58 protein-coding genes and 2 pseudogenes (2 of these 60 running past the window's edge) are annotated in these 56,565 nt (G+C 63.4%); 40 read left to right on the top strand and 20 right to left on the bottom strand.

Annotated features, from left to right (window positions below):
- The 3 genes in view from AC1DVN_RS01365 to AC1DVN_RS01355 are tightly spaced (at most 50 nt apart) and all read left to right on the top strand, a layout consistent with a single transcriptional unit that may run on beyond the window.
- Positions 1–493 carry the 3' portion of an MBL fold metallo-hydrolase gene (locus AC1DVN_RS01365; protein ID WP_019745122.1) on the top strand. The gene continues 272 nt to the left of window position 1, outside the view, so only the last 493 of its 765 coding nucleotides appear in the window; its start codon lies off the left edge, out of view; the stop codon is at positions 491–493.
- Positions 490–1,137 carry an alpha/beta hydrolase family protein gene (locus AC1DVN_RS01360; protein WP_019745121.1) on the top strand — a complete coding sequence of 216 codons (648 nt, stop codon included), beginning with the start codon at positions 490–492 and terminating at the stop codon, positions 1,135–1,137. The genes AC1DVN_RS01365 and AC1DVN_RS01360 overlap by 4 nt, the downstream gene beginning before the upstream one ends.
- Before the next feature lie 50 nt (positions 1,138–1,187).
- A complete protein-coding gene (locus AC1DVN_RS01355; RefSeq protein WP_019745120.1) occupies positions 1,188–1,739 on the top strand; it encodes an SRPBCC family protein in 552 nt (183 codons plus the stop codon).
- 4 nt (positions 1,740–1,743) lie between these two features.
- Here the strand turns inward: AC1DVN_RS01355 and AC1DVN_RS01350 are convergent, their stop codons facing one another.
- Complete coding sequence (locus AC1DVN_RS01350; protein WP_020908951.1) at positions 1,744–2,814, bottom strand: LacI family DNA-binding transcriptional regulator; 1,071 nt, start codon at positions 2,812–2,814, stop codon at positions 1,744–1,746.
- Between the two features lie 159 nt (positions 2,815–2,973).
- On the opposite strand from AC1DVN_RS01350, the gene AC1DVN_RS01345 reads away from it, so the two are divergent.
- Both AC1DVN_RS01345 and AC1DVN_RS01340 read left to right on the top strand, forming a co-directional pair.
- Positions 2,974–4,146, top strand: coding sequence for an acyl-CoA dehydrogenase family protein (locus tag AC1DVN_RS01345; protein ID WP_029256136.1), 1,173 nt, complete (start codon positions 2,974–2,976; stop codon positions 4,144–4,146).
- Positions 4,143–5,291: a CaiB/BaiF CoA transferase family protein gene (locus tag AC1DVN_RS01340; RefSeq protein WP_019745117.1), complete on the top strand. Its 1,149-nt coding sequence runs from the start codon at positions 4,143–4,145 to the stop codon at positions 5,289–5,291. Before AC1DVN_RS01345 ends, AC1DVN_RS01340 begins: the two co-directional genes overlap by 4 nt.
- 54 nt (positions 5,292–5,345) lie before the next feature.
- Here the strand turns inward: AC1DVN_RS01340 and AC1DVN_RS01335 are convergent, their stop codons facing one another.
- The gene (locus AC1DVN_RS01335) at positions 5,346–6,347 is read right to left on the bottom strand and encodes an NADP-dependent oxidoreductase (protein ID WP_003939765.1); all 1,002 of its coding nucleotides are present in this window, start codon (positions 6,345–6,347) and stop codon (positions 5,346–5,348) included.
- Between the two features lie 111 nt (positions 6,348–6,458).
- On the opposite strand from AC1DVN_RS01335, the gene AC1DVN_RS01330 reads away from it, so the two are divergent.
- Both AC1DVN_RS01330 and AC1DVN_RS01325 read left to right on the top strand, forming a co-directional pair.
- Positions 6,459–7,382, top strand: a complete 924-nt coding sequence (locus AC1DVN_RS01330) for an alpha/beta fold hydrolase (protein WP_019745115.1) — start codon at positions 6,459–6,461, stop codon at positions 7,380–7,382.
- Positions 7,379–7,810: a nuclear transport factor 2 family protein gene (locus AC1DVN_RS01325; protein WP_019745114.1), complete on the top strand. Its 432-nt coding sequence runs from the start codon at positions 7,379–7,381 to the stop codon at positions 7,808–7,810. The genes AC1DVN_RS01330 and AC1DVN_RS01325 overlap by 4 nt, the downstream gene beginning before the upstream one ends.
- 31 nt (positions 7,811–7,841) lie before the next feature.
- Here the strand turns inward: AC1DVN_RS01325 and AC1DVN_RS01320 are convergent, their stop codons facing one another.
- The gene (locus AC1DVN_RS01320) at positions 7,842–8,615 is read right to left on the bottom strand and encodes an SDR family oxidoreductase (RefSeq protein ID WP_477993196.1); all 774 of its coding nucleotides are present in this window, start codon (positions 8,613–8,615) and stop codon (positions 7,842–7,844) included.
- A 209-nt stretch (positions 8,616–8,824) separates the two neighbouring features.
- Between AC1DVN_RS01320 and AC1DVN_RS01315 the strand changes: the two genes are divergently transcribed.
- On the top strand, positions 8,825–9,751 hold the full coding sequence (locus AC1DVN_RS01315) for a hypothetical protein (RefSeq protein ID WP_019745112.1): 927 nt from the start codon (positions 8,825–8,827) through the stop codon (positions 9,749–9,751).
- Here the strand turns inward: AC1DVN_RS01315 and AC1DVN_RS01310 are convergent.
- Complete coding sequence (locus tag AC1DVN_RS01310) at positions 9,739–10,350, bottom strand: phosphoribosylanthranilate isomerase (protein ID WP_029536967.1); 612 nt, start codon at positions 10,348–10,350, stop codon at positions 9,739–9,741. The two genes, AC1DVN_RS01315 and AC1DVN_RS01310, sit on opposite strands and share 13 nt — an antisense overlap.
- Positions 10,351–10,436: 86 nt before the next feature.
- On the opposite strand from AC1DVN_RS01310, the gene AC1DVN_RS01305 reads away from it, so the two are divergent.
- The 3 genes from AC1DVN_RS01305 (at position 10,437) to AC1DVN_RS01295 (ending at position 13,782) form a co-directional block, all read left to right on the top strand.
- Positions 10,437–11,738, top strand: coding sequence for an alpha/beta hydrolase (locus AC1DVN_RS01305; protein ID WP_019745110.1), 1,302 nt, complete (start codon positions 10,437–10,439; stop codon positions 11,736–11,738).
- A 91-nt stretch (positions 11,739–11,829) separates the two neighbouring features.
- The gene (locus AC1DVN_RS01300) at positions 11,830–13,059 is read left to right on the top strand and encodes an acyl-CoA dehydrogenase family protein (RefSeq protein ID WP_020908942.1); all 1,230 of its coding nucleotides are present in this window, start codon (positions 11,830–11,832) and stop codon (positions 13,057–13,059) included.
- Between the two features lie 126 nt (positions 13,060–13,185).
- The gene (locus AC1DVN_RS01295; protein ID WP_257207226.1) at positions 13,186–13,782 is read left to right on the top strand and encodes a CatB-related O-acetyltransferase; all 597 of its coding nucleotides are present in this window, start codon (positions 13,186–13,188) and stop codon (positions 13,780–13,782) included.
- Between the two features lie 12 nt (positions 13,783–13,794).
- Here AC1DVN_RS01295 and AC1DVN_RS01290 read toward each other — a convergent pair whose 3' ends face one another.
- The gene (locus AC1DVN_RS01290) at positions 13,795–14,400 is read right to left on the bottom strand and encodes a hypothetical protein (protein ID WP_477993192.1); all 606 of its coding nucleotides are present in this window, start codon (positions 14,398–14,400) and stop codon (positions 13,795–13,797) included.
- Positions 14,401–14,467: 67 nt separating this feature from the next.
- On the opposite strand from AC1DVN_RS01290, the gene AC1DVN_RS01285 reads away from it, so the two are divergent.
- The gene (locus AC1DVN_RS01285; protein ID WP_020970627.1) at positions 14,468–14,821 is read left to right on the top strand and encodes a VOC family protein; all 354 of its coding nucleotides are present in this window, start codon (positions 14,468–14,470) and stop codon (positions 14,819–14,821) included.
- 73 nt (positions 14,822–14,894) lie between these two features.
- Positions 14,895–16,187 (top strand): M18 family aminopeptidase, encoded by a 1,293-nt coding sequence (locus AC1DVN_RS01280; protein WP_029536965.1) that lies wholly within the window; start codon positions 14,895–14,897, stop codon positions 16,185–16,187.
- 11 nt (positions 16,188–16,198) lie between these two features.
- Here AC1DVN_RS01280 and AC1DVN_RS01275 read toward each other — a convergent pair.
- Positions 16,199–17,175, bottom strand: a pseudogene (locus AC1DVN_RS01275) (Dyp-type peroxidase).
- Positions 17,176–17,425: 250 nt separating this feature from the next.
- Between AC1DVN_RS01275 and purL the strand changes: the two are divergent.
- From purL to purM, 9 genes are all read left to right on the top strand, one after another.
- A complete protein-coding gene (gene purL, locus AC1DVN_RS01270) occupies positions 17,426–19,714 on the top strand; it encodes a phosphoribosylformylglycinamidine synthase subunit PurL (RefSeq protein ID WP_400819054.1) in 2,289 nt (762 codons plus the stop codon).
- 3 nt (positions 19,715–19,717) lie between these two features.
- Positions 19,718–21,502 carry an alpha/beta hydrolase gene (locus AC1DVN_RS01265; protein ID WP_020908936.1) on the top strand — a complete coding sequence of 595 codons (1,785 nt, stop codon included), beginning with the start codon at positions 19,718–19,720 and terminating at the stop codon, positions 21,500–21,502.
- Positions 21,499–22,155 carry a CPBP family intramembrane glutamic endopeptidase gene (locus tag AC1DVN_RS01260; RefSeq protein WP_019745102.1) on the top strand — a complete coding sequence of 219 codons (657 nt, stop codon included), beginning with the start codon at positions 21,499–21,501 and terminating at the stop codon, positions 22,153–22,155. The genes AC1DVN_RS01265 and AC1DVN_RS01260 overlap by 4 nt, the downstream gene beginning before the upstream one ends.
- Positions 22,155–22,544: a sterol carrier family protein gene (locus AC1DVN_RS01255; RefSeq protein ID WP_003939745.1), complete on the top strand. Its 390-nt coding sequence runs from the start codon at positions 22,155–22,157 to the stop codon at positions 22,542–22,544. Before AC1DVN_RS01260 ends, AC1DVN_RS01255 begins: the two co-directional genes overlap by 1 nt.
- Before the next feature lie 126 nt (positions 22,545–22,670).
- Positions 22,671–24,248, top strand: coding sequence for an amidophosphoribosyltransferase (purF, locus tag AC1DVN_RS01250; protein WP_003940541.1), 1,578 nt, complete (start codon positions 22,671–22,673; stop codon positions 24,246–24,248).
- 153 nt (positions 24,249–24,401) lie between these two features.
- The gene (locus AC1DVN_RS01245; RefSeq protein WP_020970622.1) at positions 24,402–25,010 is read left to right on the top strand and encodes an AIM24 family protein; all 609 of its coding nucleotides are present in this window, start codon (positions 24,402–24,404) and stop codon (positions 25,008–25,010) included.
- Between the two features lie 3 nt (positions 25,011–25,013).
- Complete coding sequence (locus AC1DVN_RS01240; protein WP_003939918.1) at positions 25,014–25,691, top strand: AIM24 family protein; 678 nt, start codon at positions 25,014–25,016, stop codon at positions 25,689–25,691.
- Between the two features lie 13 nt (positions 25,692–25,704).
- Positions 25,705–26,451, top strand: a complete 747-nt coding sequence (locus AC1DVN_RS01235) for an AIM24 family protein (protein WP_019745100.1) — start codon at positions 25,705–25,707, stop codon at positions 26,449–26,451.
- 207 nt (positions 26,452–26,658) lie between these two features.
- Positions 26,659–27,738 (top strand): phosphoribosylformylglycinamidine cyclo-ligase, encoded by a 1,080-nt coding sequence (purM, locus tag AC1DVN_RS01230; protein ID WP_003940225.1) that lies wholly within the window; start codon positions 26,659–26,661, stop codon positions 27,736–27,738.
- Between the two features lie 150 nt (positions 27,739–27,888).
- Here the strand turns inward: purM and AC1DVN_RS01225 are convergent, their stop codons facing one another.
- The 4 genes from AC1DVN_RS01225 to ygfZ form a co-directional block, all read right to left on the bottom strand.
- The gene (locus AC1DVN_RS01225) at positions 27,889–28,092 is read right to left on the bottom strand and encodes a DUF3073 domain-containing protein (protein WP_003940337.1); all 204 of its coding nucleotides are present in this window, start codon (positions 28,090–28,092) and stop codon (positions 27,889–27,891) included.
- A 202-nt stretch (positions 28,093–28,294) separates the two neighbouring features.
- On the bottom strand, positions 28,295–29,248 hold the full coding sequence (locus AC1DVN_RS01220) for an asparaginase (RefSeq protein WP_003940365.1): 954 nt from the start codon (positions 29,246–29,248) through the stop codon (positions 28,295–28,297).
- Positions 29,245–29,913 carry an MOSC domain-containing protein gene (locus AC1DVN_RS01215; protein ID WP_019745099.1) on the bottom strand — a complete coding sequence of 223 codons (669 nt, stop codon included), beginning with the start codon at positions 29,911–29,913 and terminating at the stop codon, positions 29,245–29,247. Before AC1DVN_RS01215 ends, AC1DVN_RS01220 begins: the two co-directional genes overlap by 4 nt.
- Positions 29,910–31,031 (bottom strand): CAF17-like 4Fe-4S cluster assembly/insertion protein YgfZ, encoded by a 1,122-nt coding sequence (gene ygfZ, locus AC1DVN_RS01210; protein ID WP_477993189.1) that lies wholly within the window; start codon positions 31,029–31,031, stop codon positions 29,910–29,912. The genes AC1DVN_RS01215 and ygfZ overlap by 4 nt, the downstream gene beginning before the upstream one ends.
- Positions 31,032–31,110: 79 nt before the next feature.
- Between ygfZ and AC1DVN_RS01205 the strand changes: the two genes are divergently transcribed.
- The 5 genes from AC1DVN_RS01205 to cydC all read left to right on the top strand — a co-directional run bounded on the left by AC1DVN_RS01205 (position 31,111) and on the right by cydC (position 38,106).
- A complete protein-coding gene (locus AC1DVN_RS01205; protein WP_019745097.1) occupies positions 31,111–31,974 on the top strand; it encodes an aminodeoxychorismate lyase in 864 nt (287 codons plus the stop codon).
- Between the two features lie 154 nt (positions 31,975–32,128).
- Positions 32,129–33,628 (top strand): cytochrome ubiquinol oxidase subunit I, encoded by a 1,500-nt coding sequence (locus tag AC1DVN_RS01200; RefSeq protein ID WP_020970618.1) that lies wholly within the window; start codon positions 32,129–32,131, stop codon positions 33,626–33,628.
- A gap of 9 nt (positions 33,629–33,637) precedes the next feature.
- On the top strand, positions 33,638–34,681 hold the full coding sequence (gene cydB / locus AC1DVN_RS01195; protein WP_019745095.1) for a cytochrome d ubiquinol oxidase subunit II: 1,044 nt from the start codon (positions 33,638–33,640) through the stop codon (positions 34,679–34,681).
- Between the two features lie 58 nt (positions 34,682–34,739).
- Positions 34,740–36,428: a thiol reductant ABC exporter subunit CydD gene (gene cydD, locus AC1DVN_RS01190; RefSeq protein WP_477993186.1), complete on the top strand. Its 1,689-nt coding sequence runs from the start codon at positions 34,740–34,742 to the stop codon at positions 36,426–36,428.
- Positions 36,418–38,106, top strand: coding sequence for a thiol reductant ABC exporter subunit CydC (cydC, locus tag AC1DVN_RS01185; RefSeq protein WP_019745093.1), 1,689 nt, complete (start codon positions 36,418–36,420; stop codon positions 38,104–38,106). Before cydD ends, cydC begins: the two co-directional genes overlap by 11 nt.
- Before the next feature lie 233 nt (positions 38,107–38,339).
- On the opposite strand, the gene AC1DVN_RS01180 is transcribed toward cydC, so the two are convergent.
- The 8 genes from AC1DVN_RS01180 to AC1DVN_RS01145 form a co-directional block, all read right to left on the bottom strand.
- Positions 38,340–39,380 (bottom strand): hypothetical protein, encoded by a 1,041-nt coding sequence (locus AC1DVN_RS01180; protein WP_477993184.1) that lies wholly within the window; start codon positions 39,378–39,380, stop codon positions 38,340–38,342.
- Positions 39,381–39,524: 144 nt separating this feature from the next.
- Positions 39,525–40,130, bottom strand: a complete 606-nt coding sequence (locus tag AC1DVN_RS01175; protein WP_170320401.1) for a heme-binding beta-barrel domain-containing protein — start codon at positions 40,128–40,130, stop codon at positions 39,525–39,527.
- Positions 40,131–40,364: 234 nt separating this feature from the next.
- Complete coding sequence (locus AC1DVN_RS01170; RefSeq protein WP_003939797.1) at positions 40,365–40,670, bottom strand: DUF1416 domain-containing protein; 306 nt, start codon at positions 40,668–40,670, stop codon at positions 40,365–40,367.
- 2 nt (positions 40,671–40,672) lie between these two features.
- Positions 40,673–41,506 (bottom strand): sulfurtransferase, encoded by an 834-nt coding sequence (locus AC1DVN_RS01165; protein ID WP_020908929.1) that lies wholly within the window; start codon positions 41,504–41,506, stop codon positions 40,673–40,675.
- Positions 41,507–41,580: 74 nt separating this feature from the next.
- Positions 41,581–42,051: a DUF4395 domain-containing protein gene (locus AC1DVN_RS01160; protein WP_477993182.1), complete on the bottom strand. Its 471-nt coding sequence runs from the start codon at positions 42,049–42,051 to the stop codon at positions 41,581–41,583.
- 130 nt (positions 42,052–42,181) lie between these two features.
- Positions 42,182–42,268, bottom strand: coding sequence for a putative leader peptide (locus tag AC1DVN_RS01155; protein ID WP_350318872.1), 87 nt, complete (start codon positions 42,266–42,268; stop codon positions 42,182–42,184).
- A 10-nt stretch (positions 42,269–42,278) separates the two neighbouring features.
- The gene (locus AC1DVN_RS01150; RefSeq protein ID WP_269576959.1) at positions 42,279–42,755 is read right to left on the bottom strand and encodes a thioredoxin family protein; all 477 of its coding nucleotides are present in this window, start codon (positions 42,753–42,755) and stop codon (positions 42,279–42,281) included.
- Positions 42,752–43,531: an LmeA family phospholipid-binding protein gene (locus tag AC1DVN_RS01145; protein WP_003939847.1), complete on the bottom strand. Its 780-nt coding sequence runs from the start codon at positions 43,529–43,531 to the stop codon at positions 42,752–42,754. The genes AC1DVN_RS01150 and AC1DVN_RS01145 overlap by 4 nt, the downstream gene beginning before the upstream one ends.
- 141 nt (positions 43,532–43,672) lie before the next feature.
- On the opposite strand from AC1DVN_RS01145, the gene AC1DVN_RS01140 reads away from it, so the two are divergent.
- From AC1DVN_RS01140 to AC1DVN_RS01080, 13 genes and pseudogenes are all read left to right on the top strand, one after another.
- Positions 43,673–44,425: a winged helix-turn-helix transcriptional regulator gene (locus tag AC1DVN_RS01140; protein ID WP_003939728.1), complete on the top strand. Its 753-nt coding sequence runs from the start codon at positions 43,673–43,675 to the stop codon at positions 44,423–44,425.
- 1 nt (position 44,426) lies between these two features.
- Positions 44,427–45,326: a mycothiol synthase gene (gene mshD / locus AC1DVN_RS01135; protein WP_029256122.1), complete on the top strand. Its 900-nt coding sequence runs from the start codon at positions 44,427–44,429 to the stop codon at positions 45,324–45,326.
- 193 nt (positions 45,327–45,519) lie between these two features.
- Positions 45,520–46,638, top strand: coding sequence for a phosphate ABC transporter substrate-binding protein PstS (pstS, locus tag AC1DVN_RS01130; RefSeq protein WP_019745088.1), 1,119 nt, complete (start codon positions 45,520–45,522; stop codon positions 46,636–46,638).
- A gap of 62 nt (positions 46,639–46,700) precedes the next feature.
- Positions 46,701–47,792 (top strand): phosphate ABC transporter permease subunit PstC, encoded by a 1,092-nt coding sequence (gene pstC / locus AC1DVN_RS01125; protein WP_007733846.1) that lies wholly within the window; start codon positions 46,701–46,703, stop codon positions 47,790–47,792.
- Positions 47,793–47,795: 3 nt separating this feature from the next.
- A complete protein-coding gene (gene pstA, locus AC1DVN_RS01120; RefSeq protein ID WP_003940100.1) occupies positions 47,796–48,704 on the top strand; it encodes a phosphate ABC transporter permease PstA in 909 nt (302 codons plus the stop codon).
- A 58-nt stretch (positions 48,705–48,762) separates the two neighbouring features.
- A complete protein-coding gene (gene pstB / locus AC1DVN_RS01115; RefSeq protein WP_019745087.1) occupies positions 48,763–49,539 on the top strand; it encodes a phosphate ABC transporter ATP-binding protein PstB in 777 nt (258 codons plus the stop codon).
- A gap of 281 nt (positions 49,540–49,820) precedes the next feature.
- On the top strand, positions 49,821–50,123 hold the full coding sequence (ureA, locus tag AC1DVN_RS01110) for an urease subunit gamma (RefSeq protein WP_003939800.1): 303 nt from the start codon (positions 49,821–49,823) through the stop codon (positions 50,121–50,123).
- Positions 50,120–50,590, top strand: coding sequence for an urease subunit beta (gene ureB / locus AC1DVN_RS01105; protein WP_020908924.1), 471 nt, complete (start codon positions 50,120–50,122; stop codon positions 50,588–50,590). Before ureA ends, ureB begins: the two co-directional genes overlap by 4 nt.
- Positions 50,587–52,296, top strand: a complete 1,710-nt coding sequence (locus tag AC1DVN_RS01100) for an urease subunit alpha (protein WP_019745084.1) — start codon at positions 50,587–50,589, stop codon at positions 52,294–52,296. Before ureB ends, AC1DVN_RS01100 begins: the two co-directional genes overlap by 4 nt.
- A gap of 4 nt (positions 52,297–52,300) precedes the next feature.
- On the top strand, positions 52,301–52,990 hold the full coding sequence (locus tag AC1DVN_RS01095) for an urease accessory protein UreF (protein ID WP_378667005.1): 690 nt from the start codon (positions 52,301–52,303) through the stop codon (positions 52,988–52,990).
- Entirely contained in the window at positions 52,983–53,726 is a 744-nt protein-coding gene (ureG, locus tag AC1DVN_RS01090) for an urease accessory protein UreG (RefSeq protein WP_020908922.1), read from the top strand. Before AC1DVN_RS01095 ends, ureG begins: the two co-directional genes overlap by 8 nt.
- Positions 53,726–54,463 carry an urease accessory protein UreD gene (locus AC1DVN_RS01085; protein WP_020908921.1) on the top strand — a complete coding sequence of 246 codons (738 nt, stop codon included), beginning with the start codon at positions 53,726–53,728 and terminating at the stop codon, positions 54,461–54,463. The genes ureG and AC1DVN_RS01085 overlap by 1 nt, the downstream gene beginning before the upstream one ends.
- Before the next feature lie 90 nt (positions 54,464–54,553).
- A pseudogene (locus AC1DVN_RS01080) lies at positions 54,554–55,024 on the top strand (SDR family oxidoreductase); the annotation flags it as partial.
- A 249-nt stretch (positions 55,025–55,273) separates the two neighbouring features.
- Here AC1DVN_RS01080 and phoU read toward each other — a convergent pair.
- Positions 55,274–55,969: a phosphate signaling complex protein PhoU gene (gene phoU, locus AC1DVN_RS01075; protein ID WP_003940130.1), complete on the bottom strand. Its 696-nt coding sequence runs from the start codon at positions 55,967–55,969 to the stop codon at positions 55,274–55,276.
- A 72-nt stretch (positions 55,970–56,041) separates the two neighbouring features.
- Positions 56,042–56,565, bottom strand: partial view of an LCP family protein gene (locus tag AC1DVN_RS01070; RefSeq protein WP_477993177.1) — the 3' end only. It continues 1,507 nt past the right edge of the window; the window shows 524 of its 2,031 coding nt (coding positions 1,508–2,031); its start codon lies off the right edge, out of view; it ends in the stop codon at positions 56,042–56,044.

Here is a 56,565-nt window from a genome sequence, read left to right as displayed (position 1 = left end):
TCCGTTGGAAGTGCCCCACGCGAAGCGGGAGTACCTGCAGCAGTTGTCGCCGGCCAAAGTTCCGTTGCTGTTGTGGCGGCGAGGCGCTCCGAAGTGGCTACTCGACGTGATCGGAGCAGGCGCGTTGAGAGGCGCGGAACTGCCTCGAGCACAGGCCTTTGCGGCAGGTGGTGCGCTGGACGTTCCCGGTCGGATCGTACCGATTCCTACCCACGGGCATACCGACGGCCACAGCGCTTACCTTGTTCCCGACGCAGGAGTCATCGCGTCGGGTGACGCTCTGGTGACCGGACATGCGACGTCGAGTGTCGCCGGACCACAATTTCTGGTGTGCCCCTTCAACCATGACCGTGGAGCGACGGACCAGGCGTTGGACAATATTGCCGCTGCGCCCGCCGGCGCGCTGTTTCCCGGACACGGGCCGGTCTACGAAGGCAGCTTGGCTGCCGCAGTCGAACAGGCCCGAGCGGGCCGGACAAGGATGCGTCCATGAGTACTGTCGAAACGGTCGACGAAGGCGCGGTGCACGGTTTCCTGCACCGCCCCGAGTCAGTGCCCGTCGCAACCCTGGCATTGACCCACGGCGCCGGAAGTAATTGCGACACTGTGCTGTTGCGTGCTGTCGCCGACGGCTTTGCTGCAGCAGGAGTGCAAGTTCTGCGCTTCGATCTCGCGTTTCGGGTGCGTCGAGCTTCGGGGCCGCCGCATCCGTCGCGTGCTGCGGAGGATCGCGCGGGCATTGCCGAGGTGATTACCGCTGTTCGCTCGGACTACTCGGTGCCCGGACCCGTTCTGCTCGGCGGACATTCGTACGGCGGTCGGCAGGCGTCGATGCTGGCAGCGGAGAACCCGGGACTTGTCGACGGCCTGGTCCTGCTGTCCTATCCACTGCATCCACCGAAGAAGCCCGAGAAGCTCAGAACCGAACACCTGCCCGACCTGAACTCACCCGCCGTTGTCGTCCACGGATCGAAGGACGAGTTCGCGACAACGGAGGAGATACAGGCAGCACTCGACCTGGTTCCCGCCGCGACACGTCTGGTGGAGTTCGAAGGAGCGCGACACGACTTGTCCGTGGTGAAATTTCCGGTGGTGGAGGCGACAGTCGCGGCCGCATCGGCTTTGTTCGTGTTCTGAACGCCGAGCGGGCAGTTGCCCGTGTCGGTGGTTCCTGGTGAGATCGAATCATGAGTGCCCAGCCGTATCAGCCCAGTGCCCTGTCCGACATCACGGTGAGCGTCGACGGGGACGACACAGTCGTCAGCTTCCCTCGGGTGCTGCCGTATCCCGTCGAGAAGGTGTGGGAGGCGATCACCGACCCGGAGATGTTGGCGCAATGGACGCCGTACACCGCCGATCGGAATCTGAGCCGTACCGGTGACGCCGTGATCACCATGCTCACCGAGGACGGAGCCCCCGAAATGTCGCTGCCGGTCACCGTTCACGTTGTGGAGACCACTCGGCGGCTCGAACACGAGTGGGGCCCGGACGAATTGGTGTGGGACCTGAGTTCGGTCGAGGGCGGCACCCGCGTCGTACTGACGCAGAGGTCGCGCGCCGAGGGGATGGCGTCGGCACTCGCTGCCGGGTGGCATTTGTGCTTCGACGTACTCGATGCCCTTCTGGCAGGCGAGCCCTTCGGACCGATCGTGGGCGAACGGGCGCGCGAGTACGGTTGGGACGCACTCAACTCCGGTTACGCGCGACAGTTGGGCATCGACGAATCTCAGGTTTGGTAGCTGCTCAGAGTTTGCGACTGGCAGGCTTTCTGGTGGAGGCTCGCACGATCAGTTCGACGGGAAGTTTCACGGATTCGACGTTCTTGCCGGAGATCAGTGCGAGTAGGTGCTCGAGCCCGGTCGCGCCGATCTTTCGGGCGGGGGACCTCACCGTTGTCAGGGGCACCGGGAGTTGCGAGACAACCGGAATGTCGTTGTAGCCGACCAGCGCAAGATCGTCGGGAATGCTCAACCCGAGATCACGTGCCACACCGAGTACGCCGATCGCGATGGTGTCGCTCACCGTGAAGACGGCGTCGGGGCGTGAATCTCCACCGAGCAATGTCGCCGCCGCATCGACACCCCCTTGAACTTCGAACTCGGACGCCACTATTCGGTTCGGCGGCAGTGCTAGACCGGCTTCGGTCAGGGCATCGCGGAAACCCGCGACGCGTTCCCGCGACGTGCTGGCGTGATCCGGCCCCGCGATCACTCCGAGATCGCGATAGCCGCAGTCCAGAAGATGCTTCCCCGCGAGGTAGCCGCCGAGTCGGTCGTCGCCGCTGACAAAGGGAAGACCTCGGTTCGGAGACGACGTCGCCGAGTCGATGTGCCGGTTCAGCAGCAGGATCGGGAGTGAGCGCAGGGGGAGCGAGTCGACGAAATCGGTACCCGGCAGGTGGATGCTGCTCAGCATGAGACCGTCGACCTGTCGGCTGACCAGGAACTCGACCGCTTTGCGCTGCGCGTCCAGATCGTCGGGTGGGCTGGAGAGCAGCACGGAGTACCCGGCTGCGGTGGCGGCTTCCTCGATGCCTTGGAACATCGTGGCCACCACGACGTCCGTCAGCCTCGGCATCACGACGCCGATGGTGGTGGTCTTGCGGGTACGCAGGCTGGCCGCCCACAGGTTCGGTTGGTAACCGAGTTCCTCGGCAACCTGACGAACTCGGAGTGCGGAGTCGGACCAACCGTCGGCGGGCTCGGGCTGACGGAGGACCCGCGACGCCGTCGAGATGTGGACCCCGGCCTGGTCGGCGATTTCGCGCAGCGTTGGCGGACGGCCGTTGCTGCGGTTCGACGGATCGGGCGTCATCTGCGTCGGGGCTCCTGGTGTGCGTCGGTTCTGAGCTGGTTCTGAGTCGGTTGGCCGTCCGGGGATTGACGGGTGTGCAACCGGGCTCTACTCTAGGCGATGCAAACGATTGCGCAATCGTTCTCGCAATGGATTGCGCCCGAGAACACTGGAGGCCCCGTGACCACGCCGCAGTCCCTGTCCGAGCTTTTTGCCATCGACACCCTGCTGGACGCCGAGGAGATCGCGATCCGCGACACGGTCCGCAAGATGGTCGACGATCGCATTCGCCCGCACATAGGTGAATGGTTCGAAGCGGCAGCACTGCCGGCGCGTGAGCTGGCCAAGGAACTGGGCGCGCTCGGCGTTCTGGGCATGCACCTCGAGGGCTATGGCTGTGCCGGAATGAGTGCCACGGCGTACGGGTTGGCCTGCCAGGAACTCGAAGCTGTCGATTCGGGCATTCGCAGCCTCGTCTCGGTCCAGGGCTCACTGGCCATGTTCGCGATCCACCACAACGGAAGTGAAGAGCAGAAGGAAGAATGGCTCCCGCGGATGGCGGCGGGTGAAGCCATCGGCTGCTTCGGTCTCACGGAACCCGATTTCGGATCCAACCCCGGCGGTATGCGAACCAACGCCAAGCGCGACGGCGACGACTGGATCCTCAACGGAACCAAGATGTGGATCACCAACGGCTCCATCGCGGACGTCGCCGTGGTCTGGGCGCGAACCGAAGACGGCGTGCGCGGATTTGTCGTTCCCACCGACACTCCGGGATTCTCCGCCCCCGAGATCAAGAACAAGATGTCGCTGCGCGCGTCGGTCACCTCGGAACTGGTGCTCGAGGACGTGCGTCTTCCTGCCTCGGCGATGCTACCCAAGGCACGCGGACTTTCCGGGCCCCTCGGCTGCCTCAACGAGGCACGCTTCGGCATCATCTTCGGCGCGATGGGTGCCGCACGTGACTGCCTCGAGACCGCGATTTCCTACGCGCGTGATCGCAAGGTCTTCGACAAGTCGCTCGCTGCGTACCAGATCACCCAGGCCAAGATCGCCGACATGGCAGTCGAATTGGGCAAGGGTCAGTTGCTCGCCATCCACCTCGGACGCCTCAAGGATGCCGGGACGGTTCGCCCCGAGCAGGTCAGTACCGGCAAGCTCAACAATGTCCGCGAGGCCATCAAGATCGCCCGTGAATGCCGCACCATTTTGGGCGCCAACGGAATCACGCTCGAGTACCCTGTGATTCGCCACGCCAACAACCTCGAATCCGTTCTCACCTACGAGGGCACCTCCGAGGTTCACCAGCTCGTGATCGGTCGCGCTCTCACCGGTGAAGAAGCGTTCCGGTGACGGTCGACGCTGTCGGAGCGCTCGACGGGCTGGTGATCGCTGATTTCGGTCGCGTCCTCGCCGGCCCGTACGCCACGATGATTCTCGCCGACCTCGGCGCGGAGGTAGTCAAGGTCGAACGTCCGGGTGTCGGCGACGACACTCGTAGTTGGGGTCCGCCATGGGTCGGGGACGAGTCGAGTTACTTCCTGTCGGTGAACCGCAACAAGAAGTCGGTCACTCTGGATTTGCGCGAGCCGGAGGATCTGGAGAGTGCGCGTGAGTTGGTTCGTGGCGCGGATGTAGTGGTTCAGAATTTTCTGCCGGGAACGATGGACCGGCTGGGATTGGGTTACGACTCTGTGCGAGAAATGAATCCGCGTGCGGTCTACTGCTCGATCAGCGGCTTCGGTGGCAACAACTCTTTGCCGGGATACGACCTGTTGATCCAGGCGGTGGGCGGATTGATGAGTATTACCGGCCCCGATCCCAAGTCTCCCACCAAGGTCGGCGTCGCGGTGGTCGACGTCATCACGGGCCTACACGCCAGCGTGGGAATCCTTGCAGCGCTGCGCCATCGCGATCGAACGGGCGAAGGACAGCACGTCGAGGTCAATCTGTTGTCCTCGTTGCTCTCCGCGCTCGCCAACCAGTCGTCCGGCTACGTTGCCGCGGGCGTGGTGCCTCAGGCAATGGGCAATCGACATCCGAGCATCGCACCATATGAGGTATTCGACACCGCGGACCGTCCGCTGGTCCTCGCTGTAGGCAATGACCGGCAATTCGGTTCGTTGACAGAGGTTCTCGGAGTTCCCGAACTTGCCGCGGATGTGCGGTTCATCTCGAACCGGGATCGGGTCGCGCATCGAGAAGAGTTGTTCGATGCCGTCACTGCTGCGTTGGCCAAGGGCACTGCAGACTCGTGGTTCGAGGCGCTGACCGAGCGAGGTGTCCCGTGTGGACCTCTCAACGACATCGCCGACGCGATAGCGTTGGCGGAGCGACTGAATCTCGATCCGGTGGTGTCCATCGACGACCCGCGTCGCGATGCACCGACTAGGCAGGTAGCCAATCCGATTCGGATGAGCGGCACGCCGGCAACCTATCGGTCGGCCCCGCCGCGGTTGGGGGAGGACAGCGTTCCCACTCCGTCGGGAGTCAGTTGACCCAAGCGAATCGGCCACCGGAATACCGGTGGCCGATCTGCGTGTGTGGGTGACTCAGCTGACCTTCAGAACCAGCTTTCCGGTGTTCGCACCGGCGAAGAGAAGGTTGAGGCTGTCGCCGAACGCGTCGATACCCCCGTCGACGACGTGCTCGCGGGCAGTCAATTCGCCACTCTTGATCCACTTTCCGATCTGCTCCTGCGCTTCTGCGTAGCGATCGAGGTAGTCGAAGACCACGAAGCCGGCCATCGTGGCCCGATTGACGAGAAGTGACAGGTAGTGCGCGGGGCCTGGCTGAGGCTCGGTGGCGTTGTAACCCGCGATGGCGCCGCAGATGACCACCCGAGCGCCCAGGCGCAATCGGGAGAGAGCAGCGTCGAGAATTTCTCCGCCGACGTTGTCGAAGTACACGTCGATACCGTCGGGAGCGTTGGACTTGAGCGCCTTGTAGACGGATTCGTTCTTGTAGTCGATGGCGACATCGAAGCCGAGGTCCTCGGTGAGCCACGCGCACTTCTCCGGACCGCCGGCGATGCCGATGACCTTGCATCCGTGGAGCTTTGCGATCTGACCGACCAGGCTGCCGACCGCGCCCGCGGCACCGGATACGACGACGGTGTCACCGTCTTTCAGCTTTCCGACGTCGAGCAGTCCGAAATATGCGGTGACGCCGGGGAATCCGAGAGCTCCGAGCCAGGTCGGTAGGGGAGCGATCGATTCGTCGACCCGGGTCACATCTGTTCCGTCGGACACTCCGTACTCGGAAGCGCCGAACGATCCCGCCACGATGTCCCCGACCTGGTAATCGGGGTGTTGGGATTCGGTGATGCGTCCGACGCCGTGGGCGCGCATGACGGAACCGAGCTTGACCGGCGGAACGTACGACTTGACGTCGTTGAGCCAACCGCGCATCGCGGGGTCGAGGGAGAGGTATTCGACCTTGACGACAAACTCACCCGGCCCGGCGGACGGGATCTCGGCGTCGACATATTCCCAGGTGGAAGCGTCGGGAAGTCCTGTCGGGCGGGCGGCGAGGCGTACTTGGCGGTTGGTCATCTCTCCCCTTCGGCGAAACGAATTGAACTTGAGGCCGGATTCAATATAGGTGATGGATCACGAACTGGGAAGAGTTGGATGAACCGATTGACGACTATGTATGTTCGATCGATGAGCAATGTCGTCGAAGACGCGCCTGGTTGGTTCACTCGGGCGCTGGAAGCGCCGGTCGAGACGGGGTCGGTGGAGGTCGAGGGCGCTTCGGTGCACTTTCGGGCTTGGGGGTCGGCAGGGCCGGGAATTGTGCTGATCCACGGCGGCGCAGCCCACAGTCGCTGGTGGGATCACATCGCGCCGCAGTTCGCCGAGGGGCGGCGCGTCGTCGCTCTCGACTTGACGGGCCACGGAGACAGTGACACTCGCGATGCCTACGCGATATCCCAGTGGGCTCGCGAGGTGCTGGCGGCGGCCGAGGCCGGGGGAATCGACGGCAAGCCGATTCTGGTGGGGCACAGTATGGGTGGGATTGTTTCCTTCGTGGCCTCGCATCTGCACGGCGAACTGTTGGACGGCGTTGTCATCATCGATTCGCCACTCAAGGCGCGGACGCCCGAAGAGGAGGCAGCTCGACGCCAGAATGCGTTCGGCCCCAAGAAGGTTTACCCCACCAGGGAAGACGCGATGGGTCGATTCCGCTTCGTTCCGCCCCAGGATTCGGGACTGCCTGCGGTGCGTGACCATGTGGCAGCCACGTCCATGGAGGAAGTCGATGGCGGTTGGTCATGGAAATTCGATCCGAACTTCTTTCTCCGAGTTGGCGCCGAAGATGTTCTCGACAGTGAACCGCGTTGCCGCGTAGCCTATTTCCGAGCTGAGAACGGTATCGTGTCCGATCGACTCATGGAGCACATGCGCGGACTGTTCGGACCGGAGGCCATCGTGGCGGAGATTCCCGAAGCCGGCCATCACGTCATGATCGATCAGCCGTTGCAACTCGTGACCGGGGTGCGAACTGTGTTGAGTGCGTGGGCCGTCGCAAGTCAAGTGCCGGTAAATCAAGCGGCAGGTAACATCGAGGAAAGGGTAGAAGCATGAGCACGGAATTGACGCTCGAACCGAAAGTCGAAGCTGCACTGCAGTTGTGGCACACCATGATCGAAACCGGTGACCTGTCGGCACTGCCGACCATTGTCGCGCCCGACGCGCAGTTCCGATCGCCCACCGGATTCAAGCCGTACCAGTCCGCGGATGCCGTTGTGCTCATTCTCAATACGGTGATCCAGGTGTTCGAGAATTTCGAGTACCACCGTCAGTTCGCCGGAGCCAACGGTCGGCAGGTCGTTCTCGAATTCAGTGCGAACATCGGAGACAAGAGCCTCAAGGGAATCGACATGGTCGAATTCGACGAGGACGGCAAGATCGTCGATTTCGAGGTCATGGTGCGTCCGGCCAGCGGGCTCGCCGCATTGGCTGCCGAGATGGGCCGCAGGCTCGGGCAGACGCTACCGAACTACAAGGCCTGACCTGATTTCGGAGCGGGCCGGGTCTGCCTGCTCAACTCGTGCTGAATCCGCCGTTGGAGTGAAGAAGTTGTCCTGTTATCCAGCCTCCGGCGTCGGACATCAGAAATCGGACGAGGTCTGCAGTGTCGCCGGGTGTACCCAGCCGGTCGGCAGGGGTGTGGAGGGTTGTGGCCTGTTTGATCTCCGGTGTCATCCATCCTGTGTCGATCGGTCCTGGGTTGATGACGTTTGCCCTTACACCGCGTGATCCCAGTTCGACTGCGGCGGCGATGACGATGCGGTCGAGAGCGCCCTTGCTGGCGCCGTACGGAAGATTATGGGCCGCATGGTCGCTGGTGAGTGCGATGATCCGTCCGGTCACCTGACTGACTTCGCGTTGCTCCGGAAGGCGTTCAGCGAACGCTTTGATCAGCAGCCAAGAGGCGCGGGCGTTGACGGCGAAATGTCGTTCCCAGCTCTCGACGGTGGTATCGAGGATCGAGCTGTCGACGCTTTCGCAATGCGAGAGAACCAGCCCACGAAGGTCATTCCGCGATGCGGCAGCGTCAACGAGCTGTGCGGCCGCATCCGGCGAGGCCAGATCTCCGGGAACCAGGTCGACACGGCTCCCGAGTGCGCGACACTTCTCGGCAACGTCCTGCGGATCGTGCGCTCCGCGGACGAACCCGACGCGTTCGTCATAAGGCGCCCAGTAGCCGATCGTCAGATCCCAACCATCCTCGGCGAGACCCAATGCGAGGCTTGCTCCGATCGACTTGCTCCGGCCGACGCCGGTGATCAACACGGTCCCGCGTTTGTCAGACACTGCTCGCCTCCAGAGATGTCCTGCAATTCAAATGGGGTGAGGTCACTTCAGATGAAAGCATCACTGTAGCGGGCGAGCTGTCGCCTGTATCGAGGGAGCTGTCGCCGTGCCTCGACCTGACCAGTGTCTTGACACGGCGCTGGTCACAGCGTTTGACTGAGATGCAAGCTCGAGTTGATTCGCCGGACTGTGTCCCGGGAGGTTGACCTATGCGCGGCAATGGAATTGCAGGCAAGGCTTTCTCAGGCGAGGGCTGTAGACGTGGACAAGAATCTCACCGAGCAAGGTCTCATCGCGGGACCGTCTCGGTTCTGGCTTTGGTTGGGGTGTGCGTACTTTCGTTTGCCACCACTCAGACGGCCGGCGCGCAACCGGTTGCAGAGAATGTCGATACCGGGTTCGTGATCCCTTTTGCCGGGGCACCGGTCTACGAGAGCGTCGCGCCCACGCAGATGACTACTCCGGATCAACTCAACCAGCCGCTCGGTCAGCAGACTGCGGAAGAGATTGCCGCGCAGATCGGACTCGAGCCCGCTGACGCTTTGACCGAGGAGCAGTATCGCGACCTCATGGCCGGTGGTGGGGTCGGTGGCAATCTCGAGGATGCCGAGGTGATCGACGAATGCGCCCGGATTCTCACCAATACGAACGGGCGGCCCCTCTATTCCGGCACTACGCCGTCGGTTCTGGCCAGTTACGGGTTGTACGTGAATCCCGACGGATTGCTGGAGAGTCCGGCCAACGCGGATGCGCCGACGCGACAGGTGAATACGCTGATCGCCCCTGGCGGTTTTGTGGGCACCTGGTTGCGCAACAACGGTGCGACGCACACTCTGATTGCGCTCTATCAGTCGGCATACACGGTGCAGGCAGTCTACGGATTTGCAGCGCAACAGATTTCGGGAGCAGCGCAGCTGGTGACCAACACCAAAGGCGATGTGAGTTCGGAAGTTGGCATGTCGATGGCGCCGCCGCTCTGGATAGTGAACTTCGCACTGCTCTACATCTTGAAGCCGTCACTGGCGGCGGCCATGCCTGCGCACTGGGCTCCCATTCCGCCTGCCGTTGCCGACGCCGTGAAGGCGAGTCCCACCGGTCAAGTCGCCTTCAGTGACTACGCGTCCTATTTCGAGTGATCGGTCTGCCGGACAGCGCTGACGAACTTCTCGATCAAAGCGTGGTCCTTGACGCCCCTCGACGATTCGACGCCGCTGGAGACATCGACGCCCCAGGCACCGGTGGCATCCAGCGCGTCGCGCACGTTCTCCGGGGACAGTCCGCCCGCCAGGATCCACTGGCCGTGCGGGCGTGATTGCTGTTGTGCCCAGTTCCACGGCACCCCGGATCCGGCGTCGGCGCCGTCGATCAGGAGCTCGTCCTCACCGAGGTCGAGGTTGTAACCGTCGCGGACGTTGCTGGAGACAACAGCGCGGATGACAGTGAGGCCGGCGTCGTGCAAGCGCTGCACTTGCTCGGCGTCGACCAGATCGTGAATCTGCACGGTACGAAGACCGGTGATCGCGGCGATCTCGAGGACCTGATCGATCGGGTTGCCGAGAAAAACTCCGATTGCCCGGATGTGTTCGGGGATTCGTGCAAGAAGATCGACTGCGAGTGCGGGGTCGACTTTGCGGACGCTCTCGGCGAAGACGAAACCGATGGCGTCGACGCCCAGGCCCACCGCGAGGTCGACCGTGTCAGCGTCCCGCAGCCCACAGACCTTGATGAATGTCACCTGATACACAGTACTAGCGCCGTCGCCGTACCAGCGTCGTCGTCTAGCCTCGTGCGTGCGACATTTCTACGTGCGAGAGGCTTGACGTGGACTGGCTCTACCGAATCAGTTTGATCTCGGGACCACTGCCGGTGATCCTGACTGTGCTCGGGGTCCTGGGTGGTGTGTGGCTGCTCGGTTCGAACGTCCGCTGGTACTACCGCAGAGCGGTACCGATCGCGGGGCTGATCGCGCTGGTGATCATGATCGCCGTCTGGATCACCGTCGAAAAGGTGATCGTGCCGTTCCCGGATCCCATCGAGATGTCGATCTACGTGTGGATCGGAATCGGTATCTACGCGCTGCTACTTCTCGGGCCGCGAATCAAAGCGGGCGGAACCGTAGCCAAGGCGGCGCTGTCTGTGGTTGCGACTTTGCTGGTCATCGTCACCGCCGCGACGCAGATCAATCTGGTCTTTGCTGCCTACCCGACAGTGGGAATTGCCTTCGGACACGACGATTTCGACCGCATATCACTCAGCGAAGTTCCCGGTCCGACGGATCCTGTTGTCACCGGCGATCCCACCGACACGGTGTGGAAAGCGCCGGAAGGCATGCCGATTCGCGGACGAGTCACGACTTTGCCTGTTCCCGGAACGATTTCGGGATTCTCCGCGCGCGATGCCCAGGTGTATCTGCCGCCGTCGTACTTCACCAATCCGCGTCCGCTTCTTCCCGTGCTCGTGCTCATGGCCGGTCAGCCTGGCAAGCCGGAGGACTGGCTTCAGGGCGGAAAGCTGACCGCGACAATGGATGCTTTTGCCCGGGATCACGAGGGGTTGGCTCCGGTCGTAGTGATAGCCGATGGAACAGGTTCGCAGATGGCCAATCCGCTGTGCACCGACTCGTCGCAGGGCAAGGTCGGCACGTATCTGGCAAAGGACTTGCCCGCTGCGGTGGCGAATGCGTTCCAGATCGACACGAACCCGAGGGCGTGGGCCATCGGTGGCCTCTCTTACGGTGGTACTTGCTCACTGCAGATGGCTACCAACTACCCCGACGTGTATCCGACGTTCCTCGATCTCTCCGGTCAGTTGGAGCCCTCGCTCGGTGACCGACAGCGAACCGTCGACGAGATATTCGGCGGCGACGAGGCGGCATTCGTGAAGGTGAATCCGATGGACCTGCTGGCGACCCGGAAGTTCCCGAACTCGGGCGGAGTGTTTGTGGTCGGAACAGATGACAACGAGTTCAAGCCCGGCCAGCAAAAGGTGTACGAAGCGGCCAAAGCGGCCGGAATGGACGCCAGATATCTCGAGCTTCCCGGTGGTCACAGCTTTTCGGTGTGGTCGGCCGGCGTCGAGCAGGAGCTGACGTGGATCTCGCAGCGAATGGGTCTGATCAGCTGAATCCTGTTCCGGTTTTGGAACGTGTTCTATATTCGGTGTGTGGCTGCCGTTCGGCAGTCTCTCGATCGTTCACCGACTGGAGTTCAGGCACATGTACGAGTGGTCCGACACCGACCTGATGTTCCGCGACGCCTTGCGGGGCTTTATCGACAAAGAGGTGCGACCTCACGTCGACGAGCTCGAAAGTGGTGCGCTGCCGCCGTTCGACATCATTCGCAAGCTGTACTCGACCTTCGGTCTGGCCGACATGGCACGCGAGGGCCTCGAGAAGTCGCTCGCGCGCGAGCGCGGCGATACTCCGTCCGGTGACGGTGAGAAGTCGAGCGCCTTCAGCGGCGCAGGCAGCATGGGCGTTGTGCTCAACAGCGAATTGGCCGGCGTCAGCCTCGGTCTTGTCGCGTCGTTGGGCGTCAGCCTCGGATTGGCCGCTGGAACTATCCGCAGCCGCGGCACACTCGCGCAGAAGGAACGCTGGCTCCCCGGCTTGGTGACTTTCGAAACCGTCGGTGCATGGGCGATCACCGAACCGGACTCCGGCTCGGATGCTTTCGGCGGTATGAAGTCCTACGTACGCCGCGACGGTGACGACTACATCCTCAACGGCAACAAGACCTTCATCACCAACGGTCCGTACGCCGACGTGATGATCGTCTACGCAAAGCTCGACGAGGGGGACGCGTCGGTTGATCGTCGTGACCGCAAGGTGCTCGCCTTCATCCTCGACAAGGGCATGGAGGGGCTCACGCAGAGCCCGCCGTTCAAGAAGATGGGAATGAACTCCTCGCCGACGGGTGAGCTGTTCTTCGACAACGTCCGCATCACCAAGGATCGTCTGCTCGGCGAAACCGAGGACAGCGGAAAGTCCGACGGAAAGTCCAGCGCCAAGGAGAGCTTTGCCGCCGAACGGATCGGCATCGCGTCCCTTTCGCTCGGCATCATCAACGAATGCCACCGTCTGAGCATCGAATACGCGAAGTCCCGCAAACTGTGGGGACGTGAGATCGGGCAGTTCCAGCTCATCCAGCTCAAGCTCGCCGAGATGGAGGTCGCTCGAATCAACGTGCAGAACATGGTCTTCAACGCGATCGAACGCACCGCGGCCGGAGACAAAGTGAGCCTGGCGGAGGCGTCGGCGATGAAGCTGTACTCGTCGCGCGCAGCGACCGAGGTCGCGATGGAAGCCGTACAGCTGTTCGGTGGAAACGGCTACATGGCCGAATACCGAGTCGAGCAGTTGGCGCGTGATGCCAAGTCGCTCATGATCTATGCGGGCAGCAACGAAATTCAGGTCACCCATATCGCCAAGGGCCTCCTGGGCTGACACCGGAACGTTTTCGCTGGTCGGTCGACCGCAGCAGGAACCGGATAGTCTTGCTGCGGTCGGCGACACCGCGCCGGCGGATCGGAGTAAGCAGTGAACGCGCCAGATCCCACAAATGTTCATCCGATGGCCGGGCAACCACGAGTGGTGTTGCTGAAGCCGTTGATCGACAACCCGTTGATCGAGGTAGGGGAGTACACCTACTACGACGATCCGGAGTTCGCCGAAGAGTTCGAGACTCGAAACGTGTTGCATCACTACGGTCCCGACAAACTGGTGATCGGAAAGTTCTGCGCCCTGGCCACCGGTGTCACCTTCATCATGAACGGCGCGAACCATCGTATGAACGGTGTCTCCACTTACCCGTTCCCGATCATGGGCGGCGATTGGGCCCGGCACATGGATTTGGTGCAGGATTTGCCGTCGCGCGGTGACACCGTCGTGGGGAACGACGTGTGGTTCGGCGGGAACGTGACAGTCATGCCCGGCGTCCGGATCGGCCACGGGTCGATCGTGTCCACCGGCGCCGTCGTAACGCGCGACGTCCCGGACTACGCAATTGTCGGCGGCAACCCGGCAATGGAGATCAAGCGCCGCTTCCGCGCTGAAGACATCGAGAAGTTGGTGCGAATTGCGTGGTGGGACTGGCCGATCGAGAAGATCACCCGCCACGTCCGGTTGATCTCGGACGGGAGCGTCGCGGAACTCGAAGCGGTCGAGTGATCTCCGCGCCCGCTAGTTCGTTCGTGTGAGCGAGTAGTTCCGGACATAAAGCAGGGCGGCCGCGAGAAGGCCGACGGCAAGACCTGTTGCGGTGAACGTGATCAGGTTCGGCTCGAGGTCGAAGTGGATAACGGCCGATGGCGGGTAGGGGTTCTGCTGGTCGCGCGGTTCGGGGAGGACCACCGAATAGAAGGTGGGCGGCCAGATTTGTCCGACAACGGCAACCGCGAGTCCGTAGGCTGCGCCGAAAGCTGAAAGTGCAAGCGGAAGAGCAAATTTTCTACCGTGCGCGTCGCGGGCCAGTCGCCATCCCGTCGCGTTCAGTATCGCCGAGACGACAACGGCGACAGCCGTTCCGACCATCAGGAACCAAGCGGCCGCGGGGAACCAATGTGGTGCGTCGGAGTAGCTGTAGCCGTCGATAACCCACATGTACCCCGTCTTGCCGTCCTCCATCGGCGGCGGTGGTGGAGGTTGGATGCCGATATGTTCTGTCCGCGTGGATGGCGTGGCAAATCGCCAGGCGAGCACTCCGAGGACGCTCAGGAGTAATCCGGTCGCGATGAAGACTGCGAAGAGTGGTTCTGCAACACGGTCGCGCAGCGTTGTGAATCGCATTCGAGGATCGTCTCATCTCAGCCCGAGATCGAGACTCTTTGTCGGTGGCTTGTATTAGCTTGTGCGCATGACTCTCACACTCGGCATGATCACTTTCGACAGTCTCGATCCCGGTCCGCTCGCAACGTGGTGGGCGGCGCAGTTGGGCGGAAACATCGTCGAGGAGAACGACGGTTGGTTCTACATCGTCGCGGTCCCTGACAGCGCCACCAACTTCGCATTCCAGAAGGTCCCGGACCCCACTGCCGGCAAGAATCGCATCCATCTCGATTTGGGGAGTCCGGATCTCGACGCCGAGGTGGCGCGGCTCGTCGAGGCCGGAGCAACCGAGCACCACCGGGAGAACATGGACGGTTTCCGTTGGGTGACGCTCCTCGATCCTGATGGGAACCAGTTCTGCGTGTCCGGTCCTCACGCCTGAGCTGACAGGTTCTGAGCTCACCCGATTCGCGCCCACTGATTTCGCGGGCACCGATTCGGGCATGATGAGGGGCATGACTTCTCAGACTTCTCGGACCGGGGCCGACGCAGTCGGCCTGTGCAGCTTCGTCGATTCGTCACCGTCGCCGTTCCATGTGTGCGCGACGGTGGCGACCGAGCTGACGGCCGGTGGGTTCGTCGAAGTCCACGAAACGCAGTCGTGGCCAGCCGAGCCCGGACGGTACTTCCTCGTGCGCGGTGGTTCGCTGATTGCCTGGAGCACCGAGGGCGTGGAAAACGCCGCTCCGTTCCGGATCGTCGGAGGTCACACCGACAGCCCGAATCTGCGGGTCAAACAGCATCCCGACCTCACTTCGGCCGGGTGGCAGATGGTGGGCCTCGAACCGTATGGCGGGGCGTGGCTGAACTCCTGGCTCGACCGCGATCTCGGTATCTCCGGACGATTGAGTGTCCGGGTGGGAAACACGGTGGAGCAGAAGCTGGTTCGCATCGACGACCCGATTCTGCGTGTTCCGCAGCTGGCTATCCACCTGTCCGAAGATCGCAAGGGCGTGACGCTGGATCCGCAGCGGCACGTCAACGGAATCTGGGGCGTGGGTTCGAAACCCAAGTCGTTCATCGGATTTGTCGCCGAGCGTGCGGGTGTAGCCGCGTCGTCGGTTCTCGGCTGGGAATTGATGACATACGATCTTGCGCCCAGCGCAGTCGTGGGGGTGGACAAGGAATTGGTCAGCGCCCCTCGGCTGGACAATCAGGGCACGTGTTATGCAGGGACACAAGCACTTCTGGCCGCAGTCGAGTCGCCCGGTCAGCAGGTCCCGGTGCTCGCACTCTTCGATCATGAAGAGGTCGGCAGCATGTCCGACCGTGGAGCTTTCTCAGATCTGCTGAACACCGTGCTCGAACGGATCGTGTTGGGGCGCGGTGGTGGCCGCGAAGAATTCCTGCAGGCGATGGCGGGCTCGGTGTGCGCGTCGGGCGACATGGCTCACGCGACGCACCCCAACTACCCGGACCGCCATGAGCCCGCTCATCGGATCGAGATCAACGGTGGGCCTGTACTCAAGGTGAACCAGAACCTGCGATACGCCACCGATGCGGCCGGTGCAGGCGAATTCGCGCTCGCGTGTGATCAGGCGGGAGTGCCGATGCAGCGCTACGTCCACCGCGCCGATCTGCCGTGCGGCTCCACCATCGGACCCATCACGGCATCACGGACCGGACTGTCCACCGTCGACGTCGGCGCACCCCAGCTCGCGATGCACTCGGCCCGCGAGTTGATGGGCGCGTCAGACGTCCGCATGTATGCCGACGCGCTCGGTGCCTTCCTCACGCCTCGAAGTTAGAGGTCGCGTAGTCAAAGTGCTGAGAGCCCGGCGGGTGCGGCCGGGAGACCCTCGAAGAAGTCGGCGCTCGGTGTGAAGAACATCGAGCCCGTCACAGCCGTCGAGAAGTCGAGTAGTCGGTCGTAGTTGCCGCGGGGGTCGCCGAGAAACATGTTCTCCAGCATCCGTTCGGTGATCGCAGGCGTGCGGCAGTAGCCGATGAAAAAGGTGCCGATCTTGTCGTCACCGAGGCGCCCGTACGGCATGTTGGCACGCAGGATCTCGAGAGCCTTGCCGTTCTCGTCCTTGATCGCGTTGAGCGCGACGTGCGAGTTGGCCGGCTTCACGTCGGACGTCATCTCGATGTCCTCGAGCTTGCTGCGCCCGATCACACGCTCCTGCTCGTCGACGGTGATTGCTTCCCAATCGCGCATCTTGTGGATGTAGCGCTGGATATGGACGTAGCTGCCGCCGGTGAACGCAGGATCCTCGTCGCCGACCGTCACTGCAGCGACGGCGTCGCGGCCGACCGGATTCTCGGTGCCGTCGACGAAGCCGATGAGGTCGCGGTTCTCGAAGTATTGGAAGCCGTGAACCTCGTCGACCACCGTGGCCGCGCCGTGCAGTCGCTTCGTGATCTGCCGAGCCACCTCGAAACACGCGTCCATACTCATCGCGCGGATGTGGAAGAGCAGATCACCGGGAGTCGACGGCGCCGAGTGAACGTCACCCTGCAAAGCGGTGAACGGGTGCAGCAGCGCAGGGCGCTGACCGGCGAACAGTCGATCCCAGGCCAGCGAACCGATGCTCGTCACGACGTCCAACCCGATCCAGGGACGCGCAGCCCCACAGCCCGCTGCAGGCCGGCGACATCGGCGAGCAGTTCTCGTGTGGTGTTCTCGCCACCCGGATTCACGGTCGCGACCAGGAAAATTGCAGCCGGAGTGAGGGGAGTGGTCACCGACTGGGACTGTGCCGTGAGGTCGGCTTGACGAACATCCTGGGGCATGCGAGACCTTTCGAGGGAAAGAATGAACCGGCCTGACCTTAAGAAAACCGACCGGATTACCCAAACCGGGGCGGGTGTGACGGGCGATACTTCGCAGGCCCGGAGGTGTTGCGGGTGCTGCCGTCTGCGGAAGTCGTCGGCCCACACCGATAGACTGTCCCCCGGCACGTTCTTTCGTTGGGCACATTCGTGGTGTCCCGCTCCGCGCCGGCTTGCCTCTTGACTCCCGTAGGGAAGGGACCACTCTCCAGTGTCTGCTCACCAGGTCGATACCGTCACGCACGCATCGGCTGATCCCGATGCCGCTCAGCCGTTCAAGGAGCTCGGTCTCAAGGACGACGAATACGCACGCATCAAGGAGATCCTGGGCCGCCGTCCCACGGACGCCGAACTGGCGATGTACTCGGTGATGTGGAGCGAGCACTGCTCGTACAAGTCCTCGAAGGTCCACCTCGGATACTTCGGCAAGACCACCACCGACGAGATGCGCGCCAACATGCTGGCCGGAATCGGCGAGAACGCCGGCGTCGTCGACATCGGTGACGGCTGGGCAGTCACGTTCAAGGTCGAGAGCCACAACCACCCCTCGTACGTCGAGCCCTACCAGGGTGCGGCAACCGGTGTCGGTGGCATCGTCCGCGACATCATGGCCATGGGTGCTCGTCCGATCGCCGTCATGGATCAGCTTCGGTTCGGTGCTGCCGACGCCCCCGATACCCGTCGCGTCGTCGACGGTGTCGTGCGTGGTGTCGGTGGATACGGAAACTCCCTCGGCCTCCCCAACATCGGCGGCGAGACGGTCTTCGACGAGTCCTATGCCGGTAACCCGCTGGTCAACGCACTGGCAGCCGGCGTCATGCGCGTCGAGGATCTGCATCTGGCCTTCGCTTCGGGTGCAGGCAACAAGATCATCCTGTTCGGCGCACGCACCGGTCTCGACGGCATCGGCGGCGTCTCGGTCCTCGCGTCGGCGACGTTCGACGACGAGGGTGGAGACACCGGCGGACGTAAGAAGCTGCCCGCGGTTCAGGTCGGCGACCCGTTCACCGAGAAGGTGCTCATCGAGTGCTGTCTCGACCTTTACAAGGCCGGCCTCGTCGTCGGTATCCAGGACCTCGGCGGCGCCGGACTGTCCTGCGCCACCTCCGAGTTGGCTGCAGCGGGTGACGGCGGCATGCACATCAACCTCGAGAAGGTTCCGATGCGCGCCACCGGCATGACCCCGGCCGAGGTGCTCTCGAGCGAATCGCAGGAGCGCATGTGCGCCGTGGTCACGCCCGAGAACGTCGATGCGTTCATGGAGGTCTGCAAGAAGTGGGACGTCCTGGCCACCGACATCGGCGAGGTCACCGACGGTGAGCACCTCACCATCTCCTGGCACGGCGAGACCGTCGTCGACGTTCCCCCGCGCACCGTCGCTCACGAAGGCCCGGTCTACAACCGTCCCGTCGAGCGCCCGGCAAGCCAGGACGCGTTGATCGCGAACACGACCGCCGGACTGAAGCGTCCCGAAACCGACGCCGAGCTCGAAGCGACCCTGCTGAAGATGATCGCCTCGCCTGCCCTGTGCAGCCGCAAGTGGATCACCGAGCAGTACGACCGCTACGTCCGCGGTAACACCGTCCTGGCCGAGAACGCCGACGGCGGTGTCATCCGCATCGACGAGAAGACCGGACGCGGAATCGCACTGTCCACCGACGCTTCGGGCCGCTACACCGCGCTCGATCCGTACACCGGTGCGCAGCTCGCATTGGCCGAGGCTTTCCGCAACGTGGCAGTCACGGGCGCAACGCCCAAGGCCGTCTCCAACTGCCTGAACTTCGGTTCTCCCGAGGACCCGGGTGTCATGTGGCAGTTCCAGCAGGCCGTTCGCGGCCTCGCCGACGGCTGCGCCACCCTCGGCATCCCCGTCACCGGCGGCAACGTCAGCTTCTACAACCAGACCGGATCCACGGCCATCCTGCCGACGCCGGTGGTTGCCGTCCTCGGTGTGATCGACGACGTTCACCGCCGTATCCCGACGGGCCTCGGACTCGAGCCTGGCGAGACGCTGATCCTGCTCGGCGACACCCACGACGAGTTCGACGGTTCCATCTGGTCGCAGGTCGAGCACGGTCACCTCGGTGGCGTGCCGCCGAAGGTCGACCTCGCCCGTGAGCAGCTGCTTGCGGACATCCTGCTCGCCTCCTCGCGTGACGGACTGGTCACCGCAGCTCACGACCTCTCCGAGGGTGGACTGGCCCAGGCTGTCGTCGAAGCCGCGCTGGCCGGCGAAACCGGTTGCCGCATCCTGATTCCCGAGGGCGCAGATCCGTTCGTGACCCTGTTCTCGGAATCGTCCGGACGCGTCCTGGTTGCGGTTCCTCGCACCGAGGAGACCCGCTTCACCGGTATGTGCACCGCTCGCGGCTTGCCGTGGACGCGTATCGGGGTCGTCGACGAGGGCAGCGACTCCGTCGAGGTCCAGGGACACTTCTCCGTCACGATGGCCGCGCTCCGTGAGGCCTTCGAGGGAACGCTGCCCGCACTGTTCGGGTGATAGATGGTCGATTCCGGAGAACTGACTTCTTCTGACAGCCAGCCGCAGGAACACCACCTGCGGCTGGCTGTTCCCGCATCTCTCGAGAAGTTCGACAACCGCTTCACCGAGTGGGCGTGGGGGCTCCTCAAACTCGACTTCACCGGCATCGCGTTTGCCGCGTTCTTCTTCTGCTGGTCTCTGACGCCGTCGTTGCTGCCGCGCGATTGGCTCTTCCAGGGTCTGATCGGCGGCATCAACTCGGCCATCGGCTACGGCGTCGGCACCGCGATCGGTTGGGCTGTGGAGCGATACCTGCTCAGCGGTCGACGGTGGTGGCCCCTGCCCGAGCCGGTGCCTTCCGCGATCAAGGTCTTCGTACCGGTCGCATCCATCGTCGCGGCGATCATCATGCTGGTCTACGCCGCCGGGTGGCAACGCGAAATTGCGGCGCTGACCGACGCCGAAGGCACGACCACCTCCGGCTACATCCGAACCCTCGGATTGAGCCTCTTCATCGGCGGCCTGCTCATCTCGATCTGGCGGGTCCTCCACGATCTGGTGAAACTGATTGCCCGACAGCTGATGCGGCGGTTCCACTGGTCGCGGTCTGTGGCCAATGGTGTCGGCGTCCTGGTTGTCACCGTCCTGTTCTTCATGTTGGTCGACGGCGTTCTGGTCCGCGGAATCTATGCCGCGACCAACTCGATCTTCAGTCTGCAGAACTCGACCACTCGCGACGGCGTCGTCGAACCGCAGGATCCGATGAAATCGGGTAGCCCCGAATCTGCTGCTCCCTGGGACACATTGGGGTTCGAGGGACGAAACTTCGTCTCGCGTGGACTGGACGCCCAGGAACTCGAAGCGGCAACCGGTAAGCCTGCGATGGATCCGATTCGCGTGTATGCCGGACTCGAAAGCGCCGAAGATCCCGAAGAGCGCATGGATCTGGTCATCAAGGAACTGGAGCGAACCGGCGCCTTCCAACGTAAGGTCCTTGTGGTCATTCCGACGACAGGTACGGGGTGGGTCAATCCCACTGCGGCACAGGCAATCGAGCTTGTACACGGCGGCGACACCGCTCTTGTCGCCAGCCAGTACTCGTACCTGCCGAGTTGGATCTCGTTCCTCGCAGACCAGGAGAAGGCGCAAGCTGCCGGTCGCCTGTTGATCGAGCGGGTACACGAAAGATGGCTTCAGGAACCGGAAGCCACCAGACCGAAGTTCATGGTCTACGGCGAGAGCCTCGGCGTCATGGCCGGCGCGGGGGCATTCGACACACTGCAAGCGGCGCGCGATACCGCCGACGGAATTCTGTGGGTAGGTCCACCGAACGCGACGCAGTTGTGGCGTTCGATCGAGAAGAGGCGCGATCCCGGCACTCCCGAAGTGGCGCCCGTGTACGCGGACGGTCTGGCCGGAGTCCGGTTCGCGGATCGCTCCGAAGACATCCCGACCGACGGTATGACGTGGCCGCAGCCGCGAGTTCTGTTTGTCCAGCATCCTTCCGATCCGGTGGTGTGGTGGTCACCCGACCTCATGTTCAACCGGCCCGAGTGGCTCAAGGAAGTACCGGGATTCGACCGCTCACCGTCGATGAAATGGTTCCCGGTCGTGACGTTCTGGCAGGTGTCCGCAGACCTCGGTAACGCCGCGGGAGTTCCGGACGGTCACGGTCACAATTACGGAACCTCCGTTCTGGACGCCTGGATCAGCGTCGCCCAGCCCGAGGGATGGACGGCCGCAGAAACCGAGCGGGTGCGGTCGGCGTTGGTTGTCGCCGTGAAGTCCGAGGGCCCCGAGAAGTGAGGGGAGTCGCCTCGATCGCGCTCTCCGCCGCCGCGATCACCTGGAGCAACGTCGTGCTTCCGGCATTCGGTCTTTCGCCTCGCGCTCGCGCCGTGGTCAACACCGCGGCCGGTCTGTCGGCCATCGGAGTCTTACTCGCACGTGGTTACACCCGCGAGGAACTCGGATTGGCACACACCGGAATTCGTGGTGGTGCCCAGTTCGGCGGAGCCGCGGCCGGGGCGGTCCTCACCGGATACAGCGCCGCTCTGGTTGTCCCGTCCTTGCGTGCGACACTCGCTGCCGACGAGCGAGCAGACGGCCGTGAGGACTTCCTCGAATGGATCATCTTGCACATCCCCTTCGGCACGGTGCTTTCCGAGGAACTGTTGTTCCGTAGCGCGATGTCCGCAGTCTGGAATCGTGAGCTGAACCGTCCCACCGCGCAGGCTGTTCATGCACTGACTTTCGGGTTGTGGCACGTCGCCCCCGCCCGCGGTGCCGGCGACAACGTTCCCGCTGCAGTGGCATTCACCGGCGCGTCGGCACTGCTGTTCGAGTGGCTGCATCGCAGGGGTGGCAGCGTCCTCGCACCGGCATTGCTGCACCTCGCGACCAATGCCGGTGGCGCACTTGCCGTTCGTATCGCTACTCGAAGACAAGGAGTGAACTGATGCCGCCCCGCCGCGCCGTCGACCCCGCCGAATTCCGTGCCGCAGTCCTGGCTGTCGGCCCGTGGCTTCGCGATCCGGAACTTCCGAAGCCTTCTCGCGCCGAACTCGGCGCCGCAGTGAAGATGAGTGCGCGCACTCTCGAACAGATCGCCCCCGGATCGAGCGTCGAGGTGCGGGTGCCGCCGTTTGTCGCCGTGCAATGCATCGAAGGTCCACGTCATACGCGCGGAACCCCGCCCAACGTCGTCGAGACGGACGCTCGCACGTGGTTGCAGATGGTCACCGGATTGCTCGAGTTCTCCGAGGCCGCAGGTGACGGACGAGTCGACGCATCAGGTAGCCGCGCCCCCGAAATTGCGCACTGGCTCCCACTGCTCCGGTTGGCGTAGTGACAGAGACCATCCGGTTCGCTTCGGCGTAATCTGAGGCCCAAGGCTGCCCTCAGGGGAAGTGTGTCCCAAAATGGCCGTAGACTGTGGATGCCCCCCAACCCCTGCCCACAAAGGGAGCGCCCGGTGACTCGTGCCGATCTGTCGGTCAACAGTCCAAATCTCCTCGCTTCGAACCCGTCCGACGAGGACGAGAACGAGCCCCGCGAAGAATGCGGTGTATTCGGCGTCTGGGCGCCGGGAGAGGATGTGGCGAAGCTCACTTATTACGGCCTGTACGCACTTCAGCACCGTGGTCAAGAAGCTGCCGGCATTGCGGTAGCCGACGGCTCCCAGGTGTTGGTGTTCAAGGATCTCGGCCTGGTCAGCCAGGTATTCGACGAGCAGACTCTCGCAGCGATGCCAGGACATGTCGCCGTCGGACATTGCCGTTACTCCACCACCGGTTCCACGACGTGGGAGAACGCGCAGCCCATCTTCCGTACGACCACTGCCGGTACCGGCATCGCGCTCGGCCACAACGGCAACCTGGTCAACACCGCTGAACTCGCGAGCCGCACCCGTGCCGCCGGCCTGGTCAACGACAAGCGCCCCAATGCCGCGACTTCCGACTCCGACCTCATCGGTGGTCTCCTGGCACACGCTGCCGGCGACAGCACCATCGAACAGGCCGCGATGGAATTGCTTCCCACGTTGGAGGGCGCGTTCTGCCTCACCTTCATGGACGAGCACACGCTGTACGCAGCGCGCGATCCGCACGGCATCCGCCCGCTCTGCCTCGGTCGACTCGACCGCGGTTGGGTAGTCGCCAGCGAGACCGCAGCCCTCGACATCGTCGGCGCGTCGTTCGTTCGCGACATCGAACCCGGTGAGCTACTCGCGATCGACGCAGACGGCGTCCGCTCCTCGCGTTTCGCGAACCCGACTCCCAAGGGTTGTGTCTTCGAGTACGTCTACCTCGCGCGTCCCGACAGCGTCATCGGTGGCCGTTCGGTCCACTCGACCCGCGTCGAGATCGGCCGTCTGCTCGCCAGCGAGCACCCCGCCGAAGGCGATCTGGTCATCCCCGTTCCCGAGTCCGGCACCCCCGCAGCCGTCGGGTACGCCCAGGGTTCGGGCATTCCTTACGGCCAGGGTTTGATGAAGAACGCTTACGTCGGCCGTACCTTCATCCAGCCGTCGCAGACGATCCGTCAGCTCGGTATCAGGCTCAAGCTCAACCCGCTCAAGGAAGTCATCCGCGGCAAGCGGCTTGTGGTGGTGGACGATTCGATCGTCCGCGGTAACACTCAGCGTGCGCTCATCCGGATGCTCCGCGAAGCCGGCGCCCTCGAAATTCACGTCCGTATCGCCTCGCCGCCGGTCAAGTGGCCCTGCTTCTACGGCATCGACTTCGCCTCACCGGCCGAATTGATCGCCAACGGAGCAGGCGGACAGGATGCGACGTTCGAGGAAATGCTCGACGGTGTGCGTCGTTCCATCGGAGCGGACACGCTCGGATACATCTCCACCGAAGGCATGATCGCCGCGACCGAGCAGCCGGCCAGCCGTCTGTGCGCCGCATGCTTCGACGGGACCTACCCGATCGCGCTTCCCAAGGAAACGTCGATCGGCAAGAACGTCCTCGAGGGGATGCTCGAGAGCACCGCAGGTTCGACGGCCACTCGCGACAACGACAACGCGAGCGCGCTCAGCCGCCCCTGAACACCGAAAGCTGCTAAGCGCCGAAAATCGATAGCCGAGAATCTGCCGTCCACAACATGTGGGCGGCAGATTTTCTGTTCCACGACTTTCCGTTCGACGACACGGCATACGTCGTGAGCATCTGGCATAGTGCCCTCCGTGGCGCAACTGAGAATGGATGGGCACCGGGTACTGGTCGCAGACCTGGTGGGGGACACCATCAAAGCGATCAACGGTTCGATGGTGGCGTACGAGGGTGCGATCACCTTCAAGAACGCCGGTATGGGCGGTGGCGGAGGGTTACGTGCCGCGCTGAAACAGAAGGCGGCAGGTGAATCACTGTCCCTGATGGAAGTCAGCGGACAAGGCACCGTCTACTTCGCGGTCGACGCCCAGGACATCACGATCATCGAACTCGACAACGACGCTCTGCACGTGGAAGCCTCACAGTTGCTCGCACTGGTCGGACAGCTGCGAACCGATGTGAAATTTGCCGGCCTCCGCGGCGCAGGTTCCGGACAGGGCTTGTTCACGACGGTCGTCAGCGGCACCGGTCTGGTGGCCGTGCTGTCGAAGGGCGGACCGATCATCGCGCTCGAAGTCAGCCCGCAGTATCCGCTGGTTGCCGATCCCGACGCATTCGTCGCTCACCGTGGCCAGCTCAACCAGAGCTTCGTCACCGACGTCACCTGGCGCTCCGCGATCGGCGGTGGCAGCGGTGAAGCGTTCTCGCTGCGATTCGACGGATCCGGAGTCGTCTACATCCAGCCCGAGGAGCGCTGAACCATGCCGTTGGAATTGGTGAACAGCAAGGTCGTCAAGTCGACCCTCGCGCCTGGCCAGAACGTGCTCGCCCGCACCGGGTCGATGCTCTACTACACCGGTGACGTCCGCTTCATCCCGCACAGCATGGGCGGTGGGCCAGGCGCCATGCCGAACATGGGCGGTATCGCCGGGATGGCCGGCCGCATGATGTCCGGCGAGCATGCACGCATGATGGCGGCCGAGGGAAACGGTGAGGTCTTCTACGGGCACGCCGGTTTGTATGTCGAGGTCATCCACCTCGACGGTTCGTCGATGCTCACGGTCGAAGCCGACCGACTCCTCGCACACGACGGTTACCTCCAGAGTTCGATAGTCGCTCTCACGTCGCAGGGCGGTGTGCGCGGAGCGGTACGTGGAGCCATGACCGGTCAAGGACTGTTCACGACGCAGTTGCACGGACAGGGAAGCGTCGCGGTTCTCTCGCACGGGGGCGCGATTCCGTTGCAGGTCGGTCCGAACAATCCTCAGGTCGTCGTCGACCCGCAGGCATACGTGTGCCACATCGGTCAGATCAACGTCGACATCTCCGCGAACGTCGGCTGGCGCGAGGCCGTCGGCAAGGGCTCGGGGGAGTCCATCCAGCTGAAGATGACCGGCGCCGGCACCGTCTGGGTCCAGGCGTCCGAGCAGAAGTTCTGAGAGGGCAACGAGCATGGGTATCGAAATTCACAATCCGGCAACTCTGCCCGCCAACGACAACGTCCCGGGCAACGACTACGCCTTCTGCGTCGAGATGGCCGGACAACCGTGGTTCACGTCCAAGGGCGCGATGATCGCGTACTACGGAAACATCAACTTCGAGCCGCTCGGGCGCACGAGCATGACGGCGATCGTCGCGGCCAGGTTCTCTTCGCCGCTCTACGCGGACGACTGGGTGCTCGCCCAGGGGCAGGGCAAGTTGATCCTCGGCGACCGCGGATTCAACATCAATTCCTACGACCTCGACGACGGCAACCTCACGATTCGCGCGGCCAATCTCCTCGCCTTCGAGACGAGCCTGGACCTCAAACAGTCCATCGTCCCAGGCTTTTTGACGCTGCTGGGAACAGGCAAGTTCCTGGCGTCGTCCAACGGCCCGGTCATGTTCGCGGAGCCGCCGCTGCGCATCGACCCGCAGGCGTTGGTGGGTTGGGCCGACTGCCCGTCGCCGTCCCATCACTTCGATGCGGACTGGATGCAGAGCTTCCTGGGAGCGGTTCGGGGAAGCATGTTCGGCGCGAATACCGGTGAAGAACGCCAGTTCGATTTCACCGGAGCCGGCACGGTGCTGATCCAGTCGAGCGAGAAGGTCGTCCACGACGGGCACCTCCTCAAACACATTGAATCCGAGACCGTTGCACTCGGGCAGAACAGTCTGCGAGCGCTGCACTCCTCGATCGGTGCGCGGCTGCAGAACTGACGTCTCGGGGTACGCGAGGTCTCACCGAGGGGGCCGGTCCGGTAGCGTATGGGCGTAATCGTCGGTATTTGTGTGCGCGCTCTGGGTCTCGAGTCGAACGATCCATCTCGCGTCACGAGGATTGCAAACACTTCACATTGCAAGACCACTTACCTGTGCACGAGCAATACGTGCTCGCGAGAAATACAAGGCTGGAGTAGTAACCCGATGACCGAGGACAGTCACCGCACCGCAGGCGCCTCCTACGCGGCAGCAGGAGTCGATATCGCCGCAGGCGACCGGGCGGTGGAACTCTTCGCCCCTCTGGCCAAGAAGGCCAGCCGCCCCGAGGTCATGGGTGGCCTCGGTGGTTTCGCCGGCTTGTTCTCCCTCAAGGGTGACTACAAGGAGCCGCTGCTCGCCGCATCGACCGATGGCGTCGGAACCAAGCTCGCTGTCGCGCAGGCGATGGACAAGCACGACACGGTCGGACTCGACCTCGTCGCCATGGTTGTCGACGACCTCGTCGTCTGTGGCGCCGAGCCGCTGTTCCTTCAGGACTACATCGCTGTCGGCCGAGTCATCCCCGAACGTGTCGCGGAATTGGTCAGCGGCATCGCCGAGGGCTGCATCCAGGCCGGTTGCGCTCTCCTCGGTGGCGAGACCGCCGAGCACCCCGGCATCATGGCCGACGGTGACTACGACCTCTCCGCCACCGGCGTCGGTGTCGTGGAGGCCGAGAAGCTGCTCGGACCGGACCGCGTTCGCCCCGGCGACGTCGTCATCGCCATGGGTTCGTCGGGACTGCACTCCAACGGTTACTCACTGGCCCGCAAGGTCCTGCTCGAGATCGACCGCATGAACCTGAGCGCACACGTCGACGAGTTCGGCCGCACCCTCGGTGAAGAACTGCTCGAGCCCACCAAGATCTACGCCAAGGACTGCCTGGCACTCGCTGCCGAGACCGACGTGCGCACGTTCTGCCACGTCACCGGTGGCGGCCTTGCCAACAACCTCGCGCGCGTCATGCCCAAGGGCTTGGTCGCCGAACTAGATCGCGGAACCTGGAGCCCCGCTCCGGTGTTCGCGATGATCGCGCAGCGCGGACGCGTCGAGCGCGCCGAGATGGAGCAGACCTTCAACATGGGTGTCGGCATGGTTGCCGTCGTGGCGCCCGAGGACGTCGACCGCGCACTTGCCGTCCTGACTGCACGCCACATCGACTGCTGGACGCTCGGTAGCGTCAAGAAGGCGTCGGACGCCGCTGCAGAGCGTGCGTTCCTGGCCGGAGACCACCCGCGCTTCTAGACCGCAACGTCAGCTGCCCCATCGGAGAGATCCGGTGGGGCAGTTTTGTGTGTCCGTACAAGCAGGCGCGAGGCAGAAAATGGAACGCAAAAATGAGGAAGAGCGATCAGCTCTTCCTCATTTCACAGTCTGCGCGGTGGCAGTGCGCGGTCAACGCCGCCAGTCGTCGTAGTCGTCCTCTCGCGCATGCCCTTCCCTATCGGAAGTCTGGTCCGATCGGACACTGCTCCGATGCGAGTTGGTCGATCCACCTGCGAGCTCTCTTTGCAGGCTGTCGAAATCCGTGGTCGGTACGCTGTACTTCAATTCGCGTGCAACCTTGGTCTGCTTTGCCTTAGCCCGGCCGCGGCCCATGGCTGACCCCCTCGCGCTTTCGCGGGGCGGCCTGGGGAATTTGGCGGCCCCGTTTGAGTGTGTAAGTTTCCTGACACACACTCTAGCGTGGAAAAGTCGCTTCCGCTTCCACGAACGCCTCACCGCCGTGTCTGATTGCTCTCACTATGGCCGCGAGCTGCCAGGATGCTGAAAGAACTCGTCAGAACTTTGTGAGAACTGCTCAGAAGTTTCCGGGAATTGCGCGAATCGTCCCCACTCGGGCGTCCCCGCCGAAGACCGGAGCGGATGCGAGAGCCGCCAATTCCTCGGTCCACTCGGTGTTCATACGCTTGAGCAGAGCTGCCGCCAATGGCAGGAGCGCCCGCTCGTGGCCGTCGTCGATCTTGAGGGCGAAAGCGGAACCGTCTGGAAGCGCTCCGGCGTAGATGCCGTCGTATCCGGTCTTGGAGAACAGACCCGGCACGGCGGACATCAGGCGCTGATCGTTGCGGCCCGTGCCCGAGACGAGGAAGGGGTTTTCGCGGACCGCGTCGGCCACAGCCCGTTCAGGGGAGTCCGGCTCAGCCGAGGGCAGGCGTCCGAATGCCCGAGCCAGGTTCGTGAGCGAAAGCGGGACGATCGGGAGACCACAACCGTCGATGCCGAGTTCCTGCTCTTCCTCGCCGCTGAGATCGAAGATCGTCTCCTGGATCGCGAGTTGGAGGGGATGGGTCGGCTCCATGTACGTCTCGAGCGGCCAGTCGTTCACGACGCACGTCGCGAGCATCGCGGAGTGCTTGCCCGAGCAGGTCATGTAGATCGGACTGGGAAGTTCGCCCGCTGCGATCAGTTCGGCTCGGGCCAGTTCGTTGCCCGGCAGATCGGAGGGGCACTGCAACTGGTCGACACCGAGTTGGTAGCGAGCGAGAAGCGCGGCGACCAGTTCGATGTGATCGGCCTCGCCCGCATGTGAGGACGACGCGACGGCCAACTCTTCCGGACTGGTGGGTGCAAAGCCGTTACGAAGCGCAGCGACGGCTTGCAGCGGCTTGTTCGCCGAGCGCGGGTAGATGGGTGTGTGAATCTCCCCGAGTCCGACAACGACCTCGCCGTCGGCGCCGAGAATGACGGCTGATCCGCGATGCACGCATTCGCGGAATCCGGAGCGGACCACTTCCACCAATTCGATACTCACGAGTGCACCTGCGCTTCTGCTTGTTCGATGAACCTCTGGACGCGCGCGGCGACGTTCGGTGCAAGATCGGTGTGTTCTGCGAGGAGCCGTCGGAGTCTCTCGGGGTCGGTTCCGGCAAAGACTTCTCGAACAGTCACGCCGTGATCCGGTACGTGGACTCGGGTGACCGAGTCGCCGGCAGCGATCGTGCCGGTCCGGTTGACGCGAAGGTAGGCGCCGACGTCGGTCCGCTCGGTGAATCTTTTGACCCAGCCCTTTTCCGCGGCCCAGATGCCGAACGTGCCGCACGGGACGCGGGGAGCGGTTACTTCGAGTTCTAACACGTCGGACGCCTCGGCTCCGGTGATGTGCCAACGCTCGCCGATCACGGCGTCCGTGACCAGCATTCCGCTGATGTGGAGGTTCTCGCCGAACCACCCCGGGGCGAGCGGTCGGCCCAACTCGTCCGACCATCGCTGCGCTTCGTCGCGCTGATACGCGTAGACAGCTTGGAAGGCGCCGCCGTGGAACTCGGTGTCGCAGACGTAGTCGCCACCCAGGCCGAGTCGGCCGACCGCTACGCGGCCGTCGACGGGACGCTTGTCGATCGCGGTCCGGGGGACTCGCCTGACGCCACTGTCACGTTCGGTGTGGACGACGCAGACCGCGTCGACCATGCCCGTCACTTTCCGCGCAATCGGTTGACAGCCTCACGTCCGGCCTGGGGTGCGTCGTCCGCGACGATCGAATCCGGATCGATGGACGCAGCGCTGGGGCCGGCCATCAGTTCGGTGTCGACCGGAATGTTGCGCTTGATCAGAGCGAGCGCGATGGGGCCGAGTTCGTGATGATTGACGACGGTCCCGACACGTCCGACTGCTCGTCCGCCCGCCGTGATCGGGTCACCCGGTTCCGGGACCGCTTCGGCGCTGCCGTCGAGGTGCAACATGACGAGATGGCGCGGGGGCTTGCCGAGATTGTGAACCCGGGCGACGGTTTCCTGACCGCGGTAGCAGCCCTTGTCGAGGTGGACGGCGCCGTGTTCGGCCGGCCCGCCGATCCAGTGGACCTCGTGCGGGATCGTCCGCTCGTCGGTGTCCAGTCCGAGGCGAGGCCTCCTCGCTTCGACGCGGAGCGCCTCGAAGGCCCAACTTCCGGCGGGCTTGGCACCGGCATCGGTCAGCTTGGTCCACCACACCGCCAGTTGCTCCCGTGGGACGAGCAGATCGAAAGAGTCCTCGGTGGGCCACGGCATGCGGCGGACGAACCCGCCGTCGGCCAGCGCGAGAGCGTCGTAGGCATCGGCTGGTGTCTGCACGCCGATCGCGGAGAGGACAGCCGGGGATTCGGGACCGACCAGGCTCAATACCGCGAGTTCGTTGCCGTCCCGAGGCTCGGCTTTGGACCAGAACACCATCTTCTTCAAGAAGGAGAGGAGGTCGGGTCCGCGATCGGCTTCGGTGTCGATCCAGGTGACACCGGCCAGGTCCGTCTGCACGAAGTGGTGCTCGACGCGTCCGTTGACATCCAGGCTCAGGTTCTCGGCACTCTTGCCGTCGGGGAGCGCGGCGATGTGCTGGCTCGAAATCGTGTGCAGCCACGTGAGGCGTTCGTCGCCGGGAATGGCGATCACGAATCTGTGACTGCGGTCGACCACCACTGCTGCGCGCTGCGCGGTTCGCTGTTCGCCGAGAGGATCGCCGTAGTGCCATGCGACACCGATGTCGGCCGAACCGTCCGGTGCGGTGACCGCGCCGGGGGAAGTCAGAAGTGGGCTGTTGGGCACAAGAGCGTTGTCGACCACAAGACCAGTCTAGGAGTGTGGGCGGGATCGCGGTTACAGGGCGGCCCCGGCGGCTTGGCGGATCGTTAGGGTTGATGGCATGCCTGATCGCGTATTGGTGACTCTCGACCATGAGGTGCTCGATGCTGACGCACCGTTTCTGCACGCCGACGACCTGGCGGTGGTGCGCGGCGACGGAGTCTTCGAGACGCTGTTGGTACGCGACGGTAGGGCGCGGGTGGTCGAGGGACATCTGAGTCGACTGGTTCTGAGCGCGCGGGCACTGGGTCTGCCCGCCCCCGTTCTCGATGACTGGCGTCTGGCGATCGAGATGGCAGCCGAGGAGTGGGGGACCGAGAAGGAAGGCGCTCTTCGTCTCGTTCTGACTCGCGGCAGGGAGAGCGGCGACAAGCCGACAGCCTTCGTGATGGTCGGTCCGGTGGCCGATCGGGTCAGACAGGTCCGCGAATCGGGGCTGTCGGTGATGACTCTCGAGCGAGGTTTCTCGGTCGATCTCTCTGCCCGGGCACCCTGGCAGCTACTGGGCGCGAAGACGTTGTCCTACGCAACCAACATGGCAGCGCTCCGATATGCGGCGAATTTGGGTGCCGACGATGTGATCTTCGTCAGTTCCGAGGGCAATGTGTTGGAGGGGCCACGCTCGACGGTGGTGATCGTTCGGGACAGGACTTTGATCACACCGCCTCCCGCACAGGGCATTTTGATGGGTACGACGCAGCGTGCCCTCTTCGACGTTGCCGGCAGTGCTCGCTTCGATTGCCGATACGAAACCCTCCGACCTGCGGATTTGATTGCGGCCGACGGAGTGTGGATGGTTTCGAGCGTCACGCTGGCCGCGCGCGTCCATACACTCGACGGGCTCGCATTGCCAGAGCCGAAGGTCTCCGAGGAATTCGCGGAATTGGTTGAACGTGCAATTGATTCGGATTCAGCAGGGCGATAGGCGAATAGGAATCGCGACAGGTCTCTACTACATTTGGTAGTAGCAAAGTCCTGCGGTCCAAACCGGACAGCAGTACCGTGTCCGCAGGGGCCGAGCGACTGCCCGCGTCTCGAACCCCGAAGCCTGTCCCAGGGCCCTACTCTCGGAGTAGCCAATGGATACTTTGGACGTCTCCAGGTGGCAGTTCGGTATCACTACCGTCTACCACTTCATCCTTGTTCCGCTGACCATCGGACTTGCACCGATGATCGCGATCATGCAGACGATGTGGGTGGTCACCAAAAAGGACCACTGGTATCGGCTCACCAAGTTTTTCGGCAAGCTCTTTCTCATCAACTTCGCACTCGGTGTAGCCACCGGCATCGTGCAGGAGTTCCAGTTCGGCATGAACTGGAGCGAGTACTCGCGATTCGTCGGTGACGTCTTCGGAGCTCCACTCGCGTTGGAAGGCCTGGTCGCCTTCTTCATGGAGTCCGTCTTCATCGGACTGTGGATCTTCGGTTGGGGCAGGCTTCCCAAACTTGTACACCTGGCGTGCATTTGGCTCGTGGCGATCGGCGTCAACGCGTCGGCGTTCTTCATCATCGCGGCCAACTCGTTCATGCAGCATCCGGTCGGTGCGACGTACAACCCTGAAACGGGTCGTGCCGAACTCACCAGCATCTGGGAGTTGTTGACCAACAACACCGCTCTTGCTGCCTTCCCTCACGCGGTTGCCGGCGCCTTCCTGACGGCGGCGACGTTTGTTGCCGGCATCAGTGGTTGGTGGATGGTGCGGAACATGCGCCGCGCCAAGCAGGCTGAGGCCGCCGAAGCCGAGCGTCTCGAAACCGACGCACGAACGATGTACCGCCCGGCAACACGATTCGCCTTGCTTGTCATGATCGTGGCCGGAATCGGCATCATCTACACCGGTGACGTTCAAGGCAAGCTCATGTTCCAGCAGCAGCCGATGAAGATGGCGTCGGCAGAGTCGCTGTGCGACACCGAGATGGATCCGGATTTCTCGATTCTTACCATCGGTACACACAACAACTGTGACAGCGTGACGCACGTTCTGAAGGTGCCGTTCGTTCTACCGTGGTTGGCCGAGGGCAAGTTCACCGGCGTCGAACTGCAAGGCGTGAACCAACTGCAGGAGCAGGCGGAGCAGGACTTCGGACCGGGCAACTACCGACCGAATCTCTTTGTCACGTACTGGTCTTTCCGCGCCATGATCGGCCTCGCCGCCGGTTCGGCAGCACTGGCTCTCGCGGGACTGTGGGTCACACGTAAGGGGCGGGTCCCGGACCAGAAGTGGTTCGGAATCCTCAGTCTCGTCGCGATTCCCACTCCGTTCATGGCGAACAGCGCGGGCTGGATCTTCACCGAGATGGGCCGTCAGCCGTGGGTGGTGCATCCCAATCCAACCGGCGTCGACATGATCAGACTGACTGTCGACCAAGGTGTTTCGGACCACGCGTCGGCTACCGTCTGGGCTTCGCTGATCACCTTCACCCTCCTTTACGGAGCGCTGGGTGTGGTCTGGTTCAAGCTGATCGTGCGGTACGCGAAGGAAGGTCCGTTGGAGCACGACATGCATCCGCCGGGCGATACGGATCATGACGAGCCGGAAGATCCGGACAAGCCCAAACAACTGTCGTTCGCGTACTAGGAGGCGATCATGGGACTTCAAGAAGTATGGTTCGTGCTCGTCGCAGTGCTCTTCATCGGTTACTTCGTCCTCGAAGGGTTCGACTTCGGTGTCGGAATGCTCATGCCGATCGTCGGCAGAGGCAGTGACCTCCCGGCAGATACGCGTCGACGGGTGGCGCTCAACACGATCGGCCCGGTGTGGGACGGCAACGAGGTGTGGCTGATCACCGCCGGTGGCGCGATGTTCGCGGCATTCCCGGAGTGGTACGCGACATTGTTCTCCGGGTTCTATCTGCCGCTGCTGATCATCCTGGTGGCCTTGATCGTTCGAATCTGTGCCATCGAATGGCGAAGCAAGATCGACGACGACAAATGGCGTCAGCGCTGCGACTGGGGCATCATCTTCGGCTCCTGGGTCCCGGCAATTCTCTGGGGCGTGGCTTTCGCGAACATCGTTCGGGGCGTGGCGATCAACGCCGACAAGCAGGTCGAGTCGGGATTCTTCGATCTGCTCAACCCGTACGCACTGCTCGGCGGTCTGACCACCGCGCTGGTGTTCGCTCTCCACGGCGCTGTGTTCCTGGCACTCAAGAGTGCCGACGAGGTTCGTGAAGACGCAGTGAAAATTGCTGCACGACTCGCAATTCCGGCTATTCCCGTCGCCGGCGGATTCGTCCTGTGGACGCAGCTCGCCTACGGCAAGGGATGGACGTGGATTCTGGTAGCCGCAGCTGCTGCTGCACTGATCGGCGTCGTCTTCCTGACGCGGGCCGAGCGTGAAGGCTGGGCCTTCGTTCTCACCTGTGTGGCCGTCATCGCCACCGTCGTGCTGCTGTTCGCCTCGCTGTTCCCGAACGTCATGCCATCGACGCTCGATCCGGCGTACAGCCTGACCATCGAGAACGCGTCGTCGAGTCCGTACACGCTCAAGGTGATGACGTGGGCCGCGGCATTCATGACGCCGGTGGTGATCATCTACCAGGGTTGGACGTACTGGGTGTTCCGACAGCGCATCTCCTCCAAGCAGATTCCGGCGTCGATCGGTCTGCGATTCAAGGAGAAGACGTGGTAGTGGCAAACCCGCAATCACAAAAGATTCGAAACACGAAAGAACTGACGGTCGAATTCACGTGACTATCGAAGTAGGCGACGCTCCCACCACTCGGGAGCGTCGCCGGGGGCCGATCGACCCGCGACTGTGGCGCCATTCCGCCTCTGCGCGCGGCTATCTGATCCTGACGGTCGCTCTGTCGATGGTGAACGTCGTGATGGTCATCGTCGCGGCGCTCATGATCGGCCGAGTGCTGGCCGGAGTGATCACCACTCGAACTGTGAATGTTTTTTCGTGGACAACCGAATTGGTTGTTCTGGCCGCAGCTGTGGCAGTCAGGGTTCTGGGGACCTGGTTGCAGACGAGGTATGCGCACCGGACGTCGACTCGCGTCGTTGCCGAGATCAAGAACGGCGTGCTGACGTCGGCGACGGCGATGAGTCCGCGCGATCTGGATCCTCGGCGTGACGAGATCGCGACCGTGGTCACCCGCGGTGTCGACGGCCTCGGTCCGTACCTGACGGGATACCTTCCGGCTCTGGTCCTGTCGGTGACACTGACGCCTATCACCCTGATAGTCATTGCGGTGCAGGACATGACGTCCGCGGTCATCATTTTCGTGACGCTGCCGCTGATCCCGATCTTCATGATTCTCATCGGCTTGCTGACGAAGGGTAAGTCGGAGAAGACGTTGGCAGCGATGACCACGCTGTCTTCGCAGCTGCTCGATCTACTTGCCGGACTGCCGACGCTGCGAGCGCTCGGTCGTCAGCAAGGCCCTGCCGAGCGTGTCCGTGAACTCGGTGACGCCCATCGACGGACGACCATGTCTGCTCTGCGCGTAGCGTTCCTGTCCTCGATGGTGCTTGAACTGCTCGCAACACTCTGCGTCGCATTGGTGGCCGTGAGCATCGGCTTGCGACTCGTGTACGGGGACATGTCACTCGAGCCGGGGATAGTCGCGTTGATCCTCGCGCCCGAGGTGTATCTGCCACTTCGGATGGTGGGAACCCAGTTCCACGCCGCCGAGGACGGAATGGCAGCAGCCGACAAGGCATTCGAGGTGATCGAGGCGGATTCTGCGGCACCGGAGGGTGGTAGCACGACGGTGGTCGCTTGCGGCGCCGACATCGTCTTCGACGGACTCGGCGTGACCTCTCGTGGGGGAGTCGCACCGTCTCAACTTTCCGCCGTGGCGTTGCCAGGGGCGATCACCGTGCTCACCGGTCCCAACGGCTGCGGCAAGTCGACGGCAGTGCACGCGCTACTCGGGCTGATCGAACCGAGCAGTGGCCGCGTGACGGTCGCCGGCGTCGATGTCCGAGACCTGGACGAGTACGCGTGGTGGAGTCAGTTGGCATGGCTTCCCCAGCATCCGGTCCTCCTACCCGGCACCGTTCGTGAAAATCTCGATCTCACCGGGGTCGTCGATGCGCAAGCATTGGCTCGCGCCGCTGCTGCGACGGGATTCGACGCGGTATTGGCCGAGCTGCCTGCGGGTGTCGAGACCGTTATCGGCGTCGGCGGCACAGGTTTGTCGCTGGGGCAGCGACAACGACTGGCGCTGACACGCGTGCTCGCCTCCGACCGCGCAGTTCTTGTCCTGGACGAACCCACCGCTCACCTCGATTCCGATTCTGAAGGGACAGTGTTGGCTTCTCTGAGAGCACGGGCGGAGCGCGGCGACACAGTTGTCGTGATCGGCCACCGTCCGAGTGTGCTCGCCGCAGCTGACCGGATCGTCGAGGTGCGCGCTCATGAGAAGTGACGCTCACGATCCGCTTCTGCGTGCTCTTCGGCTACTGGAACTTCGACCACGACGCGTACTGACTGCGGTGGCCGCCGGTGTGGCAACACTCGGTAGCGCACTCGCCTTGGCCGCGCTGTCCGCATGGTTGATCACGCGCGCATGGGAGATGCCTCCCGTTCTCGATCTCAGCGTCGCGGTGGTTGCCGTACGCGCCTTGGGAATCTCACGTGGTGTCTTCCGCTATCTCGAACGATTGACGACGCACGACGTCGCATTGCGCGGCACCACCGCAGCGCGGTCGAGGATCTACCAGCAGTTGGCAGCGGGAGATCCCGCGGCCGCCGCCGGACTACGACGCGGTGACCTGCTCTCCCGTACGGGCTCCGACGTGGACGCGCTGGGCGACGTCGTCGTCAAAGCGCTGATCCCGATTGCTGTTTCGGTTGTCCTCGCCTTCGCCGCGGTGGGAATCCTGTTGTTCATCTCGGTTCCGGCCGCACTCATTCTGGCTGTTGCGCTAGCGGTGTCCGGGATTGCGGCGCCCTGGCTGTCGGCGCGAGCTGCTCGACTTGCGGAGGCCGACAGTTCAGCTGCCGCAGCGCGATTCAGTGAGTCGGCGGTTACCGCGCTCGACCATTCCGCTGAGCTTCGAGTATCAGGTCGCTTGGATCAGGCGGTGAGCGAGGCTGTGTCCGCCGAGAACGAGGTGGTCGACGCGACCGATCGCGCGGCGGTACCGAGTGCCTTTGCCGCCGCTGCGACGCCCCTGGCAATCGGCGTGAGCGTCCTCGGTGCCCTGCTGATCGGAATTACGCTGTACGGAACCACCGACATGTCACCGATGTCCATGGGAATCCTTGTACTGCTTCCGCTGTCGGCTTTCGAGGGAACCGCGATACTGCCCAGCGCGGCAGTTGCATTGACCAAGGCGCGGCTGGCGTCGGCTCGCATCATGGCGGTACTCGATCGAGCCGACGCGGAACACGTCGAAGGAAATCGTGCGTGGCCGGAGAACGGGATTCTCAGCGTGCATGCATTGCAGGCGGGTTGGCCCGGGGGAAAGGTGACCGAACCGCTCTCCGTGGATCTTCCTCGCGGTGCCCGCGTTGCCGTCGTCGGGGAGAGTGGATCCGGAAAGACCACCGCACTGATGACGATGGCGGGGTTGCTGCCGCCCGTCGCGGGAACAGTTCGCGTTGGCGCAGTGGATATTTCGGATATCGATCCGGCCGACCTGCGCACGCACGTGGGGTACTTCGCCGAAGACGCACACCTCTTCGAGACGTCGGTACTCGAGAACCTGCGCGTTGCGCGGGGTGACCTCACCGCCGAGGACGCGGAGAAGGCACTTGCCGCAGTTGGTCTCGGCGACTGGTTGTCGGAACTGCCGGAAGGGCTCGATACCTACCTGGTCGGCGGTATGCGAGCGGTTTCGGGCGGTGAGCGTCGTCGGTTGCTGTTGGCACGCGCGATCGTCTCGCCTGCGGAGGTGCTGCTGCTCGACGAGCCGACCGAGCACATGGACGCGGAGGCAGGCGCTCAGTTGCTCCGCGAGTTGCTCAGTCGCGACGCAACGCTGGTCGATTCTTCGCGAACCGTTGTTGTCGTCACCCACCAACTTCCGGACGGCGCAGCAGCTGACCAGGTGATATGCGTCGGAAAAGTTTCTGTGGAAAATACGTTGCCGTCGTCGTGAAGTGGGCGTACTTTCTCCTTTACACAAGGAAGGAGGTGGTCTGAAATTGAAGTACAGACGGACGCGTGAGGTGGCTGCCAGCTAGCCGCAATCGCTGATGGAATTCACTTACCGCGTGAGCGGCCGGCGAATCCCAGGCAGCCACCCGACCCCCGAGCCCCCGATCAGTCCGACCGGGATCCGCGCGAAAGCGTGGGTGTGGCTCGGGGGTCGCTTCGTGCTGTGCGCCTTTATTAACCCCSGGCGKTTAATAAAGGCGCACAGCGTGGACAAGGATTAGGCCCCCACCATCCGCCGCGCTCGAGGATCGCTCTGACCTCGGCTGCAGTCCGGCACGAGGCCCCCTCCACCTCCTCCCAACCGAAGATCAGTGTGGCGTTGCCTGACAGTTCGGATGCGTTACCTCGCCGCCGATCCCGCAGTGCAGTCACCCGAGAAGAGTGGAAGGCAAAACCGTCGAGTCGAACGATCAGTGCGACACCGCAATTGCGGTAGTCGACGTCCTCGTAGAGAGTTCTCCCGTCGACGATGACCGGCGATTGCCGTCGTGCTTCCGGCAAACCGTGTGCTCGCTCGACTTCGATTGCGTAGCGATGTTCGAGTACCGACTGGACGCCGCGATCCAAGAGGTCCAATGTCGAGGACAGCGCTTTGACATATCGCCTCGGCCGGCGGCACTCCATTCGGGTGCGTAGTTCCACCCGGGACACCTTGCACGCCGTGGCGGATCGGACCAGAGAACGAGCGGCGTCGCGAGCCGACGGCTCTGCAACTGCCAGGTCAATTGCGGTGTCGGCCAGCGAAGTACGAGCAGGCTGCGTGGCAACGCCGATGTGGGCCTGAGCGCGTGAACGATGAACGATCACTCCGGGATGGGCAGTGGACCACCCCAACGGAACGGGGCGCGCCGGGGAGCGTTCGGGTCTGACCGTCGGACTCTGACAGCGTGAAGATCTGCCGTATCGGACAGTGATGTGGACCGGCAGTTCGGACTCGATGTGCGTGAGCCCCCACTCTTCAGCAGCAGTCCGGTGACTCAGGTAGGTCTCTCCGCCGCCGAACAGAAGGGCGGCCTCGAGAATCATTGCTCGGTTGAGTGGGCCGTTGGTGCTGGATAGAACGCCGTGGAGGACGGAAGTCCATTGACCCGATTCGACCAGATGTTGGATGCGCCGCGGTGAATAGCCGAAAGGGCGCAGCTGTTTATTGGTCGCGAGCCCGTGCTGGAAGTCGAAGAGTCTTCGGAGATCAGGATCGATGTAGTCGCAGTTCATGCGAATACCGTGAGATCGCGATCCGACAGGAATCGGTCGAAACTGCCGCTCCAGAGCCCGTCTGTGGAATTTGTCGGTGCCTGTGGATGGATCTGCTGTGCGCCTTTATTAACCGCCGGGGGTTAATAAAGGCGCACAGCAGAACTAGCCGATGTAGCGGGTCAGCCGCGCCGAGAGGCGCGGTTCCAGGCCACCGTCAGACATGATCCGCTCTTCGACGTACGCGAGGTCGCCGCCTTCGACGATGCCGTAGAGGCGCTTCGCGCCGCCGTACAGTGCACCGGACTGGCTGCGGATCACCACGTCGGTGGCAAGTTCCCACGACGCCTGGGTGAGCGCACGGCCGTAGTACATTTCGACGACGCCGGAGCTGTGGCTGAGCAGGAGTTCGACGACTTCCTGGTTGACGCTGCCCGGGATGCCGTCGCCGCCCATGCGCCAGTACCCGCTCTCGCGCAGATCAGGGCTCACGTACTTGCCCTCGGCGTCGAGACGCCAAGATCTGGACTCCCAATTGAGGTAGGGGCCGCCGTCGTGAGAGATGACGATCTGCTGACCGAAGGCGTAGTCACCGGTCTCGTCGTGCCCTTCGCCTTCGCCGCGCCAGACGCCGACGAGGGGGAGCAGTGCGAGGAGTTCGGGATTGATGTCCGGGCCGAGGCGCAGGTTTGCGGTGTCCTCTGGCAACGGAAGGTCCGGCAGGGTCGGAATGTTGAGCGACGCCGTCGACTTGGAGCGCTCGACGGCGATGGCGACAGCTTCGTCCCCGCTGCCGCGCCTTACGGCACCTGCAGCGGCGGAATCGTCAGCGGTCGCGTCGGACCCTGAATCCGGAGCCTGACTCACGACTCGTCGGTGACCAAGCGGTACACGACGTACACGGAGAACCAAGCGATCATGACGGATGCGAGTGCGAGGAGTACCTCGAAGAAAATGACCACGCCCCGCACCGAAGGGGTGCGGGGCCGCCTGGAAAAGCAGGAATTACTTGCTGACGGTCACGTCCACGTTGTGCACGCCCGAGCCCTCGGGAGCGACGGTGGATGTGCCGTTGCCCGAGCTGGACAGTGCACGCACGGTCCACTCGCCCGGAGCGGCGAAGAAGCGGAAATCGCCGGTTCCCGATGCCACGACCTCGGCCGTGAACTCTCCGGAGCCGTCGAGCAGACGCACGAATGCGCCGCCGATGGGCTGGCCGTCAGCGGCGAGAACGCGGCCGGTGATGACCGTTTCCTTCTCGACGTCGACGCCGGCAGGCAGGGTCTGCCCCTGGGTAGGTGCTCCACACATGATCAGGCTCCCAATTCGATCGGTGCGCCGACGAGTGAGCCGTATTCGACCCAGCTGCCGTCGTAGTTCTTGACGTTGTTCTTGCCGAGGATCTCCTGCAGTACGAACCAGGTGTGGCTCGAGCGCTCGCCGATGCGGCAGTAGGCGATCGTTTCCTTGGTGTCGTCGAAGCCCTTCTCCGCGTACAGCTTGGTGAGGTCGTCGTCCGACTTGAAGGTGCCGTCCTCGTTGGCGGTGGTGCTCCACGGAATGTTGATGGCTCCGGGGACGTGGCCACGCTGCTGCGCCTGCTCCTGCGGAAGGTGGGCGGGAGCGAGGATCTTGCCGGAGAACTCGTCAGGGCTGCGAACGTCGACGAGGTTCTTGCTGCCGATGGCGTCGATGACCTCGTCGCGGAATGCGCGGATCGAGAAGTCGGGGGTCTCGGCCTTGTACTGCGTGGCTTCGCGGTTGACTGCGTCCTTGGAGAGCGGGCGTCCGTCGAGTTCCCACTTCTTGCGGCCGCCGTCGATCAGCTTGATGTCCTGGTGGCCGTACAGCTTGAAGTACCAGTACGCGTAAGCAGCGAACCAGTTGTTGTTGCCACCGTAGAGAACGACGGTGTCGTCGTTCGCAATGCCCTTGGCGGAGAGCAGGTCCGAGAACTGCTCCTGGTTCAGGAAGTCGCGTCGGACGCCGTCCTGGAGGTCCTTGCGCCAGTCGAGCTTGACTGCACCCTCGATGTGGCCGCCGTCGTATGCGCTGGTGTCCTCGTCCACCTCGACAAAAACGGTCTTGGGGGTGTTGAGGTTCTGCTCAGCCCAGTCAGCGGAGACTAGGACGTCGGAGCGAGCCATGGTGTTCCTTTCGATGTGGTCTTGCATCGGTCGATATCTAGCAGGGGTTCAGCGGGGTTGTGTGGCAAGCGTTTTCACGCGGTGGTCGCGCGGCCGGTATTTCGCAGCCTGGCGACGAGTGGGTAGATCTGGCAGCCGAGGCAGATGCCGAACGCGGCGTTGAGCAGGGCCGCGAACAGGGCGAAGCCGGTGGCAACGGTGCCGACGATCGTCGACCCGGCCAGGAAACCGACCGTGCCTGCCAACGCGAAGACGAAGCCGACGAACTGAGCGAAGCGCAACGGCGCCACGGGTTCGCATTCGCTGACCGGCGAGAGTCGCGGGGCGACGAGCTTGCCGAAGATCTGGCCGTACGGGCTGCGCTTGGGGCCGAGTACCGCTCCGACTGCGAAGACGATCGCCTGCAATGCGAGAACGACGGTGGCGGCGGGCAGAGAGAAGGTCGAGAGGATGAGCGTGAGAACGAGAACGCCGGTGGTGACCCACGCGGCGAACCGAGGTCCGCGGACGTCGACTTGCTCGAGCTGGGCTGTGGTTGTGGACATCGGGAGTGCTCCTGCGCTGGATTGCATGGTGCTTGCCTGGACCGAGAAAAGGGGACGCAAAAGTCCCACTCGGTGGATTGATCACGTGAGCGAAAGCTCGAAGGTCAGAGAGATCTGACGGATGTGGTGATCAGCAACAGGTACAGCAACAGCCCCCGAGGCGGCACAGGTCTACTGCGCGGCGTCGGGTGAGCATCAGCTCGTGGCGGGTTTGCACGTCGGCGAGTTTACCCCGAATTCTCGGATTTTGGCTCGTGGGGTCCGGATAGTGGTACGAGCGCAGCTTTCAGATCGGCTGCGGACGGAACTCCGGACACTCGGAACTGTTCCTCCAGGCCACCGTCGAGGATGAACGTGGTGGGCAGCGACAGGACGCTCATTTCGCGTGCCAGGGCCGGTTCTTTGTCGATGTCGAGCTCGATCTCCACCGGCGGACGGGGAGCGTCCGCCATCGAAGCCACAACCTGGCCGACGACGCGGCGTACTGCCGCGCACGGTCCGCACCAGTCGGCGGAGAAATGCAGTACGACGGGCCCGCCGTTCGGCGAAGACACTCCGGCAGAACTCAGCAGTTCGAGGCGACTGTCAGCGGCGCCGGCTGCGGCAGGCGTGGTGACTCGGACCTTCCCGTTGCGTGACTTGAGAAAGAACCCGACCGCGACGACGGCGACAAGCGCGACCAGCAGAATTGTGATCCCGGTCATCGGTTCTGCAGCTCTGCGAGATCGATCGTCGTGTTTTCGGCGCTGCCTTCGATCACGATTCTTCCGCCTTCCGCGTAGACCAGGCTCGGCTGAATTCCGTAGGGGAGTGCCTGCGGATCGATCGTGTAGCTGAACAATCCGAGGACCACGGGTTCGAGTGCTGCGGGGATCGAGAAATCGGCTTTGCCCTCCGGACCGAAGTACAGGTTGCTGGCGACGATCTTGACCTGCCCACCTTCCAGAACCAGGTTGGCCTGGACGCTCACTGCAGTCTCGACCGGACCAACGGCAACCGTTCCGGTCAGCACGACGGCCCCCGCGGTGCTCGCCCCCGTTCCACCGCTGCCCCCGGTGCCATCCGACTTGTTGGCCGGCGGCGAAGATACCTGCAGGTCAGGGATGTTGAGCAGCTTTCCGAGGTCGGTGGCGTTGATTCCCATCCGGCCGTCGAGTTTGTCGACGGGGAGCTGGGTGACATTGCCGTTCACGATGTCGGAGAAGGGAACGGTGACCCCGCGCAGGTCGGCTTCGACGGTCACTTCGCCGACCACGTCGCTCTGGACGCCGGTAGCTCTGACGTAGACGTCCTTGTATTTCCCGCCGAGTGCTTGGGTGAGGAAGGGGAACCCGTTGAAGGTGACCTCCGGATCCGACTCGAGTGATGCGCCGGTTCGGAGCTCGCGGGAAACCCGGTACTCGGCGTACGCGGCAGCGCCGAAATCGGCCACCAGTCCGAGGCCGAGGAGAAAGACGATGCCGATGATCAGTTTGCGCACCGCACCATTGTGACGGACTCCGGTCGGGGTTCGATGCGACGGCCCCGGTACCAGGCACGCTAATGTAGGGACCGACCAAAAGCGTCGAACTACTCGAGCGTTGCCCTCACGGGTTGCGCGGGCTACTAGATAGGAGGCCGTGTGGAACTGCTCCTCCTCACCTCCGACCCCAACCCGGAAGCTGTACTACCGGCGTTGGCGTTGCTGGCGCACTCGGTTCGGCCTGCCCCCACAGAGGTTTCCTCGCTACTCGAGGCAAGTTCCGCGGACGTGGCATTGGTGGATGCGCGCACTGATCTAGCTGCCGCACGCGGGTTGTGTCGATTGCTCGGAAGCACAGGATCCGCAGTACCTGTGGTCGCCGTCCTCACCGAAGGCGGACTCGTTGCCGTCAACGCCGACTGGGGGTTGGACGACATCCTGCTTCCCGGTACCGGTCCGGCTGAGGTGGACGCCCGATTGCGGTTGTTGGTCGCCCGCAGCGGCGGTGTTGCCAGTCCGGAAGCGTCGGGAAAGATCACGCTGGGCGAACTGGTTATCGACGAGGGGACGTACACGGCACGACTGCGTGGACGGCCCCTTGATTTGACTTACAAGGAATTCGAGCTGCTCAAGTACCTCGCGCAGCATGCCGGTCGGGTATTCACCCGGGCACAGCTGTTGCAGGAAGTGTGGGGCTACGACTTCTTCGGCGGCACCAGGACGGTCGACGTCCACGTGCGTCGTCTGCGGGCGAAACTCGGCACCGAATACGAGTCCTTGATCGGTACAGTCCGAAATGTCGGATACAAGGCAGTGCGTCCGACGAGGGCCAAGGGCGGCGCAGCTGCTCCCGTTCAGTTCGAGGACGACGAAGACGTCGACTACGACGCGGCCGACGGATCGGTGGTCTGACGTGGGTTGGACAGATTCACTGCCGGCCGGATCCGCCGAGCAGGTTTCCGCGCTTCTCGATCGCGCGACCGAGTTCGACGGCAAGGCACCCGTGTCGGAACAGGGGCGCCATGCCGTTGCCGGACGCGGCGCAGCACGACACTTTCTCGAACTCGACGGCGATACGGTCGTCGGTTATGCACAGCTGCAAGCCGGTTCGGACGAGCATCCCGACATGGCCGAGTTGGTGGTCGACCCGCAGGCGCGGCGCCGTGGTATCGGAACCAGGCTTGCCGCAGCGGTATTCGACGAAGGTCGGCCGGGCACGCGAGTCTGGGCGCACGGAAACGTCGACGCCGCAGTGGAATTCGCCAAGAGCCTCGATCTGGTCAGCGTTCGTGAACTCCTCCAGCTGCGTCGACCGCTCGATGCTCCGCAGCTTCCGGAAATCGTTGTGCCCGAAGGTATAACGATGCGGACGTACCGTGGGCCCGAAGACGATTCCGAGATCCTTCGCGTCAACAACGCGGCCTTCTCCTGGCATCCCGAGCAGGGTGGCTGGACCCAGGCGGAGATCGACGAGAGAACGGCCGAAGGTTGGTTCGACCCTGCCGGTCTGTTCATGGCGTTCGCGGACACCGATCCCGATACTCTTCTCGGCTTTCACTGGACCAAGGTGCACGCACCCGAAGGTGACGATCCCGAGCTGGGGGAGGTGTACGTCGTGGGTATCGATCCCGCGGCGCAGGGACGTGGTCTCGGCCGAGTGCTGACTCTCGCAGGCATGCATTACCTGCGCGATCGCGGCCTCGGAACGGTCCTTCTGTACGTCGAAGGTGACAACACTGCCGCCCTCCACACGTACGAGCGACTCGGCTTCGATCGGTTCCACGTGGACATGGCTTACGCTCGCGCGCTCTGACGTCACAGTCGAACACGCAGAAATGTCCAGTCTGTTCATTCTCTGTTAACCATGTGTGGTCCAACCGGACACCGCGCCCGCCTACTTTTCTCTGTGGGCAGCGCCGTGTTGCCTGATGCAGATTTCAATCATTTTGCATCTCATGTCGCCGCCCGATCGTGGGCGTGGCGGTAGCGATTTCCGGAGGATCTTGGTGAATCTCAAGCGCAGTGGTGCCCTGCTCGGTGTAGTGGCCGTGGGCGCCATGACCTTGGCCGCATGTGGCAGCGACAACAACTCGTCGTCGACGGGTGTGGACGCGTCCGCATCGAACGCAACGTGCGAAGGCAAGAGCAACCTCTCTGCCGCTGGTTCCTCGGCACAGAAGAATGCCATGGACCAGTTCGTCGCCACCTACATCTCCGTGTGCCAGGAAAAGGGCAAGACCGTCAACGTCGCCTACAACCCCAGCGGTTCGGGCGACGGTCGCACGCAGTTCATCGCCGGCCAGATCGACTTCGCCGGCTCCGACTCGGCCATCAAGGACGAGCAGGCCGACAAGGCCAAGGAGCGTTGCGTCGGCGGCGAAGCCTGGAACCTTCCCCTCGTCTTCGGCCCGATCGCAGTTGCATACAACCTCGACGGCGTCGACAAGCTCGTTCTCAACGCAGAGGTTCTCGCGAAGATCTTCAACGGTGGCATCACCAAGTGGAACGATCCGGCAATCGCCGCGCTCAACTCCGGTGCTTCGCTTCCCGACGAGAAGATCACCACCGTGATCCGCTCCGATTCCTCAGGCACCACCGACAACTTCCAGAAGTACCTCGACGCGGCATCGAACGGTGCTTGGACGTCGGGCGCAGGGTCCGACTTCACCGGTGGCGTCGGTGAGGGCGCCAAGGGTTCGGCGGGCGTTGCACAGGCAGTTGCCACGGCACCGGGTTCGATCACCTACGTCGAGAAGTCGTTCGCCGATCAGAACAAGCTCTCGGTTGCAGAAATCAACACCGGCTCCGAGGCAGTCGCACTGACCAACGACTCGGCCGCAAAGTCGATCGCAGGCGCGAAGTTCAAGTCCGACGCAACCGGCGACCTGACGCTCGACCTCGCGTCGATCTTCAAGACCAACGAAGCCGGCGCATACCCGCTGGTTCTCGCCACGTACTCGATCGTCTGCTCCAAGGGCTACGACGCGGACACCACCGCAGCAGTGAAGTCGTTCCTGACGAGCGCGGCCAACGAGGGTCAGGCCAACCTGGCCGAGCAGGGTTACGTCCCGCTGCCGGCCAACGTCCAGGATCGCCTCAACGCGTCCATCACGGCAATCAGCTGACCTAGAGACTCGTGCGGACAAGCTCATGGATCTACATTCAGACGTGAAGGAAGTGAGCGCACATGAGTGACGCGCCCATCACCTCGACATCTCGTTCTCCCGGCCCCGCAACCAGCGGGGCCGGGGTGGGCGGTCCGAACGGCACCACGGAGGACACGATTACTTCCACCAAGGCTCCAGAAACCGAGCATCCTCCGAAGGGTGACGGTCCGGGAAGCGGCAACAGCAAGACGGTGACCCGTCCGGGTGACCGCATCTTCAGCTCGCTCGCATCCGGTTCGGCAATCTTCATCACGGTTGTCATCGCGGCGATCGGCGCGTTCCTGATCTGGCGTGCTGTTCCTGCTTTGAGCCGGAACCAGGTCAACTTCCTGACCAGCCGTGAATGGGTGACGCAGAACATCAACGCGATGGCGTTCGGTGTCCTCGATCTTTTCCAGGTCACGGTGTTGGTCTCGCTGTTCGCACTGGTGCTCGCGATGCCGATCGCACTGGGCATCGCGATCTTCCTGACTTCGTACTCACCCAAGTGGCTCACGCGGCCACTGTCGTACACGATCGACCTTCTCGCGGCCGTGCCGTCCATCGTCTACGGCCTGTGGGGACTTCTCGTGTTCGCTCCGGCGATCACCCCGGTCGCGGTGTGGCTCAACGACACTCTCGGCTGGTTCCCGCTCTTCGCCGACGGCAGCGGATCGATCACCGGCGGCGGCACCATCTTCACCGCAGGCATCGTCCTCGCCGTGATGATCCTTCCGGTCATCACCGCAGTGACCCGCGAGGTGTTCATCCAGACCCCGCGCTCACAGATCGAAGCTGCACTCGCTCTCGGCGCCACGCGCTGGGAAGTTGTGCGCACCACGGTCATCCCGTTCGGTAAGTCCGGCTACATCAGCGGCTCGATGCTCGGTCTCGGACGCGCACTCGGCGAGACGATGGCGCTGTACCTGATCCTGCGCACCACCTCTCAGGCCTTCGGCTGGTCGCTGTTCGACGGCGGCTCGACCATCGCCTCCAAGATCGCCCTCGGCTACGCGGAGTTCAACAACGACATCCAGGCAGGCGCGTACATCGCGGCCGGACTGGTGCTGTTCGTACTGACCTTCGTCGTCAACGCGGCTGCCCGCGCAGTGATCGCCGGAAAGAAGGACTGACCCATGACCTCCACTCTGGACCGGCCGGTCAAGGCCCCCACTTTCCAAGGCGTCGGCGCCCGTCGTCGTGCCAAGGACGTCATCGCGACCATCCTGGTGAGCCTGGCAGTCGTCATCGCGCTCATCCCGTTGGTCTGGGTGCTCTTCACGGTCATCGCAAAGGGCCTGCCCGCTCTGACGTCGCCCACGTGGTTCACCAACTCACTGAGCGGATTGACGGCGTCGGCCGACGGCGGCGGTATCTATCACGCATTGATCGGCACCCTGCTGCAAGGCATCGTGTGCGCGGTCTTCTCCATCCCGCTCGGTATCTTCGTCGCGATCTACCTGGTGGAGTACGCCGACCGGAAGTCGAAGCTGGGCAAGCTCACTACGTTCATGGTCGACATCCTCAGCGGTGTTCCGTCGATCGTGGCTGCGCTGTTCATCTACGCACTGTGGATCGCGACCTTCGGCTTCCCCAAGTCCGCGTTCGCCGTGTCGCTGGCTCTGGTCCTTCTCATGGTCCCGGTCGTCATCCGCTCCACCGAGGAAATGCTGCGCATCGTCCCGATGGATCTGCGCGAGGCGTCGTACGCGCTCGGTGTGCCGAAGTGGAAGACCATCTCGAAAATCGTTCTGCCGACGGCGCTTCCCGGCATCATCACCGGCGTCATGCTGGCCCTGGCTCGCGTGCTCGGTGAGACCGCGCCGCTGCTGATCCTCGTCGGCTACGCGCCGTTCATCAACTTCGACCTGTTCAACGGCGAAATGGGCACTCTGCCTTCCGTCATGGTCGCCGAGATGAACAACCCCACCGACGCCGGCACCAACCGCATCTGGGGCGCAGCACTGACCCTGATCCTGCTGATCGCGATCCTCAACATCGTCGCGAAGCTGATCGGTCACTTCTCACAGGTCAGAAGCAAGTGATGCGGCCTCGGAACATGTTCGTACTCAACAGCGTCAACAACTCAGTAGGGAGCCGGTAATGGCCAAGCGTCTGGATCTCAAGGACGTCAACATCTACTACGGCAAGTTCCACGCCGTCGCCGATGTGGGCCTGTCCGTCCCGCCCCGGAGCGTCACCGCCTTCATCGGCCCGTCCGGTTGCGGCAAGTCCACCGTTCTCCGTTCACTCAACCGCATGCACGAAGTGATTCCCGGTGCGCGCGTCGAGGGTTCGGTCCTGCTCGACGGCGAGGACATCTACGGCTCGAACGTCGATCCTGTCGGCGTCCGCAAGACCATCGGCATGGTGTTCCAGCGACCCAACCCCTTCCCGACCATGTCCATCAAGGACAACGTCGTCGCGGGCTTGAAGTTGCAGGGCGAGCGCAGCAAGAAGAAGCTCGACGAGGTGGCCGAGCGTTCGCTGCGCGGTGCCAACCTGTGGACCGAGGTCAAGGATCGCCTCGACAAGCCCGGTGGCGGCCTCTCAGGCGGTCAGCAGCAGCGTCTGTGCATCGCGCGTGCCATCGCGGTCTCGCCCGACGTTCTGCTCATGGACGAGCCGTGCTCCGCGCTCGACCCGATCTCGACTCTCGCGATCGAGGACCTGATCACCGAGCTGAAGAAGGACTTCACGATCGTCATCGTCACGCACAACATGCAGCAGGCTGCGCGTGTGAGTGACCAGACGGCATTCTTCAACCTCGAGGCAACCGGTAAGCCCGGTCAGCTCGTCGAGATCGACGACACCGAGAAGATCTTCTCGAACCCGACGCAGAAGGCCACCGAGGACTACATCTCCGGCCGCTTCGGATAGCCCCTGGGATTGCACACTGCACGATCATGTTTCACCCCCGTTTCCAACAGGAGACGGGGGTGAAACTTTTTGGTTGTGGTGATAGTTCCCACTCCGGGGCGCAGAGCTGAGCGTCGTTGGGCGCCCGAATAATTCGATGAGCAGCGCAAGTGCGCCGAGTGGGCGCTGAAGTAGCCGACGATGTGAATCTCGTGGATACTGACGACGCTTCGGGCAATGCTAATCTCGGCCCGACAGCACGCTGTCGATCGATGTCGTTTCACAACCGGAAGGGCTTGTCAGTGCACCTCACCCCTTCAGATACCGAAAAGCTCCTCCTGAGCGTTGCGGGCATGGTCGCCCGCGACCGCCGCGAGCGCGGGGTACTGCTGAACTACCCCGAAGCGATGGCCCTGATCTCGTGTTGGATTCTCGAGCGTGCGCGTGACGGAATGACGGTTGCGGAACTGATGAACGCCGGTCGGCAAGTGCTCACCCGCGACGACGTGATGGAAGGGGTACCCGAGATGATTGCAAACGTCCAGGTGGAGGCCACTTTCCCGGACGGTCGCAAGCTGGTCACCGTGACGGAGCCCATTCGATGATCCCCGGTGAGGTACGTGTGTCCACCGAACCGCTCGAGTTCGGCACTGACGCGGAAAAGATCACGATGGTCGTCGTCAACGACGGCGATCGCCCCATTCAGATCGGTTCACATCTCCACCTTCCAGCGGCCAACCCGGCGCTGACCTTCGATCGCGAAGCGGCAGACGGCTTCCGGCTCGACATCCCCTCGGGAACGTCGGTTCGGTTCGAACCCGGGGTAAGCAGGACGGTGACACTGATCGCGCTCGGCGGACTCAAAAGGGTTCCGGGCCTGCAGATCGTGCCGGACGAAGACCTACCGACGCATGCGCGTGAGCCCAAGACCGTGATGCCGTTCGGCACGCCCGGTGTCGAGGTCGAAGAACCTTTGCGAGCCTCTTCGGTGAACGTTCGTGTGAGTGATGTTCCAGTCGAGGCGGATTCACCGGACGATGCCGCGACGCCAGTTGAGAGGACAGCCGAATGAGCAGGATCGATCGACGCGGTTACGCCTCCTTGTACGGCCCGACCGCTGGCGACCAGATCCGTTTGGCCGACACAGATCTGTGGATCGAGATCGAGCACGACTACACCGCGACCGGCGACGAGATGGTCTTCGGCGGCGGCAAGAGCATCCGCGAGTCGATGGGCCAGGGCCTGACCACTCGCGACCAGGGCGCTCTCGACGTCGTCATCACCAACACGGTGATCCTCGATCACTGGGGAATCGTCCGGGCAGACGTCGGAATTCGCGACGGACGCATCGTTGCGATCGGCAAGTCCGGTAACCCCGACATCATGGATGGCGTGCACCCCAAGTTGCTCATCGGGCCGAGCACCGACGTGATCGCCGGCGAGGGGAAGATCCTCACCGCGGGTGCGATCGACACTCACGTGCACTTCCTCAGTGAAATCGAGATGATGGAAGCGCTCGCGACCGGTACGACGACGGTGGCGGGCGGCGGAACGGGCCCAACCGAGGGAAGCAAGGCAACCACCGTCACGCCCGGCGCCTGGTCGCTGACGATGATGCACCGGGCCCTCGACCACATCCCGCTCAACGTTCTTCTCCTCGGCAAGGGCAGCACCGTCAGCCATGAGGCCATGCGTCAGGAAGCTCTCGCCGGCGCAGGTGGATTCAAGGTCCACGAGGACTGGGGTTCCACTCCGGCCGCAATCGACGCAGCTCTGCGAGCAGCCGACGAGTTCGGGCTCCAGGTGGCGCTGCACGCCGACAGCCTCAACGAAACCGGCTACGTACAGCACACTTTGGACGCGATCGCCGGACGCGGGATCCACGTGTTCCATGCGGAAGGCGCCGGCGGCGGGCACGCTCCGGACATCATCGTGACGGCAGGTGAGCCGAACGTTCTTCCGGCATCGACCAATCCGACGTTGCCGCACACCGTCAACACGGTTGCCGAGCACCTCGACATGCTCATCGTGTGTCATGCGCTCAATCCCCGGGTTCCGGAGGATCTTGCCTTTGCCGAGTCCCGGATCCGGCCGACAACTATTGCAGCCGAAGACTTTCTGCACGACATCGGTGCCATCTCCATCACCTCGTCCGACGCCCAGGCGATGGGCCGTATCGGTGAGGTGACCCTGCGGACGTGGCAGGTCGCCCACGTCATGAAGGCCCAGTACGGCAAGCTGGGCACCAGCATGCCGGCCGACAACGAGCGTGCGCGGCGTTACGTCGCCAAGTACACGATCTGCCCCGCGGTGGCTCACGGTATCGATCACGAGATCGGATCGGTCGAGGCCGGGAAGATGGCGGACCTGGTGCTGTGGGATCCCGCGTTCTTCGGTGTCCGCCCTTCTGCCGTGATCAAGGGTGGGGCGATAGTTGCTGCGCCGCTGGGTGATCCGAACGCTGCTATCCCGACCCCGCAGCCGGTGTTCGTTCGGCCGGCCATCGCGGCAACTCCGGGATCAGCCCCGCACCTGTCCACGACGTTCGTCTCGCCGATGGCGATCGAGGACGGTCTGGCCGGTCGTCTCGGTCTCACGCGCACCCTTACCGGTGTTCGTCCGACGCGGCACCTCACCAAGGCGGATATGCCGAACAACACGGCACTGCCGTCCATCGACGTCGATCCGGAGACGTTTGCCATCAAGGTCAACGGCGACCTGATCGCTCCCAACCCCGTTGACGTAGTGCCGATGGCTCAGCGCTACATGCTGTTCTGAAACCATGTCAATCGAGATGGCGTCTGCCGAGATAGCATCGATGCTCTTGGCAGACGGGCGTCTGCCTACCGGCGGTCACGCTCACTCGTCGGGGTTGGAACCGGCACTGGCGGGCGGACTCCTACAGAGTCAGGTCCCCGACTTCATTCGCGGTCGACTCGAAACAGTGGGACTTGTCGAGGCCGCTGCAGCGGTGGTCACGCGCCGCTGGGCCGTAAGTGCCGGTGGTGCAGGCGAACTCGAGGACATCTCGCGGGAACTGCTCGCTCGGACCCCCAGCGCACCGCTGCGTGAGGCGTCGATTCAGCTCGGGCGTGGACTGGCCAGGTTGGCGTCGCGATTGTGGCCGCAGCACCCCGCGGTGCAGATGCTCATGGCGCTGCCTGGGCATCCGATGCGTCCGCTCGCGTTGGGAGTCTTCACGGCGATCTCCGGGATGGACGACCTACAGGCAGCTAGATCTTGTTTGTACGACGACGCTCAAACAGTGGCGTCGGCGGCACTGAAGCTACTGCCGGTGGATCCGGCAGAACCGGTCGAATGGTTGCTCCGAGCAGCCTCGACCATCGAAACCGTCGCCGCGGCTGCCGTAGCCGTCGAGGGCGTCACAGATATACCCGCAACAACAGGACCGTTGGTCGAACAATGGTCACTCGAACACCACGCTCGATCCAGGAGGATTTTCCGTGCTTGACAACCTGAACAACACCACCACTGCTGCAAGAGGTTTGAGGCTCGGCGTTGCCGGCCCCGTCGGCACCGGCAAAAGTACCCTCATCGCCACCATCTGCCGCGAGCTCGCGTCGGAGTACGAGATCGCGGTGGTCACCAACGACATCTACACCGACGAGGACGCGCGACTGTTGCGCGCGGCCAACGTACTTCCGATCGAGCGCATCGTCGCAGTCGAGACCGGAGCGTGCCCGCACACGGCCATCCGTGACGACGTGACGCCGAACCTCATTGCGGTCGAAGACCTCGAGCGTCAGTTCCATCCCCTCGACATGGTGATCGTGGAAAGCGGCGGTGACAACCTGACCGCCACGTTCAGCCCGGCACTGGTCGACGCCCAGATCTTCTGCATCGACGTCGCGGGCGGCGGAGACGTCGCACGTAAGGGTGGTCCCGGCATCGAGCGGGCAGATCTGTTGGTGGTCAACAAGATCGACCTGGCCCCGTACGTCGACGTCGACGCGGTCCAGATGGTTGCCGATGCCACGGCCGCGCGAGACGGACTTCCTGTTCTCGCGCTCAGTCAGAAGGATCACGCGACGATCGACCAGCTCAGTGCGTGGCTTCGCCAGGTCATCGCAGCTCACCGCGCGGGTAGTCACACCCCGCAGGATCCGGGGCCGATGGCGCCGCACTTCCATGCCGATGAAGAAGACCACGGACACGGTCACGGGCACAGCCACTCTCACGCTCACTGATGCGCACCGGAGCTACGCGGGTCGTCGTCGAGAGAGTGGGTGACACCGCTGTTGCGCGAGAGCTGATCTCGGGCGACTTCCTGGCCCCGCGGTTCGTCGACGCTCGCGGGCTCACCGTGCGAATTGCCTTGGTAGGGCACAGTGCAACGCTGCTGGCCGGCGACGACCTGCGTATCGAATTCGTAGTCGCTCCGGGTACGTGCCTCGAGGTGATCGAGCCGTCGGGGACCGTCGCGTACAACGCGCGTGGCGGCCGGGCGTCGTGGTCGGCTTCGGCGAGCGTCGGCGCCGGTGCGGCGCTGATCTGGCGCGCGGCACCGTTTGTCGTCGCGGGCGGCGCGGATGTGACCAGGCGCGTGGATATTTCACTGGAATCCGATGCGGTTGCGCTGCTCGACGAGATGATCGTGTTCGGCCGGACCGGCGAAACCGGCGGTGCCCTTCGCTCGGATCAGCGCATTACCGTCGACGGTGACGCGCTGCTCGTGGAAACACTCGACCTGAGTAGCGTGCCGGGCCGTTCGCTGCCGGGAATTCTCGGTGGCCATCGCGTGCTCGGTACGACCATGCTGTTGGGGATCAAGACTTCCGACGTGGTCGAAGGGCACGTGACGCCGCTGGCGGGAGCAGGGATGCTGGCACGGGCCGTGGCCGATCACGCACACGAGGCGAGCGCAGCGTTGGATCCGATCTGGTCGCAGTGGCGTGGGCGGGTTTCGCAGAAGTACAGCGACTGATTCGCCCGACCGTCACACTTCGGGAGGCTGCGTCGTCCAGTATGTGACCAGGCCGAAGAGAGCCGGGCGCACGGGTTTGACGGAGGCATCATGCAGATTGTTGTTCTGGGCGGAACCGGCCAGATGGGAAAGCTGGTCGTCGAGCAGGCGAAAATCGGGGGCCATGACGTCGTCGCCGCCGCTCGATCGACGGGAGTCGACATCTCCACGGGTGCGGGGTTGGACGAAGCATTTGTCGGTGCCGACGTTGTCATCGACGTGAGTGATCACGTCACCAACAGTGCCAAGAAGGCGATCGAGTTCTTCGAGACGGCAGCGAAGAACATCGCCGCGGCCGAAGCCAGAGCAGGCGTGAAGCATCACGTGCTGCTCTCGATCGTGAACTGCGACGATCCGCAGTTGAAGTCCTTCGGGTACTACCAGGGAAAGGCCGCGCAGGAACGCGCGGTGGAAGCGTCGGGCATTCCCTTCACGATCCTGCGATCCACTCAGTGGTTCGAGTTCGGCGAGAAGACCATCGCGCTCTTCGGACTGGGGCCGGTCGCGATGGTTCCCCAGATGCGCTCCCAACCGATAGCGGCGAAGACCGTCGCCGAGGCTCTGGTGACATGCGCTCAGAACGGTCCGACCGGGAGGGCTCCAGATCTCGCCGGGCCTGAGGTCCTCGAGATCCCGGCCATGACGCGTGAGATTTTGAAATACCGTGGCCGGCGCAAGTGGCTGATCCCGATCTCGATGCCGGGAGCGGGTAAGGCGGTGCGGGGCCGCCTTTTACTCACGTGGACGGTTGAGTTCAGAGGTCCGGGTAGTTCAGAGATCCGGGTACGAGGTGAGGTTGTCGACCTTCTCGGTGGTTTCCGGCTCTTCGGGCAGCTTGCCGGTCACCAGGAAGATGACGCGTCGGCCGACCTCGACGGCGTGGTCGGCGAACCGCTCGTAGAAGCGGCCGAGCAGCGTGACGTCGACTGCGGCGGCAACGCCGTGCTTCCACTCGCGGTCCATGAGGACGGTGAAGAGGTGGCGGTGGAGGTCGTCCATCGCTTCGTCTTCTTCGCGCAGGCGGGCAGCGCGCTCGGGGTCGCGGGTCTCGAGGACGACCTTGGCGGCCGCACCGATGGAGACAGCGATGCGTCCCATCTCGGCGAAGTAGCCGTTGACCTCTTCGGGAAGCACGTGGTTGGGATGTCGGCGGCGCGCGATCTTCGCGACGTGCAGGGCGAGTGCACCCATGCGGTCGATGTCGGCGACGATCTGGATTCCGCTGACCACCGAGCGCAGATCTCCGGCAACGGGAGCCTGCAGGGCGAGCAGCGCAAACGCGCGCTCCTCGCAAATGGTGCTGAGTTCGGTGATCTTGTCGTGTTCGCCGATTACTTGTTCTGCCAGGGACAGGTCTGCCTGGAGCAGGGACTGGGTGGCGCGCTCCATAGCGGCACCTGCCAGTCCTGCCATCTCGCCGAGCGTGTCTGCAAGCTCGGTCATCTGTTCGTTGTAAGCCACGCGCATGAGGTCAGAGCCTACGTGCCGTGAAAGACCAAGTCACAAGCACCAGGTGAACGCAAGGTGAATGAACGCGTGTCAGTCGCAGGTGGTGTCGCCTGCGTTGACGCTGGCGATGTCGGCGGGCAGAGCCGTCGAGGTGCTGGTGTCGACCGATGTCGGATTTGCCGCCAGGATGGTCCCCGGGTCCGCGGGGGCGACGACGGTGCCGGCGAAATTGCTTCCGACGACGACCTCGATCATGTCTCCCATGCTCGGAGCCAGAACGAGAACCGCACCGGGAATCGACGACGCGACAGTGACCGCTTCAGCCTCGTAACCTGCTGCGTAACGCACGACGGTGGTCGACGCTTGAGCATTCGCCAGGCCGGTGGCTGCGCTGAAGTTGCCGACCGTGGAGATCTGGAAACCGTAGGCGGCGAGGCTGTCGGCGATCGTCGCGGCCTGCCCGGCGATTCCCGACGCGTTGGAGACGTCGACCGAGATGTTGTAGGCACTCATCGCTTCGACGGAAGTGGCGGCGGGCGGCGTGCTGGATGTAGGAGCGGTTGTCGTGGAACTGGTCGACGACGGTGTGGTGTCCTCGCGCTCTTCACCCGGAA

The organism is Rhodococcus sp. P4_E4 (assembly GCF_056401575.1).
This window is presented reverse-complemented; position numbering and strand designations above follow the sequence as displayed.

Excerpts from the sequence above, each read along its gene's own strand:
- AC1DVN_RS01360 (WP_019745121.1), top strand. The coding sequence starts at position 490 with ATGAGTACTGTCGAAACGGTCGACGAAGGCGCGGTGCACGGTTTCCTG.
- cydB (WP_019745095.1), top strand. The coding sequence starts at position 33,638 with ATGGGACTTCAAGAAGTATGGTTCGTGCTCGTCGCAGTGCTCTTCATC.
- pstC (WP_007733846.1), top strand. The coding sequence starts at position 46,701 with ATGAGTGACGCGCCCATCACCTCGACATCTCGTTCTCCCGGCCCCGCA.
- AC1DVN_RS01235 (WP_019745100.1), top strand. The coding sequence starts at position 25,705 with ATGGGTATCGAAATTCACAATCCGGCAACTCTGCCCGCCAACGACAAC.
- AC1DVN_RS01085 (WP_020908921.1), top strand. The coding sequence starts at position 53,726 with ATGCGCACCGGAGCTACGCGGGTCGTCGTCGAGAGAGTGGGTGACACC.
- AC1DVN_RS01160 (WP_477993182.1), bottom strand. The coding sequence starts at position 42,051 with ATGTCCACAACCACAGCCCAGCTCGAGCAAGTCGACGTCCGCGGACCT.
- AC1DVN_RS01355 (WP_019745120.1), top strand. The coding sequence starts at position 1,188 with ATGAGTGCCCAGCCGTATCAGCCCAGTGCCCTGTCCGACATCACGGTG.
- cydC (WP_019745093.1), top strand. The coding sequence starts at position 36,418 with ATGAGAAGTGACGCTCACGATCCGCTTCTGCGTGCTCTTCGGCTACTG.
- AC1DVN_RS01240 (WP_003939918.1), top strand. The coding sequence starts at position 25,014 with ATGCCGTTGGAATTGGTGAACAGCAAGGTCGTCAAGTCGACCCTCGCG.
- AC1DVN_RS01350 (WP_020908951.1), bottom strand. The coding sequence starts at position 2,814 with ATGACGCCCGATCCGTCGAACCGCAGCAACGGCCGTCCGCCAACGCTG.
- AC1DVN_RS01095 (WP_378667005.1), top strand. The coding sequence starts at position 52,301 with ATGTCAATCGAGATGGCGTCTGCCGAGATAGCATCGATGCTCTTGGCA.
- AC1DVN_RS01245 (WP_020970622.1), top strand. The coding sequence starts at position 24,402 with ATGGATGGGCACCGGGTACTGGTCGCAGACCTGGTGGGGGACACCATC.
- AC1DVN_RS01100 (WP_019745084.1), top strand. The coding sequence starts at position 50,587 with ATGAGCAGGATCGATCGACGCGGTTACGCCTCCTTGTACGGCCCGACC.
- AC1DVN_RS01295 (WP_257207226.1), top strand. The coding sequence starts at position 13,186 with ATGGCCGGGCAACCACGAGTGGTGTTGCTGAAGCCGTTGATCGACAAC.
- AC1DVN_RS01200 (WP_020970618.1), top strand. The coding sequence starts at position 32,129 with ATGGATACTTTGGACGTCTCCAGGTGGCAGTTCGGTATCACTACCGTC.
- AC1DVN_RS01205 (WP_019745097.1), top strand. The coding sequence starts at position 31,111 with ATGCCTGATCGCGTATTGGTGACTCTCGACCATGAGGTGCTCGATGCT.
- AC1DVN_RS01300 (WP_020908942.1), top strand. The coding sequence starts at position 11,830 with ATGTACGAGTGGTCCGACACCGACCTGATGTTCCGCGACGCCTTGCGG.
- AC1DVN_RS01280 (WP_029536965.1), top strand. The coding sequence starts at position 14,895 with ATGACTTCTCAGACTTCTCGGACCGGGGCCGACGCAGTCGGCCTGTGC.
- AC1DVN_RS01290 (WP_477993192.1), bottom strand. The coding sequence starts at position 14,400 with ATGCGATTCACAACGCTGCGCGACCGTGTTGCAGAACCACTCTTCGCA.
- pstA (WP_003940100.1), top strand. The coding sequence starts at position 47,796 with ATGACCTCCACTCTGGACCGGCCGGTCAAGGCCCCCACTTTCCAAGGC.
- ureB (WP_020908924.1), top strand. The coding sequence starts at position 50,120 with ATGATCCCCGGTGAGGTACGTGTGTCCACCGAACCGCTCGAGTTCGGC.
- AC1DVN_RS01255 (WP_003939745.1), top strand. The coding sequence starts at position 22,155 with ATGCCGCCCCGCCGCGCCGTCGACCCCGCCGAATTCCGTGCCGCAGTC.
- AC1DVN_RS01165 (WP_020908929.1), bottom strand. The coding sequence starts at position 41,506 with ATGGCTCGCTCCGACGTCCTAGTCTCCGCTGACTGGGCTGAGCAGAAC.
- AC1DVN_RS01315 (WP_019745112.1), top strand. The coding sequence starts at position 8,825 with ATGCGCGGCAATGGAATTGCAGGCAAGGCTTTCTCAGGCGAGGGCTGT.
- AC1DVN_RS01170 (WP_003939797.1), bottom strand. The coding sequence starts at position 40,670 with ATGTGTGGAGCACCTACCCAGGGGCAGACCCTGCCTGCCGGCGTCGAC.
- AC1DVN_RS01225 (WP_003940337.1), bottom strand. The coding sequence starts at position 28,092 with ATGGGCCGCGGCCGGGCTAAGGCAAAGCAGACCAAGGTTGCACGCGAA.
- purM (WP_003940225.1), top strand. The coding sequence starts at position 26,659 with ATGACCGAGGACAGTCACCGCACCGCAGGCGCCTCCTACGCGGCAGCA.
- AC1DVN_RS01265 (WP_020908936.1), top strand. The coding sequence starts at position 19,718 with ATGGTCGATTCCGGAGAACTGACTTCTTCTGACAGCCAGCCGCAGGAA.
- AC1DVN_RS01285 (WP_020970627.1), top strand. The coding sequence starts at position 14,468 with ATGACTCTCACACTCGGCATGATCACTTTCGACAGTCTCGATCCCGGT.
- phoU (WP_003940130.1), bottom strand. The coding sequence starts at position 55,969 with ATGCGCGTGGCTTACAACGAACAGATGACCGAGCTTGCAGACACGCTC.
- AC1DVN_RS01325 (WP_019745114.1), top strand. The coding sequence starts at position 7,379 with ATGAGCACGGAATTGACGCTCGAACCGAAAGTCGAAGCTGCACTGCAG.
- AC1DVN_RS01335 (WP_003939765.1), bottom strand. The coding sequence starts at position 6,347 with ATGACCAACCGCCAAGTACGCCTCGCCGCCCGCCCGACAGGACTTCCC.
- AC1DVN_RS01330 (WP_019745115.1), top strand. The coding sequence starts at position 6,459 with ATGAGCAATGTCGTCGAAGACGCGCCTGGTTGGTTCACTCGGGCGCTG.
- pstB (WP_019745087.1), top strand. The coding sequence starts at position 48,763 with ATGGCCAAGCGTCTGGATCTCAAGGACGTCAACATCTACTACGGCAAG.
- AC1DVN_RS01150 (WP_269576959.1), bottom strand. The coding sequence starts at position 42,755 with ATGACCGGGATCACAATTCTGCTGGTCGCGCTTGTCGCCGTCGTCGCG.